We start from the raw sequence: 57,671 nt of genomic DNA on the forward strand, positions 1-57,671 counted from the left end.
CAAGTGTTCGGGGCAGCCAGGCCCCACTGCGCCTACCTGTTCGCCAACAAACGGGGCAACCGGATGAAGGTGCTGATCCACGATGGTCTGGGTATCTGGCTGTGTGCCCGCCGGCTGAACCGGGGCAAGTTCCATTGGGGCGAATCCTGGCGCGGTGACCAACTGCGCCTGACCGAGGAACAGTTGTCCGCTCTGGTTCAGGGCTTGCCCTGGCAACGCCTTGGGGCCGACGGCATCATCTCCATCCTGTAACCACAAGTGCCGTAATTTCGCCATAGCCAGAACTGCGAATCGCTTGCAGCACAAGGGCTTGGCATACTATGGGACATGACTCAGCGCCCCGATATCAACCATCTCTCTGCCGATCAGCTCCGTGCCCTGGCGACGGAACTGATGGACTCCCTGGACGCCCGGGATCAAGTCCTGAGCAAGAAGGATCGTGAGTTGGTGCGCAGCAACGCCATCATCGAGAAGCTGACCCACGAAGTAGCCATCCTCAAGCGTCACAAGTACGCCCGTCGCAGTGAGCAACTCGATGCTGTTCAGGGGAAACTGCTGGACGAACTGATCGACAGCGACCTGGCCGCCATTGAAGCTGAGCTGGACCAGGCGATGACCGAGGAGCAGAAAGCTGCGCGGCCAAAACAAAAACCCAAGCGCACCCCGCTGCCACCAGAACTGCCCCGCACCCTGATCCACCACGAACCGGACAATACCCAGTGCCAGTGCGGCTGCCAGCTCAAGCGTATTGGCGAAGACATCAGCGAGAAGCTGGACTACGTACCGGGCGAGTTCACCGTGGAGCGGCACATCCGGGGCAAGTGGGCCTGCGACAAATGCGAGACCTTGATCCAGGCACCGGTGCCACCGCAGGTGATCGACAAAGGCATCCCCACTGCTGGGCTGCTGGCTCAGGTGCTGGTGGCCAAGTACGCCGACCATCTGCCGCTGTACCGTCAGGAACGCATCTTCGGCCGTGCCGGATTAGAAATCCCTCGCTCCACCCTGGCTGAATGGGTGGGTGCCTGCGGTGTGCAGTTGCAACCTCTGGCGGATGCGCTGAGAAACACCTTGCTGGAACACAACGTTCTGCATGCCGATGAAACACCGGTCAGCATGCTGGCCCCGGGTAAGAAACAGACTCATAAGGCTTACGTCTGGGCTTACTGCACCACACCGTTCTCGGACCTGAAAGCCACCGTTTATGACTTCGCTCCCAGCCGTGCAGGCGAACACGCCCGCACCTTCCTGGGTGACTGGCAGGGCAAGCTGGTCTGTGATGATTACGCTGGCTACAAGGCCGGGTTCGGCAACGGCATCACCGAGATCGGTTGCATGGCTCACGCCCGGCGCAAGTTCTACGACCTGCACGAAGCCAACAAGAGTGAATTGGCGGCCAAGGCCTTGGAGTACATCGGCGGGCTTTACGAGATCGAGCGGGAAACCAAAGACCTACCACCGGATAAGCGCCGGGAAATCCGACAAACCAGAGCCAAACCACTTGCTGACGCACTTCATCAATGGATGCTGTCGCATCGACAGAAAGTGCCGGATGGCTCCGGCACGGCCAAAGCCCTGGATTACAGCCTCAAACGGTGGGAGGCGCTGACGCGCTACCTGGACGATGGCGCTGTGCCCATCGACAACAACTGGGTGGAAAACCAGATCCGACCCTGGGCATTAGGTCGCTCCAACTGGCTGTTCGCGGGATCACTGCGCAGTGGCCAGCGTGCTGCCGCTGTGATGACACTGATCCAGTCAGCCAAGCTGAACGGCCATGATCCCTATGCTTACCTGAAGGGTGTGCTGACTCGACTGCCGACGCAGAAGAACAACGCCATCGGCGAGCTATTGCCCCACAACTGGAAGCCGGCTATATCTGACAAGGTGTGATGGGCGGACGCTTACGATCAATTAGCTGGAAACGGATGGTAACGGGCAGCCCGGGGGGCGCCCGTAAGCCGCGGGGCGTTCAAAGCTTTTAAGGCCCCTTCTCCATGGAGCTTAGATATTTTCTGCCTCAAAGAGACTCCTGAAATCACCTTTTTCCATGTCCGCTCCATTACCAAAGTAGAAGTTGTCGCCACTTTCATCGATCTGATTGAAAAGTAGCTTCAGACCAAGCCAGTCAGCTTCCGCATCTACTACGCCAAGCATGTACTGCGCCGGGAAACGCATACTCTCGCCCTGGGGATTCTCGACGGTTACCAGCAACGATACCAGATAGCTGTTCTGAGGCCTGGCCATTGCCGGCAACCATTGGTATATCTCCAGCATCCGTTTCCCATCGACCTCTCCTTTCCCTAAAAGATCCGGCCCGTCCTTAGTGGCGTCCCTGACAATGCGCCGCCAGCTAAAGGGTGTCCGGCGTAAATAAATGCGCTCATGGCCTTTGTAGTGCCAATGGTCACTGGCCGATGCGCCTTCACCCATATAAGCGCCTATCCAGTTGTCCATGAAACGCTCCAGAATCGCTTGCTCCAGCCTGGCATGACGCTTTGTATCAAGAACGGCAGGGGACGCCTTTTCCCGGTTGTGGCCTTCACTGATAGCCAGGGAATCTATCGTGATATCTCCCTCAATGAAGAAGTGGTTGCTCAACCCTCCAGTAACTTTCTCCGGCGCGATACGCCCGCTGCCGGCCAATGACCCATTGGCCAACAGGCGCCAGTCGCCATCCAGGTTATTCCAGAACTCCAGCTCAATGGGGCCATTGCCATCAAAGACTTTCGCCGACTCGTGTTGCAGAAAACTTTCTCCCGGACGAGTAGCCGTCTTAATTGCCACCTCACCGGTATTGTAGAGAATGACACTGACTTTATTTTCCGGAGCCAGATTGGTACGGATCTCCAAAGGCAACTCAAACTCAGACCAGGCACGATCAGGATCAAAACTGAAGCTAAAACGGGTGCGGCGCCAGTCATCCCTGTACATTGACTCCGAATCAACCGGATAGAAATTCGGCAATATCCATCTCGAGTAGCCACCGTCCGGCTCATGATCAATGCCGGTCGCGTTGACGGAGCGATAAAGACGACCTGACGTTGTTTGGCCCTGGGCCTGGACAAACGCATTCTCCTGCAGCACATCCAGCCCGGAGAGACCAGAGGCAAGACCAGCATGGCCAGGCTTCGATCCCGCACCGCCCTCTTTCGGGCTCACCCACTCAAACACAGAAGTTTCCAACATGCCGCCGTAGTGCGAGATTGCGCGCGTTTCCCGCACTCCGGCATCATAAAGTGCCTGATAGCGATCTGCTGCCATCTCGCTACCCGTTTCCTGAGCCAACCGGTAATAACGTAAAGCCTGCGATTTGCTGGTTTCCCCTTCCCAGTCCCGCTCATATAAATTGGCCAGGGACATCATCGCGGCCGGATCCCCCGAATCTGCGGCCTGCTTCAACTCGGGAAACGCCGCTTCCGCTCCCTGTTCGACCACCAGGGCCTCATAATCGATAGGTTTTCGTTCAGTCGAAGCGCAGCCAGCAATACCGGTGCATACTAAAACCATCATCAGCGACAATGTACGCATGTCTTTTCCCTTGTTTTTCTTGTCTTTCAGATGCACGCCTGATCTCAATAACAACCCCAAAGAAAGCTACCTTCTTCTATGCCAACCCAATCAGTTGCCTCATTACGCTTCAGGGTTGCCTTGGTGAGAACCTCTTCGTGAGAGTTCTCGACACTGCATGTACTTGTCGCCTTATGTGCGATCATGTTTCTCACACGGTAATAATATTTGCCGTCTAGATATTTGCCTTCAAGCCGCTGGTGTGCATTTTCCTCAACTACCTCGGCCTCGCTGGACCAGTAAAGGCAGGAGAAAGATACTGTCTGGTTCACCATAGGGCCAACGTCTTTCCAGCCAGTATCTTCGCCCGGCTCCGCATACATCGCCCGGGTGTAATCACCGTCTTCATACTGGCCGATACACTTGACCGTAGCGTTTGCACCGTAGTTATCGATCTTTCCTTCCCAATAGTCACAATAGCCCCCGAAGGTAAAGGTATAACCATCACCCTGAATTAAACTCCTGCCACCCTCGGCGCTATAATTACATAAACCGCCACCCCCCACCGCATCCATGGCAGCAAAAAAGGTACTGCTGCATCCCTCCAGACCAGAAAACGCAACAAGCAAAACGACAGATCTTATTGTCAATATCATTATTAAGTCTCTCTAATCGATAACTTCAGACAATCCCGCTACACCTATTGGTAGGGACTTAATCCCAAGGACATAACCATTGGATGTAAGCGGGTAATATTCACTTCATACCAAACCCTCTGATTAGCTTACTAAGCTCATATCAGTATCTCGAAAATTCCGACAGGGTAGGTCATCGTGTTTTGACCGGGACAAAGGGCAACCAGATTTACATATAGAGGGCTTCGAGTTGTTTACCTGCAAAGAACCCCGACGCAGACCTGGTCCAGGGATCTAATCATTCGCAGCACGTACGCCCATATGCCCTTAACAACAGGGCGGATTCGATAGCGCTCAGTCTACGACGGGGCGATGGCAATGCCTGCGCTGCTTTGCGCTGCAAGCTCAGTAAATCCTTTTCTCGCTACTATCTGGACTTTCAAACGATTAAATCTGGTGCGCAAGCAGTCGCCCGAATCCATAAAGGTTTCCGGAAGTGCAGGCGACACACGAACAGCGAAGAGTGCCGGAGCATTTCGATCCAGCCTCATGTGGGGTTGGATTGTCATGGGAAGTCTGTTTACCAGTAGTTATTGTTTTTTTACACAGTGCTCAGGCCGCTGAAAAGCGTTGCTGTAACCTATGCGTTGTCTCAATCTTCTGACACCGATCGTTGTTGCCAACTCCCGTAGCATCGAGCGGAGAATATATGCTATTACCACCGACGCAGAAGCACTGCGAGAGGAAGTTTAGCCTAATTTACATCTTCAAGCGACGGGGGGTATTATTTGGCCCGAGCAGCCTGCTTTGCTGCACAGGAACTGACATTGGCAACGAACTCACTATTAACACGACAGCTTCTTACTCTGGTTCTGGTGGCCTTCCAACTCGGCTGCGTTCCTACCGTCACCAGAATATGGGATGTTCAGCCCGTTACCGGATTCGTCTTCGATTCCGAGACCGGCGAACCTGTTGAAGGAGCTCACATTTCCAACCTCCACAACCCGGACCTCTCTGCCATAACCAGCGACCGTGGGGAATTTGTCATTAAGCCCGTGTCGCATGTCACATTGCACATCGTACTGCCTGCCTCCTATCTTGACAGCCAGGTCTGGCAAATTAGGCATGAGGATTTCGGTATCGCCGTGGCCGTGACGCGTACCCTTGCACCTGCTCTGATCGAACAACGCCAATCTCCATCAGTCCCACTTTTCAGGGAGCTCAAAGCCGGCCCGGAAAGTTGTCCGTTTGGTCCCTACTTGCTCCGGCTCTATGCGTGGAAAGTAAACCAGCAGAGTCGGATAATGCCGGCGTATGAAAACACGCCGGATCCTTATTTTGTGCCATGCGCAGATTCGTTGTATCGAGACAGGCTCTCGCAAGCTTTCTCCGACGTGCTCTAGTGTCCCGCCTGTCAAAGAATTTCTTTATAGGACTGTCACCCTATCAGGTCTGACCAAGAGGCAACGGGCAGCATCATTATGGCCAGCCTATCCAGCAGCCCGCGGACAACACCGTACATGACACAGTCAACTACCAGCCAGGTCTATATACCAAAGGGCATTCTGACTACTCTCCTTGCTTTGTACCTTGCCCAGGGCCTGCCATCCGGCCTGTTTGCCCATGCCTTGCCCGTATTCTGGCGGGAAGCCGGCGTCTCCCTCACCTGGATTGGCGCGTTGAAACTGCTCGCATTACCCTGGGTTTTGAAGGCGTTCTGGGCACCGTTCGTTGACCGCAGTCTGATGCGTGGCCACACCCCGTTCTCCTGGATATTGCGGCTGCAGTTAACCGCTGCATTGCTCCTGAGCGCCCTGGCATGGCTTGGGCTGGTACCCGGCAGTGCCACGGCTCTGGTGGGTGCCGCGTTACTGGTGATGACCATCAATTTGCTGATGGCCACCCAGGATATCGTCACCGACGGCCTGGCGGTGCGCTGGATCGCACCGCACTGGCGCGGGCTGGCCAACACCATCCAGGTGGCCGGCTACAAGGTGGGCATGCTGGCTGGCGGCAGCCTGCTGTTGATTGTCACCGGCTATCTGGAACCTGAAACTGCGCTGTTATTTCCGGCCCTGTTGCTGGTGGCACTGCTGTTTGTGGTGGGCCGATCCCCGGGCATGCGCCAACCTCTCTCGCTGGATACCGCTCCGGACTCAAACGGTGGAAGTCTCAGAGCTGCGTTTATCGGGTTATGGCGCCAGCCCGGCATGGCGTTCTGGCTGCTGATGGTCATCGGCTACAAGGTGGCGGATGCCATGGGTTCAGGCATGATCCGGCCCATGCTGTCGGATGCCGGCTGGAGTTCGCAGGCCATCGGCACCTTCACTCTCATTACCACCCTGGCGGGGCTTATCGGAGCGGCCCTGGGGGGATGGTTGTATACCCTGATAGGAGGTCATCGCGCCCTGATTCTGGCGGGCATTGCCCAGGCACTGACGATCATGGCGTGGGCTCTGGCTGCGGGGCCAGCGGCGAACGTTTCAACAGTCTATGGCGTGGGCCTGGCCGAACAACTCGCCGATGGGGCATCCACGGTGGTGCTGTTCGCCATGATGATGAATGTCTGCCGAAGGCAATGGGCGGGTACCGACTTCACCGTTCAGGCGTCTATCCAGGTGGTCGCTGCAGGTTTATTCGGAGTGCTCGGAGGTGTGATTGCCGACGTGGGGGGCTACGCGGTACTGATGATCACGGCCGGGCTCGCTGGCCTTGGGGTCGTCGGGGTCTATGCTTATCGGGTAATAGGTAGAACTATCTGATTGCCGCCTGCCGGCCTATGCCTTTAAATTCGCGCCATTCAACCCCGGAGTTTGTCACCATGCTCATTGCCCTGCTCGCCATTGCTGTCGGCCTCATCCTGCTGGTCTGGAGTGCGGAGCGTTTTGTAGCAGGCTCGGCGGCCACGGCCGGCTATGTCGGCATGCCGCCGCTGTTGATCGGCATGGTCGTGGTCGGGTTTGGCACGTCCGCTCCGGAGATGGTGGTCTCCGCTCTCGCCGCTTCCCAGGGCAACCCCGGGCTGGCGCTGGGTAATGCCTATGGCTCCAACATCACCAACATTGCCCTGATCCTCGGCATCACTGCGCTGATTGCCCCGATTGCCGTTCATTCCCAGGTAATGCGGAAGGAACTGCCAATCCTGACCGTGGTTACCCTGTTTGCCATCTGGCAACTGTTTGACGGCACGCTGAGCAGGCTGGATGCCGTGGCCCTGGTCGGTGTGTTCTTCGCTGTGCTGGGCTGGAGCATCTGGTCCGGAATGCGCACGCCGGATGACCCGATGGCAACCGAAGTAAGCGCAGAACTGACAACTCATGCCATGCCAATTCGCAAGGCATTGTTCTGGCTGGTAGCAGGCCTGGTACTGCTGGTCATCAGTTCCCGCATTCTGGTCTGGGGCGCGGTGGACCTCGCTACCGCTTTTGGCGTCAGTGACCTGATCATCGGTCTGACCATCGTCGCCGTTGGCACCTCCCTGCCGGAACTGGCCTCCTCGATCATCGCTGCCCGCAAGGGTGAGCACGATCTGGCCCTGGGCAACATTCTCGGCTCAAACCTGTTCAATACCCTGGCGGTGGTGGGCATTGCCGGCCTGATTACGCCCATCGGGGTGGCTGACGAGGTGCTGGTGCGTGACCTGCCAGTGATGGCAGGCCTGACCCTTGCCCTGTTCGTGCTCGGGTACGGTTTCCGCGGCCCGGGTAGAATCAACCGCCTGGAGGGTGGGGCTCTGTTGGCGGTCTTCGTGGGCTACACCGCCTATCTTCTGGTAACCAATTTCTGAGCAACTTCCATTCACCAGGCCGGGCGAACCAGGCTGCATTCTAGTTGAGCGATGCGTCAATCCCCGGCTTGCTGCAAACCTGCCAGTCCACCACATTGCCATCCGAATCGAAGTGGACAAAGCCGGCGAAGCCGTCATCGTGGACCCAGGTCTTTACGTATCCGACAACTTCTCCATCATCCTTGCACAGATCGAACATGGATTTGCTGCCATCGGCCTGGGCTTCGGCTACCGTTTCGTGGGGCTGGATTGTGAGTTGGGAATCGTTGAGCGGGAAGAGTTCAAGGTGACACGCGTTCATATGGGGGCACTCCCTGATTACGAACGGTTACATTTAAATCGTGCTCCAACATAACCCAGGTACATGACAGAAAAACTGCTCCCGATCAGTTTTCTAAGACCAATCCGGGATAAACCTTATGGTTTCAAGATAGTTTCTTTCTGAAGGGCCCGGCACTTCTTCCCCGGATTGAAACAGGCATAAAAAAACCGGGAAGCAGAACTCCCCGGTTACACGAAATGACTCGATAAAAGAAAACTCAACGATGCAGATCGAGCTTTTCTGACTGGTACTTTGCCAGCGCAGCGTTTCAGAATTATGACAACGGGACACGGCCGTAGCAGATTGGGCGCCACGCCGCTGACACTAAAGGTTTAACATCCCTGTCACGGACTTCCCCTAACCTCTTGCTCTCATTTCAAAGGAGAGCAGTACTCATGTCCGGAGATTCCTCCCTGCTGGTTGAAAAACTCTGGCGCCTGAAACGGCGCATTGATAAAGGCGCCTGCCCCGGTGTCGAGTTCGTCCACCTTAATACCCTGCTGCGAGAGCCGGCCTACCGTGCTAATTTGCTCAGGCGCGTCGAGCAGTCCGGGAACGCAGAGCTCAAGGCCCTGGCCCGGGAAATCACGCTCAATGATGACGGCCAGCCACTGATGGTGAAGGACAGCACCAGCCGCCTGGCTTCCGGTCAGCAACAGGAGAAAGAGAACAAAGGATGGTTCATGCGCAATGCCCTGTTCACTCTGCCCGTACTTGCGGTAGCCGGAGTTGTGGCCGGCTTTACCGCCTTTGAGAACCGCGCCGAGCGGATCGATTCTGACATTGTCATCGACACCACCTGGAAAACCGGCAAACGCTACATCCTGGAGGAAACCATCTACGTCGAAAACGCTCACCTTACTATCGAGCCGGGTGTGGTGATCGAGGGTGAGAGTGGATCCGCGCTGGTGGTAACGACCAGCGCCAAGCTGTTCTCCCGGGGCAAGCCAGATAGCCCGGTAGTCTTCACCAGTGCCAGACCGGAAGGAGAGCGCGCCCGGGGCGACTGGGGCGGCGTCGTTCTGCTGGGCAATGCGCCGGTCAACGAACCGGAAGCGTCCATTGAGGGGCTGCCCGAGAACGAGACGCGCGGCTCTTTCGGTGGGAACAATGCCAGCCACTCCTGCGGTGTCATTGAGTACACCCGTATCGAATTCGCCGGGTATGAAGTCTACAAAAACAACGAACTGAACGGACTAACCCTGGGCGGCTGCGGCAGCAACACGATTGTCCGCAACGTACAGGTTCACCGGGCACTGGATGATGGCATAGAGATGTTCGGTGGCACGGTGGATCTCAAGAATATCGTCATTACCGGCGCCGGTGATGACAGCGTCGACTGGGACTGGGGCTGGCGTGGCAACGTGCAGTTTGCGGTCATCCAGCAGTATCCGGATGCCGGAGACAACGGTTTCGAGGGCGACAACAACGGCAGCAATCATGAGGCCAAACCCCGGTCGGAGCCGGTGTTTTACAACGTGACCATGGTGGGTGGCGGTAATACCCAGAAACAGCACCGGGCCTTGGTACTTCGGGAGGGTTCCGGCGGCCATTTCCATAATATGCTGATCGACAGCTACGGCATCGAGGCTCTGGATACCCGTGATGACGCCCTGTCCCTGACCAGCCGCGATCACCTGAATTTCAGTCACAATATCCTGGCAAACCTGGGGCACCTTGGACGGGTTGAACAGGAACAGGATGACGATGATTTCGGCTTTGACGAGCAAGCCTGGATGGCAGAACCGGCCAACAACAACGTGGCCCGGGTCGAAACCGCCCTGTTCCCCAATGCCAAGGCATTGGTCAAACCGGATTTCACGCCGAGGGTACCACTCAGGCAAATGAAAGCGACGCGCCCGCCACAAAGCGAGTTCTTTGATGAATCCGCTGATTTCGTGGGAGCCATCAGCCCGGTAGCGTCTGGCAACTGGCTCGATGGCTGGACCGTGTTCCCGGAATCCTGATCGGTTACAGTCACAACCGCCCGTTGCGCCAGGGATGGCGCTTTCGGAGCATGCTTCAGACTTTAGCCGGGTCTGCGCTTCCACAGATCCCGCCGGATTCCCGCCCATATCTGCCGATAAACTTCAGCAGCCGGGCTGTTCGGCGCCAAATGCTCCAGCGGCAACCCCTCCTCGCCCATGCGTTCAACAACGCTGGCATAGGGCACGGCCACGCCCATATTATTCGCCAGAACGTCGCTGCCCTGGTCCACAATTTCCTTGTGCAGGTTTTTCCGGCGATCGACCATGGAGAAGAAAGGGCGCAACTTCCTGGAGCCGAGTTTCTTGTCCTTTACGAATTGCTGCAACTGGTTCCAACTGTTCAACGATAGCCAGGTCGGCACCACGGGTACATAAACCCGGTCCGCCACTTCCAACACCTGTTCGGTCAGCCGCGACAGCGTGGGCGGACAATCCAGGATCACGAGGCTGGTTTCTTCCGAGAGAGGCGCAAGCATGTCCCGCAGGACGTTGCTGCCGGACTCTTTCTCGAGCTTGATGTCAAAGTTGCGAAAACTGGAATGAGCGGGGATAAAATCCAGCCCGGGATAGACGTCGTCATGGATGAACCTGTCGATGGGCGCCTTGCCCTCAAGCAGTTTGGATAACTTGCGCCCCTTCACCGTTTCCGCACCCGCCAGGTAAAAACTGGAGGCGCCCTGCGGATCCAGGTCCCATAACAGGGTACGACAATCGTCCTGGCTCGCCAGGTAGGCAATGTTGACGGCCGCCGCCGTCTTGCCAACACCACCCTTGGGGCTGTAAAAAGCAATGATCCTCATTGAGGCCTGACTCCCGACTTTCCTTGTGTAACCAGACCGTACAGGGTAGCAGCCACGGCCTAGCCCTTTGTGAAGCTTTTGTTACACTGGACGCTTCGCAAGCTACGCAAAACCAAAAACAATGAGGTAACCATGAATTCGCCGTCGCACGTGTTTGATCAAGCGGTGTCGCTCCGGCCCGCCAGCACTGGAGTTTTCTCGGGGCAGACGAGCCCTGCCTATCAGAACATGGTGGGCCCATTTGGCGGCGTGACCGGCGCCACCCTGCTCAATGCCGTGCTCAACCATGACGAGCTGCTGGGAGAGCCGGTATCCCTCACCGTGCACTTTGCGGCTCCCATTGCCGAAGGCGGATTCGAGGCCCGGGCCCGACCGATCCGGACCAACCGCAGCAGCCAGCACTGGTTCGCCGAGCTGGTTCAGGGAGAGGAAGTGGTTGCCTTTGCCACAGCGGTGACCACCAAAGGGCGGGACACCTGGAGCACCACCGACGCCAGCTTCCCGGAAGTGCCGCCCGCTGAAGATGTAGAGCAAACACCCATGCGCCAGGGCGCTCCAGTATGGACCCGGTGCTACGACATGCGATTTATCGAAGGGGCCCTCGGGGGCCAACCGAGTGAAAACCACCCCTCGGAAAGCCTGCTGTGGATGCGGGATGAACCACCTCGGTCCCTGGACTATCTCTCACTGGCGGCCCTGTGCGACGTGTTCTTCCCGAGGATCTACATTCGCCGCCCCAAACTGGTACCGGTCGGCACCGTGGCGCTGACCACCTACTTCCACGCGGATGCAGAGCAACTACGCCAGCTGGGCACCGCCCATGTGTTGGGGCATGCCCGGGGCCTGCATTTCGGTAAAGGCTTCTTCGACCAGAGCGCCGAAGTCTGGAGCGCCGATGGCCGGCTTCTGGCCACCAGCCATCAGGTGGTGTATTTCAAGGAATAACAGGTGGAAGGTTTTCGTAAAACCACGATCACGCGGCCTTGCGAAAACCCTCCACTCGTACGTTCTTGTCCCGGCTGCGCTTGTACTTGGTTTTGTCCTCGACAACACGCATCTGGTACTTTGGCGTTCTTAGTTCGCGCTGCACAGCGCTGTGGCGGGTTGCTCTGGCTCGTTTTCTGGCCATATCCGCTACTCCTTATCAGTGACTGAACTTACACAAGTCGCAGTATAACACTACCTCATAGTTCAAGAGCGTAAGGAATGACAATCACTCTCTGGCTGACCTTTCTGGTGGCGGCAATCCTGATCAGCGTCTCCCCCGGTGCGGGCGCGGTGAACACCATGAGCAACGGCCTGCGCTACGGCGTGAAACGGTCACTGCCGGCCATTCTGGGCCTTCAGTTGGGCTACGGCGCGCAGATTGTCCTGGTGGGCGCTGGCCTTGGCGCCATTGTCGCCTCTTCCGCTACCGCACTGACCGTTATCAAATGGGTAGGCGTGGCCTACCTGGTCTGGCTGGGTATCCAGAAGTGGCGGGAGCCGGTGGTGGAGGCGGTTCACGAAGATGAACCCGCCGTCAGTCACCGCCGGCAGTTCTGGAATGCCGCGCTGGTGAACCTGACCAATCCGAAGGCCACGGTATTCCTCGTGGCCCTCTTTCCGCAATTTCTGATCGCCGGTGCGCCCCATGGCCCCCAACTGATTACCATGGGCGCCACGCTGATCCTGGTGGATTGCCTGGTGATGCTGGGCTATGCCCTGCTGGCCAGTCAGCTGTTCCGGTTCATGACCACGCCGCAACGGCAGCGGCAGATGAACCGGGTGTTCGGCGGCCTGTTCGTGACCGCTGCCATGGCGCTGGCCAGCTTCAAGCGGGCGGCCTAACGCAGGATGCACTCCCGGCTGTAAGCCTTGCTCAGGCGCCGCCGTTTTTCCCGCAAGCTGTTGCCCCGGTCATTGTTGTAGCCTGCCCGTAATTGGGACTGGATGCGGTCCAGCTTTTTCCGATAGCCGTCGCATGTCTTCGCCTGTTTATCCTCGCTCTGGCGGGTGCTGCGAGACTGCCGTGGTGTATCCGAGGAAGACAGCATGGTCTGGACCTGGTCAAGGGTGGCCGAGATCTTGCGGGATTGCCGGAGGTTCTCGGCCATGGGAACCGTTACCGGACTCCGGAGTTGGAGCTCACTGTGTGCCAGGCGTTCGGGTGGTTTGTCGGAGAAATGGATGGCGCCATTGGCGTCCGCCCAGCGGTACACTTCGGCATGAGCCGGGGTAGTGGCTAACAGGCAAAGCAGAGCGGTGGCCTTGATCCTTGGCATGGGTTCACGTCCTGTGATGTTGGTTTTTTGAAGACGGGGTCAGACTATAGCCGACTTGGGGGCCGGGGTGAACTTGGGGTCAGATGAAGGTTTTCATCAGACCCCTGAGGTGCTTCTGCCCCCGTCTTCAAGGTCACTGGTCGAGCAACTCGATCCAGTGGTTCACTTGCACCGGGGACTTGGTTTCCAGATGCATCTGGCAGCCAATGTTGGCGGTCACGATGCGGTCCGGGTTGTCCACCGTCAGAGCCTTGAGCTTGTTATCGAGCAGCTTCTGGCTCAGTTCGGGCTGCAGCACCGAGTAGGTGCCCGCGGAGCCGCAGCACAGGTGCTTGTCCCTGGTTTGCGCCAGTTCGACGCCGGCCTTGGTCAGCACCTGCTCCACTACGCCACTCTGCTTCATGGCGTGCTGCAGGGTGCAGGGGCAGTGGAAGGCCACCTTGCCCGGGCTCTGGTTGAGCTTGAGCTTTTCCAGGTCCTGCGTGAGCAGGAAGGCGCCCAGATCAGTGCACAGTTCGCTTACTTTCCTGGCCTTGGCGGCATAGACCGGATCATCCTTCAGCAGGTGACCGTAGTCCTGCACCATGGCACCGCAACCGGAGGCAGTCATGATGATTGCCTCGGCGCCGGCTTCGACGGCAGGCCACCAGGCGTCAATGTTCTGGCGCATCCGCTCCAGGCCTTTCTCATGCTCGGAAAGATGGTAGTTCACCGCCCCGCAGCAGCCGGCCTCTGGTGCTTCGACCATGGTGATGCCCAGCTTGTCCAGAACACGGGCAGCGGCGGCGTTGGTATTCGGTGTGGCGGAAGGCTGAACACAACCGGCGAGTGCGAGCACCACCCGGTTGTGACTGGCCGCAGGCCAAGGGCTCGCGCTCTTGCGGGGCGGCACCTTGGTGCGCAGTTTTTCCGGGAGGACCGGGCGGAACACCTGGCCCATCCGCAGCAGCAGACCGAACAGCTGCCGGTTCGGAAGTACCCGCGCCAGGGTCCAGCGCATCCACTTGTCTTTCGGTTCGCGCGGCAATTCTTTCTCGATCAGTCCGCGGCTGATATCCACCAGCCGCCCATACTGTACACCGGACGGGCACGTAGTTTCGCAACTGCGACAGGTCAGACAGCGATCCAGGTGCTCCCGGGTCTTCTCGGTAATTTCCTCGCCTTCCAGGAACATCTTCATCAGATAGATCCGGCCCCGGGGACCGTCACGCTCATCGTTCAGTTCCTGATAGGTCGGACAGGTGGCAGTGCAAAAGCCACAGTGTACACACGCCCTCAGGATGGACTCCGCCTCCTGCCCTTCGGGGGTATTGGCAAATTGTTGAACCAGATTCGTTTGCATAATTACAACCAGCTATAGAGACGGCCGGGATTGAAGATGCCGTCGGGGTCGAACGAGTTCTTCACACGGCGCTGGATGGCTTTCAGCGCCTCGGGTTGGCTGTGCATGACTTCGCCGGAACGATCGCCACTACGGAACAGGCTGACCTGACCGCCGGCGGCCTTGGCCAGCGGCTCCAGGTCTGCGAGGGTCGCCTTACCACGGAACCAGCGCTGGGAGCCAGCCCAGTCGATGAACCAGTTGCCTTTAACCTCGGGGTTAGGCGCGGTGGAATCCACGGAGAATCGCCAAAGGGGTACATCGTTACCAGCGAAAAATTCGTGCTGCATATCGCGCACCTGCTGCCAGAAGTCATCTCCGCCTTCCATGACTTCACCGGACCATTTCTCAGCCGTTGCTTCAACGGCAGAACGAGCACCGGACAGGCGCAGGTAAACCTTGCCATCGACCCAGCAGGCACCGGTTATCGGCTTGGATTCGCCGGCACGACGATTCATGTAATCGACGACTTCTTCCAGCGCCATCTCTTCCACCAGCGTGGCGGCGGCCGCCGGCTTGGGCATTACCTTCATGCTGATCTCGGTAATGGCACCGAGAGTGCCCATCGCCCCGGCCTGCAGGCGGGAAACGTCGTAACCGGCCACGTTCTTCATGACCTGGCCACCAAAGCGCAGGTGTTCACCCTTGCCATTCAGCAGGCGAATGCCCAGCACCTGATCCCGGACCGAGCCGGACCACGGCCGCGCCGGACCGGATAGGTTGCAGGCCAGGTTGCCACCAATCGTGGACGCCTCTCCAAACCGGGGTGGTTCGAAGTGCAGGCACTGCCCTTCCTCGGCCAGCACGTTTTCAATGTCCTTGAGCGGTGTACCGGCACGCACGGTCAGCACCAGCTCCACAGGGTGGTATTCCACGATTCCGGTGTGTTCGACCAGGCTCAGGGTCCCGGCCTCGGGATCGGCGGTGCGGCCCATGAATGTTTTGGTGCCGCCACCGACGATGTTGAGTTTCTGCCCGTTATTCCGGGCCTGGAGAACTTGCTCCTGTAACTGTTGGGTCATATCAGCCATGGGCGGCGTCCGTCTGTTCGTGCTTGTTTTGCTTGTGCTCGATGGAGCGGTATTCCTGACAGAACTTGAGGGTGGGAACCCCCTTGCCCGGATTCAGGATGCCGGTCGGATCAAACGCGGCTTTGACGTCATGGAACTGCTGCAGCTCCTCGTCGTTGAACTGTACCGCCATCTGGCGGATCTTTTCGACGCCGACGCCGTGCTCACCGGTGATGCAGCCGCCCACTTCCACACACAATTCGAGGATCTTGCTGCCGAATGCCTCGGTGGTCTCAAATTCACCCGGCACGTTCGCATCAAACAGGATCAGCGGATGCAGGTTGCCGTCTCCGGCATGGAATACATTGGCCACGCGCAGGCCGTACTCGTCGGACATCTTTTCCATTTCCAGGAGGACCCGGGCGAGATGCCGGCGGGGAATGGTCCCGTCCATGCAGTAGTAGTCAGGAGAAATACGCCCAACCGCCGGGAAGGCGGACTTGCGCCCCTTCCACAACAGGGCCCGTTCCTCCTCGCTCTGGGAGGTCCGGATCGAGGTAGCCCCCAATTTGCGGAAGACTTCCTCGGCTTGGGCGATGTGTTCATGCACTTCTTCCTCGGTACCATCCACCTCGCACAGCAGCAGCGCCTTGGCATCCCGGGGATAACCAGCCTGGGCAAAGTCGTCCGCTGCGACGATTGCATGGCTGTCCATCATCTCCAGGCCACCGGGGATAATACCGTGGGAAATGATGCCGCCTACGGCATCACCACCCTTCTCCACACTGTCAAAGCCGGCCATAATCACCTGGGCGACTTCCGGAGTTGGCAGGAGTTTTACCTTCACTTCGGTGACCACACCCAGCAGCCCCTCGGAACCTGTAATCAGCGCCAGAAGATCCATGCCACAGCTATCCAGACCGTCGCTACCGATGGTGATCAGGTCACCCTCGGCGGTCACCATCTCGACACTCAGGATGTTGTGAACAGTCAGACCGTACTTGAGGCAGTGCACGCCCCCGGAATTCTCCGCTACGTTGCCGCCAATGGTACAGGCGATCTGGGACGAGGGATCTGGGCCGTAATACAGACCGTACTGGGCGGCCTCTTCACTGATGGCAAGGTTACGGACCCCCGGCTGCAGCCTGGCCGTTCGACCGAGCGGATCGATCTTGATAATCCGGTTGAACTTGGCCAGAGAGAGCACCACCCCTTCCTTGTGCGGCATGGCACCTGCGCACAGGCCGGTTCCGGCGCCGCGGGCAACCACCGGCACGTCGTTTTCATGGCAGATACGCATAACGCGCTGAACCTGCCCCACGGTCTCCGGCAGCACCACGAGCATGGGCATTTCACGATACATCGCGAGGCCGTCGCACTCGTAGGGTTTCAGGGTTTCGTCATCGGTGATGACGTATTCCGGGTCAATGAATGACCGGAACTGCTCCGCCAACTGCGCTTTGCTGGCTTTCGGCTTGGTATTCATAACATTCTCTGATTCTGGATATCGTCGAATCCGCGTTGAAGCGGATAAGGTGGGCGGGCCTGATTGCCCGCCCGTTCAGGTGAGACAGCGCTTACTTGCATTTGGTTTCGAAATAGTCAATACCCGCTTGGGCGCAGTCCATGTCCTGCTGTGGCGTGCCCGAGCTGAGACCGATACCACCGACTACCTCACCGTTGACGATCACCGGCAGGCCACCACCGACGGAGCTGATGCGTCCGCCAACTTCCGTGTGGATACCGAAGGCCAGACTACCCGGCGTGTTCACCTTGTTGTAGTCATGGGTTGCTTTCTTGGCCGCCGCTGCGGTGAACGCCTTGTCCTGGGCAATAGTCACACTGGTGATCTTGCCGCCGTCCATGCGCTCGAACGCAACCAGGTTACCAGACTCGTCAACCACCGCGATGCACATGGGAACACCGATCTCGCGGGCCTTTTCCGCCGCGCCTTCGATCAGGATCCGTGCGTCGGCAATATCCAGCCGATTGATCGTCAACATATCGCTTTACTCCTTGATTTGATTAACCGTAAACCAGCCCTGGCAGCCAGGTGACAATGCCCGGGATGAGAATACACATGAACAGTCCGAATGCCTGGATGGCCAGGAACACCAGGGACGACTTGAAGATCGTACCCATGGAAATTTCCGGCGGACACACACCGCGAATGTAGAACAGCGCATAGCCAAACGGCGGACTGAGGAAGGACATCTGCATGTTGACCAGGTAGAGCACCCCGAACCAGAGCACCACGTCTTCACCGGACACCGGCGGGAAGCCCAACAGACCCGAGAATTCCAGCGCTTCCACGATCGGGATGAAAATCGGCACTGCCAGCAGCAGGATACCTACCCAGTCCAGGAACATGCCGAGAATGACCAGCAGCACCATCAGCAGGAACAGGATGCCGTAGGCCGACAAACCGGTTCCGAGGATGGCGTCAGTCACAAACTGCTGGCCGCCCTGCAAGATATAGAAGCCAACAAAGACCGAGGCACCGAACATGATCCACAACACCATGGCGGAGGCCTTGGCGGTGGTCACGGAGGCTTCCCGCAGGCCGCCAATGGAGAACTTGCCATGCATCATGGCCACGATGATGGCACCGAAAGAGCCGATACCGGCCGCCTCAACGGGCGTTGCAATACCACCGAACAGCAGGCCCAGGACCAGGAACACCAGGATCAGCGGAGCGATCAGGCTTTTCAGGAGAAGGAGCTTTTCCTTGAAGGAAATGCGCTCTTCCACCGGCACGGGCGGGCCCAGCTTCGGGTTGATCCAGCTGCGAATCAGCACATAGGCGATGTAGAAGCCGGACAGCAGAAGGCCCGGAATGATGGAACCCAGGTAAAGCTCACCCACCGACTGCTGCGCCACAACGGCGTAGAGGATGGCCAGAATCGACGGCGGGATCAGGATCCCCAGGGTACCACCAGCCATGATCGAACCGATGGCGATCTTGTGGTCATAACCACGCTTGAGCATTGCCGGCAGAGCGATAATGCCCATGGTTACAACCGCCGCGCCGATAACACCGACCATGGCAGCAAGAATGGTGGAGGCCAGGATGGTTGCTGTCGCCAGACCACCACTGAGGCCACCCATCCACTTGTAGACCACGCTGAACATTTCCTCGATCAGGCCCGCGCGCTCCAGCATGGAGGCCATGAAGATGAATAGTGGTATCGCGGCCAGGTCGGAGTTGGTCATCATCGGGAAGATGCGGCTCGGCACGATGTTCAGCATCAGCGAGTCGCCCACCAGGTAGATGAACATGACCCCGAGGCCACCAGTTACGAATGCCAGCGGCAGGCCCATCATCAGGGCCACGGCCAGGGAACCGAACATCAGATAGGTCAGAGGCCCGATCTTGACGTCCGAAAGACTGCCCGAGAGCTTGAACAGGAATTTCTCATCGCTGAACGGGTCGTAGAACAGAATGTTGATCATCTCAACACAGATAACAAACGCCAGCCCCACAGTGGCGGCAATCATCAGCCAGGTGCTCAGCTTACCGATTAGGTTGCTGCCCGGCGCAGTTGTTGTAATTGTGCTCATGCGGTGTGCTCCCGGCCAAGACGGACGAACAGGACAATATCCTTGATCAGTTTGGATATGCCTGACAGTAAGAGAAGGAATGAACCCAGTACCATCATGCCTTTCACCGGCCAGTACTGAATGCCCCAGGTCTCAACCGTGGTTTCATTCATGGAGTAGGAGTTCTGGAAGAAGGTCCAGGAGGTAACCATCAGTACCAGGGCGAACATGAAGAAGAACATGGAGGTGAAGATGTCCATGCCAACTCGTCCGCGCACTGGCAGCATGTTGTACATCACGTCGACACGAACGTGGGCGCCGTGAAGCATGGCGAACGCACCGGCCAGCAGGTACTGCATCCCCAGCAACAGGAAGCTGGACTCATGCACCCAGATGGTCGGCATATTGAAGAGATAGCGCATGACCACTTCAAAGAAATAGAACACGACGGCGTTCACCGTCCAGAAAGACACGAACAGACCGGATTTGTCGCAAATCCAGTCAACCACCTTGGTAAACCAGTTGCCCTCGAACTGGAGATAGATCAGCGGGTCATCCTCTTCCGCCTGCAGCTCGCCCGGTGTTAATTCCGGTTCGGCAGTCTCGCCTCCATGGCCACTACTCCATTTGTCCCAGGCCATCATGATCAGCGGCATGACCGCAAGCCAGCCCCAGTAGAACCAGTGCGGCATTACGAATCCGAAACCTTCAAGATCAGACATGTTGTTGCATCCTCAGCCACAAAACGGGGAAGGCAGAACGTCTCCTGCGGAGTCGTCCCTGTCCTTCCCCCTGTTTCATTTTTTTATTAGTTCAGGAAAGTATTACCGGCCCGGTACACCTTCAAGATCAGACTCATCGATATACCCAACGGTATCGTTCATCATGTACTCGACCTGCAAGTCAAAGATGGCACGAGCGTCATTGTCCTTGTTGGCCCACTTGTACCAGATCGGGATGGCCTTGCGGCGCCATTCATCCAGATCCTCCTGACTCAGGCGAGTTACGGTGTCGCCCGCTTCCTTGAACTTCTCCATGGCCTCAACGTTGCGCTTCTGAATGGTCAGATAGTGCTTCTGGGAATAGATGCGCACTTCATCCTCAACCAATTGCTGCAGTTTCGGATCCAGAGCATTCCAGGCACGCAGGTTGACGGTCAGGTCCATCAGGTCGACTGGCTGGTAGATAGACATTACGCCAGGAGGTCCGAAGATGATGTAGTCGGTCACTTGGGAAAAGCCCAGTTCCCAATTCACCGCCGGGCCAACGTAATCGGCTGCGTCGATGGTGCCTTTTTCCAGGGCCGGGAAGATGTCGGAACCCGGCAGGCTCACGGTCGAAGCACCGAACGCCTGAAACACTTCAGAGACCATACCACCGGGAACCCGGAGCTTCAGGCCTTTAAGATCGTCGAGACTGTTTACCGGACTCTTGGAGTGAATGATATTTGCATCGTGCTGGATCGGGCCCACATAGAACAACCCGAACTTCTCGTAGATTTCCCGAGTCTTCTCCAGCATGCCCATTGAGTAGAACATGGTGTCCCACTGGTGAGGCTGATCGGGGCCGCCTGGATAGGAGGACAGGAAAACCGAAGCGGGAATCTTGCCGGACCAGTACAGAGTGAACGGGTTCATACCCTGAAGAACGCCATTACGAACAGAGTCGAACAGGGCGTTGTTGTCGGCGGCAACCGCCTTGGCAGGGAAACACTTAAAAACCAGTTCACCGCCAGACTTCTCTTCGATGCTGTTGCACCAGTCTTCAAACAGGTCATAGCCCACGGTACCGGCATCCCAGACGGACTGGATCTTCCATGTGGTGGCGGCGTGGGCCTGTCCGGCACCCACCATCATCGCACCGGCAAAGGCGGCACCGACAGCGGCTGTCTTGAGGAATTTGCGGCGAGGTGGGGTCTCACCGGTGTCACAGTTATTACGGATGTGCTTATTCGAGGTCATCGAGACGTCTCCGTTAGCATTGTTTTTTTAGTCAGCATCAGATCAAACGCCGGCGCACAGGCCGACATTAGTAAGGATATTCGTAGCCAAATTTCGTTTAGTCCAGTCACGACGCTACTGGTCAGACCAGTTTTTCCTGTAAGGTAAATGGACGAATTCCGCGCGATCAGCCATATTTTAGGGGCTTGGGAGCACATTGGTTGACGGACCAATCACGAACAATTACAAGAGTAACTGGTCAGACCACGATTCACACAGGCAATCCCATGGCTATTTCCCAGGAAATTTCGTATCGGCTGGAGCGTCTCATCCTTGATGGAGGACTGGCTCCAGGCCAAAAGATTCCATCCGAACGACAGCTCGCAGCACGCCTGCGTGTGTCCCGTGCAATCATCCGCGAAGCCCTGCACGAACTGCAGGGCCGGGGCGTGATCGAAACCCGGCACGGCAAGGGTTCCTTTGTCGCCAGCCTGATCCCGGAGACCGGCGAGTTCGAGGAACAAAGCCCGCTGATGCAGCTTTACGAGGGCCATCCACGCACACTCTATGACCTCCTTGAAGTCAGGGAGCAACTTGAGGGACAGGCGGCCTTCCTGGCGGCCCAACGTGCCACCAGTATGGACAAGCACCGCATTACCAAGGCCTTCCAGGCACTGGAGGAAACCGATCCGCTAAGCAACGCCAAACCGGACCACGGCTTCCATCAGGCCATTGTCGAGGCGTCGCACAACCCGGTCCTGGTCCACCTTCTGAGCGGCCTGAAGAGCATGATGCTACTGACGGTCCAGGCATCGGTTTCCAATCTCAATCCCCGGGAAGAAATGCGCAAGACCATCGTGCGCCAGCACCGACAGCTTTATGATGCCATCATAAACTGCAAACCCGCGGCGGCCCAGAGGGTGGCGAGCGCCCATGTGCGCTTTGTCAGAGATGCACTGAAGGATATGGAACAGCAAGGAAACAGGGTGATTCGCAGCCAAGTCATGTCGAACAGTCGCAATCCTCAGCAATCAGGTATTGATTTCGGTCGCCACAATCCGTAAAACATGCTCCTTTGAACTAAATCTCAGGAGTCACCCATGGCGGACCAAGCTCCCTTGATCTGCAGGGACATTCACAAGACCTTTGGCAAGCTTGAAGTACTCAAGGGAGTGTCACTGGAGACCCGCAAAGGCGATGTGGTGTCTCTGATTGGCAGTTCCGGGTCTGGCAAGAGCACCTTTCTGCGTTGCATCAATCTGCTGGAGACACCTACCTCCGGCGACATTATTGTGCACGGTGACCCAATCCGGTTCGCCACGAACCGCAAGGGTGAGCGGATTCCGGCCGATAACAAACAGGTTGAGCAGATACGCTCCAAGCTCTCCATGGTCTTCCAGAGCTTCAACCTCTGGTCTCACATGACGGTGCTGGAAAATATCATTGAAGCGCCGGTCAACGTGCTCAAGGTCCCCAAAAAGGAAGCCATTGAGCGCGCTGAGGCCTATCTCCACAAAGTCGGCATCTACGAACGCAAGGATTACTACCCGGCCCAGATGTCTGGCGGCCAGCAGCAACGCGCTGCCATCGCCCGGGCACTCGCCATGGAACCGGAAGTGATGCTGTTTGACGAACCCACATCGGCCCTTGACCCGGAACTGGTGGGCGAGGTGCTGAGGGTCATGCAAAGCCTGGCCGAGGAAGGCCGCACCATGATCGTGGTCACCCACGAAATGGCGTTTGCAAAGGATGTGTCAACTCAGGTCCTGTTTTTGCATCAGGGCGTGATCGAGGAACAGGGATCGCCTCAAAAAGTATTCGATACCCCTGACTCGGAGCGCATGAAACAGTTCCTGGCTCCCAAGTTCTGACGCTGAGTGCTATCTTGTCCTGTGTCGGAATAAAAATACCTAAAAAATATCCCACAAGGCATAAAATTGGAGAAGTGACACATGAAAAAACTGATCGTTGCAGCAAGTTGTGCCCTGGCCATGGCCGCCGGCACCGTCCAGGCCAAGGACTGGAAAGAAATTCGCCTCGCCTTCGACGTGCCCTACGAGCCGTTCGAGTACCGAGATGAAAACGGTGAACTGACCGGCTTCGAAGTCGAGCTGGCCGAAGCCATGTGCGAGGAACTCAAGGCCGAATGCGAATTCGTCATCCAGGCCTGGGACGGCATGATTCCCGGTCTGCTGGCACGTAAGTACGACGCCATCTTCTCATCCATGTCCATCACCGAAGAGCGTGCAGAGCGCGTTCTGTTCTCCGACCCGTACTACATCACTCCGGGTGGCTGGTTCGCCCGTGACGGGTTCTCTGCTGATGTGAGCAGCAAGGAAGAGATGGAAGGCAAGGTCATCGGTGTGCAACGTGGCACCACCATGGACACCTATGCCACCGAGGAATTCGGCAGCATTGCCACTATCAAGCGCTACACCACTGCTGAAGACATGGTTCTGGACCTGGAAGGTCAGCGCCTGGATGTGGTGTTTGTAGACTACCCGGTGGGCGAACAGACCATTCTCTCCCAGGAAGGTTTCAAGGAAGTGGGCGAGCCGGTCAAGCTGGGCGAGGGCGTAGCCGTTGCCATGCGCAAGCGTGACAAGGATCTGGCCAACAAGGTGAACGCAGCTCTGAAGAAACTCAAGAATGATGGCACCTACGACACCATCATGAAGAAATACTTCAAATACGACATCAAGATCTAAACTGTCAGGGGCAGTCCTGTGGCTGCCCCTCTCTACCGGATTTCCCAATGCTTGACCTTAAAGGCTATGGCCCGGAACTGCTCGACGGAGCAGTGGTCACCATAGAATTGGCGTTCCTCTCCCTGGTCCTGGCCCTGACTCTGGGGCTGGTTGGCGCATCCTCGAAACTGTCCGGGAATCGCCTCGCCAAAGCCATTGCAACCTTCTACACGACCGTGGTCCGGGGCATTCCCGATCTGGTGATGATGCTGCTGTTCTATTACGGCGGCCAGGTGACGGTGAACATGCTGTCGGACTGGATATGGGAAGCCTACGAAATCGACTTTTTCTTCCAGTTCGATCCGTTCATCTCCGGGGTGGTTACGATCGGGCTTATTTTTGGCGCCTACATGACAGAGACCTTCCGAGGAGCCTTTCTGGCAGTGGAGACGGGCCAGATCGAGGCGGCAAGGGCTTACGGGTTCACGCGCTGGCATACTTTCCGGCGAATCATGTTTCCGCAGATGCTGCGCCACGCCCTACCGGGCATCGGTAATAACTGGCAGGTACTGCTGAAAACCACGGCATTGGTGTCCATCATTGGTCTCACCGATATGGTCCGGGTTGCCGAGGAGGCAGCCAAGGCGGAACGCATGCCGTTCCATTTCTTCATTCCGGTGGCGGCGGTATACCTGATTCTGACAGCGGGTTCCGAGCTTTTTATCAAATGGCTCAACACGCGGGCCAATGTCGGTGTGGTTCAGGGGGGTTAAGGTATGCCTGATTTTATTGCCCAGTGGCTAAACCAGAACGAAATTTTCACCGCCATGACCATCATGGAATACTGGGATGGCCTGGTGAATACGGTGCAGCTGGTATTCCTGTCGCTGGTTATCGGTCTGGTGTTCGCGATTCCACTGGCGATTCTGCGCACTTCGAAAAACCCGCTGGTGTCCGGACCGGTGTGGCTGTATACCTATCTGTTCCGCGGTACACCGCTGCTGATCCAGCTGTATATCATCTACTACGGCATTGCCCAGATTCCCGGTATCCAGGAGACCTTCTGGTGGGAGATTTTCCGGGAGCCGTTCTATCCGGCCCTGCTGGCGTTCGCTTTGAACACGTGTGCCTATACCACGGAGATTATCCGGGGGGCGATTGTGTCGACTCCGCACGGGGAAATTGAGGCGGCCAAGGCCTATGGCATGAACTGGTGGCTGCGGATGCAGCGCATTGTGTTGCCGAGTGCGGCCCGGCGGGCGGTGCAGGCGTATGCGAATGAGGTGATTTTCATGCTGCATTCGAGTGCGATTGCGAGTGTGGTGACCATTGTGGATCTGACGGGGGCGGCGCGGAATATTTACTCTCGGTTTTATGCGCCGTTTGATGCGTTTATCTTTGTCGCGCTGGTTTATATGGCGCTGACGTTTATTCTGGTGTTTGCTTTTCGCAAGCTTGAGAATCATCTTTTGCGGCATCAGAGGGCTGTGGCTTCTTGAGCTAGCAGCTTAAAATTTCCAACTTATGGTGCAGGGCCAACCGGGATACTGCCTCCCGGGAGGCAGTATCCCGGTTGGCCCCAGACTCTTTTCGGGGATTAAGCTATGTCAGGTTTTAGTGCGCTTTTTGATGCCTATTCTGATTGGCTTGCGCATACCCTTGCCAACGCTTCTGCCGAACCGACCCCAGCCCTGTCCCGGCTGCCGGATGGAACCGACGTCGTTCGGCCCGCCATCGGCGTGTTGGAGCTGACTCCGGCTGCTACTCACTCAAATCCCAACCACGAAGCCCTGATTGTCTCTGCCGGAGTACACGGCAACGAGACGGCGCCGATTGAGGTGTTGAATCAGCTTGTAAACGAACTCCTGGCCGGCGAGTGGACGCTCACTTGTCCGCTGTTGCTGATCCTGGGGAATCCGGCTGCCATGGTTGCGGGTGAGCGGTTTGTTGACGTCAACATGAACCGGTTGTTTGCCGGAGCCCATCGCCGGGACGAATACCGGGGGCTACCTGAGGCCGCCCGTGCTTCGGAGCTTGAGCAGTTGTGTCGGGAGTTTGCCCGGAAGCATTCGGGGCTGGCGTTAAGTCATTACGATCTGCATACCGCAATCCGCCCTTCCCTTCGGGAGAAGTTCGCGCTCTATCCGTTTGTCGAGGGGCGGGAGGTTCCTGCCGGGCAATGTCGCTTCTTGCTGGAGGCGGAGGTGGAGACGCTGCTTCTACAGCACAAGGCCGGCACCACGTTTTCGTCGTTCACTTCCTCGGAGCTGGGCGCGGAGAGTTTTACCGTGGAGCTTGGGGAGGTGCAGCCGTTCGGGCAGAATGATCTCGGCCGCTTTGCCGGGATCCGTGATGCACTGCGGCGGCGGTTTCGTGGAGAGCCCACGCCTGGGCAATCGAATGGGTCTGAACGCCTCACCATTTTCGAGGTCGTCCATGAAATCCTGAACACCGGGGAAAGCTTCCGGTTCCATATTCCTGATGACGTAGCCAATTTCACCGAATACGAGCCAGGAACGGTGATCTGGGAAGATGGAGAGACCTGTTACCGGGTGGGTGAAGTGTCGGAGGCAATTGTGTTTCCCAACCGGGAGGTGCCGGTGGGGCAGCGGGTCGGGTTGATGATCCGGGCCAGGGCGAGCGGCCCGGGAAGGTGAAGATGGGGTCTGAAGAAAGCCTTCTTCTGACCCCATTTTCACCCCTCAAGCCGGCGCATTCTCCGGTTCCGGTACTTTATCCCGAATCACCTGCACACAAACCGAGGGCACCACCAACAGCGTCAGCACGGTAGAGGCCAGCAGGCCTGAGATAATCGCCCAGGCCATCGGCGGCCAGAGGGTGCTACTGGAGAACGCCAGCGGCAACAGGCCGGCGACGGTGGTGGCGGTGGTGAGCAGGATCGGCCGGGTGCGTTGTTCGACGGCGCTCCGGACGGCATCGCGGATGCCCCTGCCCTGCTCCAGCTCTCGGTCCATGACGTCCAGCAGCACGATCGCGTTGTTCACCACGATGCCCACCAGGGCAATGACCCCCAGCAGAGACTGGAAGCCGAACGGCGAGCCGGACAGGACCAGGCCCGGGAAAATACCGACGGCGGCCAGGGGTACGGTCAGCAGAATGACGCCCACCCGCCGAAATGAGTTGAACTGCAGCAGCAGAAAGAACAGCAGCAATAACACACCGATGGGCGCGGCCTTGAGCAGCGCGCCGTTGGCATCGCCCGAGCCTTCGGCATCGCCGCCCATTTCCATCCGGGTCCCCTCAGGCAGCGGGTTATTTTCTAGCCCGGAGTAGAGGCCATCCAATGCTTGGCTAAAGCTGTAGTCCTCGAGCAGGTTGGCGGTGACGGTATTAACCGGAACACCGTCCCGGAGATACCGGACAGCCGGCTCCCAGCTGGTCTCTACGCTCGCCACCGCCGCCAGGGGGACTGCGTCACCATTGCTGTTGTAGATATTGACGGACAACAAGCGTGACAGGGGCAACGCGGTCCCTTCCCGGGAGCGCAGAACCAGGGGAATGGGATCGTCTTCCTGTCGGTAGCGTTCAGCGACCACGCCAAAGCTCTGGCCATACAGACTCTGGGCCACATCGGCACGGGTCAGGCCATAACGGGCGGCGGAGGCGTCATCGACATTGATCGCAATGCTGGGGACGCCGATGTCCAGGTCGTGGCGGATATCCACTGTTCCCGGCACCCCCCGAAGTGTCGCAAACACCTGTTCAACCGCTTCTGTCCTTTTAGTATCGTCGGCGTGGTAGATGCGGATCTCCACCGGTGCAGCGCGGGGTGGTCCCTGACCCAGCACACCGACGGTCAGATCCAGTTCCGGCATCTGTTCACTGGCGTGGGCCCGCACCCAGCGCACCATGTCGGTCGTATCGGCCAGGGTCGGGGTACGAATGACCAGTCGGGCCCGATTAGGCGCCTGGGGTGCCCGCTGGAGGTTGTAATAGAAACTCGGGCCGGTAAAGCCGACGAAACGGTGAACCTCCAGGGCTTCGGGTTGGGTCCGGATGGCCTGTTCCAGGCGGGCGGCGGCCTCGGCGGTGCGAGCCTGGTCAGTGCCTTCGGGCATGTAAAGTTCCACAATCACTCTGGGGCGGTCGGCATTGGGGAAGAACTGCTGTGCCGTGAGGGGTGTCAGGGCGATGCTGATGGCCACCAGTATTGCTCCAGCAGCAATCAACCCTTTCGGATAGTTCGCCACCAGCCCGCCCAGGAACCGGGCCAGGCCGATCAGCCGGTCACGGTGCAGGTTTTTCCGGGGCTTCAGGAATTTTGCGGCCAGCAACGGCACGGCGGAGATGGCTAGCAGGTAACTGACCGACAACGTCAGCATGATCATCACCGGAACACCTCGGGTGAAGTCCGCGGCACCACCCTTGGAGAGCAACAGCGGCGCAAACGCAGCCAGGGTGGTACCGGTGGAGGCACCCAGAGGCCCCGCCAGCTCACTCACGGCCTGGCGCAGGGCATCGAGCCGTCGCATGCCCTGATCCAGGTGGCACTGGATGTTTTCCACGATGACGATCGCGTTGTCGATCAGGATTCCCAGCGATATCACCATGCCGATAACCGCCACCTGGTGCAGCACACCGCCGCCGAGGTCGTACAGGCCGATACTGATCATGGCCACCATGGGCAGAATGGAAGCGACCAGCAATCCCATGCGTAAACCCATGCCAGTGAAAACCACGCCGACGATAATCAGTACTGAAAGGACCAGGCTCCAGGCGAGGTTGTCCAGCCGTTCTTCCACCTTGCCCGGCTGGAAGAACATTTCGCGGATCTCAAAGGGAGTGAAATCCGGGCGCAGCTGTTCGAGCCGCTCGCGCACTTGCTCACCAAAGCGGATGGCATCGGTGGTGTCCTCCTCCATGATGAGGGAAACCAGCACCACCCGTTCACCGTCATACCAGGTCTCCGGTTGGCGCGGTTCGGCAGGCCCCCGCCAGACATCAGCAGCGGCCGCCAATGGCACCTGGGAGCCGTCAGGCAATTCGATGGGGGTGGCACGGATCGCGTCAATATCAGTAAATTCACTGTTGGGCAGGACTGACAACCGTCGGCCGTTCACCACCACGAACCCACCGGGGATGGTCTGGTTGCGCCTTGCCAGGGTATCAAGTATCCGGGAGGGTGAGATGCCCAGACGGAACAACGCGGCATCATCGAGGGCCAAGGTAATCTGCTCGTCGGCGTCGCCCTCGAGTTCTATGCGGGACATACCGGAGATATCGGCAAGATTGCGCTTCAAGCGCTCAGCGACTGTCGAGAGCTCCGTCACCGAAGGGGAGCCTCCAACGGCCAGAACGATGGCCGGTATATCGATCAGGCGATCATCCAGCGCCATCTGGCCCACGTCATCGGGAAAGTCCAGTCTGGCCCGTTCCATGGCTTGACGGACCCGGTCCCAGGCCGGGTCGGTATCATAGATATGATCTTCGAGACGCAGTTTGATCAGGGCCACCCCAGTGCGCGCCGTGCCCTGACTGAACTCCACTTCCTCCACCTGGCGCAGCTCATCGGCCAAGGGCTGCAGAACCAACCGCTCCACCGCCTCAGCACTGGCACCCGGATAGTTCACCGTGATCATGCCCGCCCGGTAGGGAAAAGAAGGATCTTCCTGCCGGGGCATGGTGCTGTAGGCGGCAATCCCGAGCAGACACAGCATGGTCACCACCATGCCCAGCAGACGCTGGGCGTTCAGCAGCCGGTGGGTCATCGCCGGATCTCCACGGTATCGCCGTCCGCCAGCCGCGTCAGGCCCGCATAGACCACCTGATCGCCCGGCTTTAGCACCTCGGAGCGCACTGCAACCTGCTCGCCGACAATGCGCTGAACCTTCACCGGAATACGATCAGCCCGATCATCGCGAACCCGGAATACGCTGGTACCCTCGGGGTCGCGGAGAACGGCCAGCAAAGGCACTATTATTGCCGGAACACTGGTTGGGGTAATCCCTATTTCCACCGGCTGCCCGGGCTCCAGGGACGCTTTCGGCAAGCTGACCAATACCGGGTGCAGTTCACCCCGGATCGCACTACCCTGGGCAATCTCGACAACGGAGCCGTTCACCGCCGGGAGCGCCCGGTCGTGTACAGCCCATACCGGCAACGTTTGCCCGAGGCGGACATGGTCCAACAGATAGGCCGGCACCCGAACTTCCACTTCCCGGCCACTGGGAGAGGACAACCTCACGACCGGCTGACCGGCAGCGACAAACTCGTCTTTCTCCACCAGCAGGGCTTCAATCCTGCCGGCAAAAGGCGCCTTCAGGGTGCCCTCCTCCAGCAACCGCCTTGCTTCCGCCAAAGAGGCCTCGGCCGTGGCGACACTGGCTTTCAGGCTGTCCCGCCGGGCGGCAATCTGTTCCAGCGCCTGTTCAGAGACCACGCCTCGCTCATGCAGGCGGCTGGAACGTTCCCACTCGCGCCCCGCCTGTTCATACTGGGCCACCAGTTCTTCGAGCCGGGCCCGGGCCGAATCCGTGGCCGGCTCCAACGCCGGGTTATACACGCGGGCCAGCATGTCTCCAGCTTTCACGCTCTCACCCAGCTCAACGGAACGCTCCCTGAGAGTACCACTGACCTGGAAGGTCAGGGTCGCCCGTTGCGCCGCCTGAACGATACCGGAAAACCTGAGTGGGAGCCCCTGCTCCTGGCCACCGGATATCTCCGCCACCCGGACGGAAACAGCCTGAGGCTTGGTCTCCGGTGACACATCACCCGCCTTGCAGCCCGCCAGCAACAATGAGAACAGCGCAACGGGAACGACCGCTGCGACAAGTCGATGCATTTTCATAACCGATCCTTTCATCCATGCCTTCGGATAGGGGCAACCGCATCCGTGGATTACCCCGCCGATTCTAAGACATCATGTCATTCTTTGACATATTGTCAATAATCGGTTCTTATCGGGTTTCAGGTATCATGACCTGGCTGTTTGAACCAATCGGAAATCCCCATGACTGAACCACTGAAATCCCGCCGCGAACGCGAAAAGCAGGCCCGCCATGATGCCATTCTGGACGCCGCCGAACGGGTGTTTTCCGAGAAGGGGTATGACAAAACCTCGATGGACGACATCGCCCGCAGCGCGAGTCTGAGCCGCGCCCTGCTGTACGTGTACTTCAAGGACAAGGCAGCGATTCAGCGAGGGATCATGTTGCGGGCAGGCCAGAGCCTGGTATGCCGGTTCGAGGAAGCGCGGAAAACGCAGGGTAAGGGGCTGGCCCAGATCCGCGCCATGGGCGAGGCTTACTACCGGTTCTACCAGGACGAACCGGATTACTTCTCGGCCCTGACCAAGGCCTCCACCGCCATGGCCGATGCCGACGAAATCCAGGCACACGAGATGCTGTGTTCCAAGAACGAGCTGATGAAACTGATGGTGGGCGCCATCGAGCAGGGGCTTGCCGATGGCACCATGAGCCGGGAACGGATTCGTGATCCCTTCGAAACCGCGCTCTACCTGCGTGGCGCCCTGCATGGCGTGATTTTGCTGTGCCAGGCGGAATTGGCCGAGGGCACCTGCGATTTCTTCGCCGATACCCTCATACGACACACCATGGATATGCTGACCTCATCGATCAGCGCATGATCCGGGCGTGAGTTCCACGCCTTAAAGCTGGAAGTCGTAGATCGAGCCGAGCCCCAGGATACCGGTGAGCTCGTCCAGTGCCTTACGCACCTCTTCCAGCAACATGGGATCGCCCAGCTCCTCCTGGGACAGCTCATGCCGGTAGTGCGCTTCCACCCAGGTGGTCAAGCGCTCATACAACTGATCCGTGAGGATCACCCCCCGGTTGATCGCCTTGAGCTCATCGTCGGTCAGCACCACCCGCAATCTCAGACAGGCCGGACCACCACCGTTCCTCATGGACTGTTTGACATCAAACACTTCCACCGAGGTGATCGGGCCGCCAGAGGCCACCAGGGAGTCCAGGTAACGACTGACCGTGGGAATTTCCCGGCACTCGCCCGGGACCGCCAGCAGCATGCCGTCGGGCGTATTCAGCAGCTGGCTGTTGAACAGATAGGAGGCGACCGCATCTTCCAGGGGCACGTCAGCGCCACTGACTCTGACCGCCTCCAGCTCCGCTCCGGAAAGCCGGGAACGAATATCCGCCAGCACCCGCTCCTCTTCCAGGAACGCCAGCTCGTGGTAGAACAGGGTGTTGCCATTACCGACAGCGATGACGTCATTATGGAACACGCCGGCATCAATCGCGGCCGGATTCTGCTGGGCAAATACCAGATTCCGCTCCCTCAGGCCATGCAGCCGGGCAATCGCCTGTGACGCTTCCAGAGTCTGCCGGGCCGGGTATTTCACAGGCGCCGGGGCCTCTTCGTTGAAGGCAATCTGGCCATACACAAACAGCTCCACGCCGGGATCACCGTAACCGCTGCACAGCCGGGTATGGTTAGCGGCTCCCTCATCCCCGAAATGGCTGACCGAGGGCAACGCCGGGTGGTGGGCGAAGTAGCTCTCGTCGGTGAAGATGGCCTTCAGGGCGCGGCCGGTCACCTCATGCTCGATGGAACGATGGAACTTGGCACTCAGGTTCGCAGGCGTGAAGTGCACCCGGTGATCGGCGGTATCGGCGCTCGGCGAGACCGTCGCGGCGTTTGCTGTCCACATAGGCGACGCGGAGGAAACTGCCGCCAGGATCGAAGGCGCCTCGGCCGTTGCTTTCTTCAGAACCTCCGCATCGGAGCCGGAGAACCCCAAGGCCCGGAGCGTCGGAATGTACGGCCGCTCGTGGGGCGGCAGGATGCCCTGCACATACCCCCGATCGGCCAGCCGTTTCATCTTGGCCAGACCCTGGAGTGCCGCTTCCTTCGGATTGGACACCGAACGGACATTGGATTTGGAGGCGACATTTCCCCAGGACAACCCGGCGTAATTGTGGGTGGGTCCGACCAGGCCGTCAAAGTTTGCTTCTATCGCGTGCTGGCTCATAGCTCTCGTTCCGTCAATCAAAGGTCAGGCCCGGCGCCAGGCTCTCGGGCAGTTCGCTCTTGCGGGCCTCGAGGGAGGCCATGGGCCAGGCACAGTAATCGGCGGCATAGTAGGCGCTGGGGCGGTGGTTTCCGCTGGCGCCGACGCCACCGAAGGGCGCGGCACTGCTGGCGCCGGTCAGGGGCCGGTTCCAGTTTACGATGCCGGCCCGGACTTCTTCCACCAGCCGGTCATAGAGCTTGCGGTCATCCGACAGCAGGCCCGCTGACAGCCCATAGCGGGTATCATTGGCCAGCTCCAGCGCCTCATCGAAGCTCTTGTAGCGATAGACCGTGAGCAATGGACCGAAGAACTCCTCATCGGTCAGGTCCAGGCCGGTGGCGTCGATAATACCCGGCGACAGCAATCCGGTCTCCGGTTTCAGTTGCTTCATCTCCAGCAGTGACTTGCCGCCCTGCTGCAGCATGCTCGCCTGGGCAGCCAGCAGCTTGTCCGCCGCTCCCACGGAGATTACCGAACCCATGAACGGCTGGGGATCGGCATCGAATTCACCAACTTTGATCCTGCCGGCCACCTCAACCAGGCGCTCCATGAACTGATCCCCTTTCTTGCCTTTGGGCACCAGCAATCGCCGGGCGCAGGTACAGCGCTGTCCCGCTGACAGGAACGCGGACTGAAGCGCATGGTGGACCGCACCGTCGACATCCGCCACATCCTGGACGATCAGGGGGTTGTTACCGCCCATCTCCAGCGCGAGGATTTTCTCGGGCTGGCCGCCGAACTGCTGGTGCAGCAGGTGACCCACGTTGGAGCTGCCGGTGAAGAACAGGCCATCGATCATGGGGTGGCTGGCCAGGGATCGGCCAGTATCAGCACCACCCTGCACCAGATTGATCACGCCATCGGGCAGCCCGGCTTTTTCCCAGTATTTGACCGTCATTTCCGCCACGCCTGGCGTCAGCTCACTGGGCTTGAAAACCACGGTGTTGCCCGCCAGCAACGCCGGAACAATGTGACCATTGGGCAGATGGCCCGGGAAGTTGTAGGGACCGAAGACGGCCACCACACCGTGGGGCCGGTGCCGCAATACGGCATGGCCGCCGGCCACATCAGACTCGGTGTGACCGGTACGCTCGTTGTAGGCCTTGATGGAAATTGCCACTTTGCCCATCATGGCGGCCACTTCGGTGCGGGATTCCCACAGCGGCTTGCCGGTCTCCAGTCCAATCTGGTGCGCCAGGTCTTCCTTGTGTGTTTCCAGCTGATCGCGGAAGGCTTCAATGACCGCCTGCCGTTCGGCAAAACTCTTGCGCTGCCATTTTACAAATGCATTGCGGGCTTCACGGACGGCGGCATCGACGTCTTCCAGGTTCGCGCCGGTACCATCCCATACGGTTTCACCAGTCACCGGCTGAACGGATTCAAAGGGGAGACCGTGACCGGTCAGCCACAATCCGTCGATAAAGATTTCACCTGTCAGATTCGCCATGTTTCCACACCTCCCGGTCCTGGAGTTCCTGTCATCCGCACCTCAGTCCCACGATGAATGGCTGCGGTACTTCCTGATCCTGCTCTGGGATATTTCATCAGTATTATCGCTTTCCCCATGGGAATGAATGGGCCAGAAACCGCCTTCTTTCAAGGGTGCCAGGCGCACCGAATCCCCCGACTGCACCTGCATCGCCTCGGCCACCTCCGGTGACATTCGTACGGTCTCGGGGCCAATGTACTTCGCCGGCAGCGTGGTCACCCGAAAGTCCCGGAAAGAGCGGTTTGAAACCATCACTCGCTCCGCTGGCGGCGCCTCCAAGCTCATGGGCTTGCTGGTGATCAGGACATAGCGGTTCACGCTCTCACGGATGGTACGTATGTTGTGCACAAACGCTTCCACCACGGGTCCACCATCAAAAATGTCCACCAGACCGTTGAAATTGAACCCCTCGGCCTGAAGCATCTTCAGCGCCGGCACGGTGTTCTCGTGTACCCGGCCAATGACCGCCCGTGCCGAGTCCGGCAGCATCGGCACATAGATTGGGTACTTGGGCATCAGCTCGGCGATGAACGACTTGTTGCCGAGCCCCGAGAGCTTGTCCGCCTCACTGAATTCCATGTCGAAAAACTTGGCCCCCAGGGCATCCCAGAGCGGACTCTGCCCGTTCCGGTCTGACACTCCGCGCATTTCAGCGAAGACTTTCTCGGAAAAATGTTTGCGGAACTCGTCCAGGTACATGAACCGACACCGGGACAGCAGCAGTCCGTTACCTCCGCCTTTGTAGTCGTCCGACAGCAACAGGGAACAGATCTCACTGGTGTCTGTCATGTCGTTGGACAATTGCAAGGTCGGAGTCCTCACATGCACGCCGAGCTCTTTCGATGCGTTAACGGTGAGGCTCAGCCGGTAGTTGTAGAACACCTCGTCCAGGCCAACCCGGGCCTCGATTCCACTGATGCCAACGGCCTTGCCGGTGTCACTGTCCTGAAGTGCGAACAGGTACAGCCCGGCTTCCGGCGCACACCGCTGGTTGAAGGTTTCCCGGGCATGATCGATCTTGCGTTGCAGCAACTCACGATCCGCCGGCAGGGTGGTCAGGCCCTTACCGGCATTAAGCGCCATGGTGTATAGGTCGTCGAGATCGTTTTCCTGCAGTGGCCGGATTACCAGCATGGCCGGGCCTCCTGTTTGCGATTCCGTGTCATAGCGGCGCGATCCTTACCGTGTCGCCAGCGCTCTTGTTGAGCAGCTGCCAGATGCGAACCGGGACTTTCACTTTCTCTTCGAGAGTCTCGGCAACCGGCGTCAGGGTGCAACGGAAACCATCGCCTTCTCCTGCCGAGATCAGGCAGGTTTCCCCGGCGTCTTCGTGACTGCCATGCAGTTCCTTGCGGTTGCTGGTCACCAGCGTCCGCAGGCTGTCGGTACGGGCCTCCAGCACCGGGCCGGCATCGAAGATATCGAGGTAGCATCCGGCATGAAAGCCTTCCCGCTGCAGCAGCTCCAGGTTGGGAACAGTCAGCTTGTGCGGCTGCCCCAGTGCTTCCTGGGCCCTTGTGCTGAGCAGGGTGACATAGATCGGATTAGGCGGCATCAGTTCGGCAATGAAGGTCTTGCTGAGGGTTCCCGAGTACTGATCCGCAGTCTGAAAATCCATGTTGAAGAAGTGCCGCCCGAGGCTGTCCCAGAAGGGCACCCGGCCATCCTCTTCCTGTATGCCCTGGATCTCGACGACCATGCGGTTGCTGAACCATGACCGGTGCTCGGCGATGAACAGCAGGCGGGCCCGGGAAAGCAGCTCGAAGGTGTCGGCGTTCCGCAATTCGGGTTTGATGGCGAAGGAGCACAGCAGACTCTGGTCGGTCAGGCCGTGGCTCGGGTAGAGCACTTCGACACGGCGGGAGACGCCCAGTTCATGGGAGGCGTGGATCAGTGCGTCCCGGCGGTAATTGTAGAATGGCTGGCCGTTGCCGGCGCGGGTGTCGATGCCCGCGGTGCCTAAGATTTCGCCGGTTTCGGTATTTTCGAGGACGAAGAGGAACCTTGGGGGCTCTTCGGCGTTAGTTTTCCCGACGAAGGAGTCCAGGGAGTGCTGGATTTTGCTGGCCAGGGCTTCCTTCTGTTTCGGGAGCGTCGAGGACAGTCTCGCGCCTTGGGCGCCTGCGATTTCCAGGATCGGTTCCAGATCAGTTGGGGTTGCGGGACGGACTAGCCACATAGTTGCTTCCTGTTGTTCTTGAGTTGGGCATTCCTTATTTTGGAACTGCCCGCCCGGCCAGTGCCCGGTTTCCCCTTCCGGGAACCGCTACGAGCACGTCCATGTGCGCTTGTTTCAGGCCATCCTTGGCCTTCAACATTCCCGGAAGGGGAAACCGGGCACCGGCCTACTTCGTCATTATGCCGTCAACTTCTCAACCGCTCTTTCGAAGCGTTCCAGCGCTTCTTCGATATCCTGATCGGGGATGATCAGGGACGGCGCGAGACGAACAACGTTTCCGCCGGCGACCAGCACCATTACGCCCTCATCCAGACCCGCATTCAGGAAGTCCTTGGCCTTGCCCTGCCATTTTTCGGTCAATACACAACCCAGCAGCATACCGGCGCCGCGGACTTCGCTGAAGATGCCGTGGCGTTCTCCGATGTCCATCATGCCCTTGCGCAGTTTGTCCGAGCGGGCTTTGACGCCCTTGAGAATCTCCGGCTGGCTGATGGTGTCGACGACTTTCTGGGCCACGGCGCAGGCGAGGGCGTTGCCGCCGTAGGTGCTGCCGTGGGTGCCGACGCCGAGGCTGGTGGCGATTTTGGCGGTGGTGAGCATGGCCGCCACCGGGAAGCCACCGCCGAGGCTTTTGGCGCTGGAGAGGATGTCCGGGGTGACGTCGTACATTTCGTAGGCGTACAGGTGGCCGGTGCGGCCGACGCCGGTCTGGACTTCGTCAAAGACCAGCAGCGCGTCGTTTTCATCGCACAGCTCACGCAGGCCTTTGAGGAATTCAGGATCAGCCGGCATGACGCCGCCCTCGCCCTGGATCGGTTCAACCACAATCGCGCAGGTCTTCTCTTTGGAGATCAGGGCCTTTACAGAATCGAGGTTGTTGTATTCGGCATGATGAATGCCGCCAGGCGCGGGTTCGAAACCTTCCAGGTATTTGGATTGACCGCCCACACTGACCGTGAACAGGGTGCGACCGTGGAAGGAATTCCTGAACGAGATGATTTCGTTCTTTTCCGGGCCGTAGTGTTCCCAGGCATAGCGGCGGGCCAGTTTGAAGGCGGCTTCGTTGGCTTCACCGCCGGAGTTGGCGAAGAATACCCGTTCGGCGAAGGTGAGGTCGCACAGGGTCTTGGCCAGGCGCAGCGCTGGTTCATTGGTCATGACGTTGGAGAGGTGCCAGATTTTTTCGGCCTGATCCTGAAGCGCGCCAATGAGTCCGGGGTGGGAATGGCCGAGGCAGGTCACAGCGATGCCACCCTGGAGATCCACGAACTCGCGACCTTCCTGGTCCCAGATACGGGAACCCTCGCCGCGCACCGGGATAATGCTTCCGGGGGCGTAGTTGGGCACCATGACTTCATCAAACAGTTCGCGGGAAACGGGCTCTTTATTCATATCTCTCTCTCAGCGGTATCCAAACCTTAAACATAGCAGGCAATGTTTCGAATTCGCACTAGGTAGGAGTGCGGACCAGACCATAATACGCCACTCAGGACATAAGCACATCCGGCGTTCCTGTGTACGGTAACTTGATCAGGCGTCCGGGCTTTCCGTCACACCCCATCAGTGCCTTGACCAACAGTTTGTAGGAATCGAGGTCAAAGGTCACGACCTGGCCGCTCAAGGAGAGGTCATGGAGTTCGTCTTCGTGGTGCACGGTGGATTGTGTCTGACAACATCCTGCTTCCCTTCACAGACACCCTTACACCGGCCGAGGGGCGGCTGGAGTTGTAATCCCCGGAAAAATGGGAGGTCACCCGCTCGGGGATATTGGTGCTCTTTCCGACATAGAGCAACACATCATTCTCACCGTAGAATCGGTACATGCCCGGCACCCGCAGTAACTCATCCATGATGCCCAGCAGCAAATTCGAGGGCACGTTTGGCTTTGGCAGAAATTCCCGGATACCGATTTCCGTTATGCGATCACGGGAAGAATTGCCCCCCGGTGGTTTCAATATCCAGAAACGCAAAGGGGTTGTCTTCAAGGTATGTACCTGGGGAGGTCATTGCGCACCATTACGACGAAAGGTCAACCGCAGATGTCTGTATATCAACGAAAATCGACTATAGACATTCGTCTAATTAATCGACGAATTTATTTGAATTGTCATGGATTCGTAACTACCGTGTTTGTGGGTCCAACAACAACAAATGTGTGGAGACAACAACGATGCAAAGCAACAATAAATTGAGAATGGCGATTCGTGCGACGGCAGCAGCAACCATCTTCGGTATGGCAGCCCAGGCACAGGCCTTCAGCTTCAGCGCTGGCGACGTAGATGCGAGTGTTTACGGTTATGCCCGTCTGAACATGAGCTACGACATGGATGAAAATGTCGCAAATTCAGGTCACCGAGGCGGTAGTTTCCCAACTGTCGATGATAGCCAAGACGTAGACGGTCATTTTGGTGCCGCTGCTGCTCAGAGCCGGATTGGTGTGAAAGCCACCCATTCTGAAGGCGTCATGGTTAATATCGAAGGCGACTTCATGGGTGCGGATTATAAAGGAGGGGCCCTTCGCCTTCGTCACGCCTACGGTTCCTACAACGGCATTCTGGCTGGCCAGACCTGGTCCAACTACAACAGCTTTGTCGGCACAACCTCAACTCTGGACTTTGACGGCGTGGCAGGCGTAGCCGGCTATGGATCACGTACTACCCAGATTCGTTACACAACCGGACCTTTGTCGTTCGCTATCGAGGACCCTAAAGGCGGTGGCTTCGACGACAGTAAAAATGGCATGCCGGCTCTGACCGCACGACTGGAAGATAGCGCTGGTGGTTTCTCCTACGCTGCCGCTGCGCTGGTCAAGCAAAATGAATATGACGATCCGGTCAACGACACTGATGACTCGGCTATGGGATATGCGGTGTTTGGCGCTGCGAGTATGGCCCTGTCCGACATGATCACGATCCGGGGCGCAATCAACTACACTGACGGTGCTAATGGTTACCTGTACCGTTCTGGTGGCGACGATGCCTACATTGACGCCAACGGCGACCTGGAAACTATTTCCGGTATGGGTGGTACATTTGGCGCCTCTATCAGCCTTGGTGGCGGCCGCACGATTAATGCCACTTATGGTATGACCAAACTGGACGTAGATGACCTGAACGACCCCACTGCTGGCGAAACCAACGAAAACGCTTTCGTTAACTACCAGTGGACCCCGGTCAAGAACGTCATGATGGGTGTTGAGTACGGGTACTATAACTCTGAGAACCAGGGTGGCGAAAGCGACGACGCAAACCGCCTGATGTTCGCAGCGCAATATAACTTCTAATCATTCCTTAGTAGAAGTTAACTCGGAAAGGCCCCGGCATTTGCCGGGGCTTTTTCGTTTCTGGGAGAGCACCAGGTTTTATCGCTGCGCTCCGATCCGCTTTGACCTGACACCGTTTGGCCAACCCAGGGTCTGATGAAAACCTTCATCTGACCCCGTTTTGGAGGTCAGCCCCAAAGTTCTGAGGATCAGTCCAAGAAGGGGGTCAGAAGAAAGCGTTCTTCAGACCCCGGAGTGTTCGGGTTTAGCGTCCGGGCATTGGGGATCAGTCCAAGAAAGGGGTCAGAAGAAGGCGTTCTTCTGACCCCGGAGCATTCTGCTCCCCCTGCGTTCGAATAAAGCTGGGATAACTCGGAGACAAAAAAGAGAGGCGGGTACTGCGATTCAGAACTGTTGAGGGCCAGGGACGGCCCGAAACAAGCGCACATGGGTGAGCCAAGCGTTTATGAAGCAAAGCTTCATGCGCAGGCGAACGCCAGCAATCTGTGATTGCTGGCCGGACCCGTAGGGTGCTCGTAGCGTGTTCTGAATCGCAGTACCCGCCTCTCGACACCCCCGAACCATCAGGGCTGGGGGCGGAGTCAGCGGAGAGTTAAAGCAACAGGGTCCGAATATCCCCCAACAGCTGCGTCAGCGTGTTAGTGAACCGCGCCGCATCGGCTCCGTTCACCGCACGGTGGTCGTAGGACAGCGACAGCGGCAGCATCAGCCGCGGCTGGAACTCGTTGCCATCCCAGACCGGCTTCATCGCCGCCTTGGAGACACCCAGTATCGACACCTCCGGCGTGTTCACAATCGGCGTGAACGCCGTACCACCGATACCACCCAGACTGGTGATGGTAAAGCAGGCGCCCTGCATCTCTGCTGGCTTCAGCTGCTTGTCCCGTGCCTTCTGGGCCAGCTCCGCACTCTCGGCCGCCAGCTCCCACAGCCCCTTCTGGTCCACGTCACGGATGACTGGCACCATCAGGCCATGCGGCGTATCCACCGCGATACCGATGTGGATGTACTTCTTGCGAACCACCTCCTTGCGCTCCATGTCCAGAGACACGTTGAACTGGGGCAGTTCCGCCAGCGCCGCCGCACAGGCCTTGAGCAGGAACGGAAGCGGCGTCATCTTCACGCCCTTCTTCTCGCCCGCTACCTTCTGCGCCTTGCGGAAGCTCTCCATCTCGGTGATGTCGGCTTCGTCGAACTGGGTCACGTGGGGCACGTTCAGCCAGCTGCGCTGCATGTTGGTGGCCGTGGCCGCCATCATCCGCGACATGGACTCGCGCTCCACCTCACCGAACTGGCTGAAGTCCGGCAGTTTCACGCCCGGTATGCCGGAGCCGGTGGCCACACCAGCACCCTGCTGGGCCTGCTGCAACTGGCTCTTCACATAGGCGTGGACATCATCCTTGATAATGCGGCCTTTAGGGCCGGAGCCTTTCACACGAGTCAGGTCCGCCCCCAACTCCCGGGCCAGCTTACGCACAGCCGGGCCGGCATGGACCTTGGCGCCTGGCGCCGGCGGTTCGTAAGTGGAACCCTGGGGCTGCGGCGCCGCTTCCTGCGTGGATTTCTCGGCAGGCTTGCTTTCCGCTTTCTCTTTCTTGTCTTCTTTTGCCGGCTCGGAAGGCGCTTCCTCCTCCTCGCCACCTTCCTCGACGACGGTCATTTCTAGCAGGTCGTCACCCTCGGAGAGCTTGTCGCCCTCCTTCACCAGGATCTTTTCCACCTTGCCGGCGTAGGGCGACGGCACTTCCATCGTCGCCTTGTCGGACTCCACCGTCACCAGCGGATCTTCCGCGTCAACGGTATCGCCTTCGGAAACATTGATCTCGATGACCGGTACGTTATCAAAGCCGTCCAGATTCGGGACCTTGACCGTCTCCTTGCGATTGCCGCCGGATTTCTTCTTCGACTCAGGCTTGCTCTCTTCCGATTTGGTCTCGGATTTCTCTTCAGCCTTTTCCTCTTCCGGCTCCTGGTCGGCCGATTCGTCAGAGCCACCAGAGTTACCGCTGACCTCCATCATGCCGACGACATCGCCTTCACTGACCTTGTCACCCACCTTGACGGTAATCCTGGTGATCTTGCCCTTGAAAGGCGCCGGCAGTTCGACTGACGCCTTGTCGGATTCCACAGTCAGAATCGGATCTTCTTCCTCAACCGAATCCCCCTCGCTGACGATGATTTCGATGATCTCGACTTCATCAGCGCCGCCGAGATCGGGAACCTTGATTTCCTGTTCACTCATGGCGATCTCCTTAGCTCAGCACCGGGTTCGTTTTGTTGCGGTCGATTCCGTACTTGCGCATGGCCTCGAGAACCTGCTCCTGCTTGATCTCGCCATCTTTGGCCAAAGCTGCCAGAGCGGTAACGGTCACGTAGTAGCGATCCACCTCGAAGAAGTTACGCAGCTTCTCGCGGGTGTCGCTCCGGCCGAAGCCGTCGGTACCCAGGGTCATGAAGGTTTTGGGGACAAACGCACGCAGTTGCTCGGAATGCAGCTTGATGTAGTCGGTGGAAGACACCACCGGCCCCTGGGCATTCTCCAACATCTGGGTTACGTAGGCTTTCCTCGGCTTGTCGTCGGGGTGCAGGTGATTCCAGCGCTCCACGTGCTGGCCGTCACGGGCCAGCTCATTGTAGCTGGTCACACTCCAGACGTCGGAAGCCACTCCCCAGTCGTCCTTCAGCATCCGGGCGGCTTCACGCACTTCGTTCATGATGGCACCGGAGCCGAGCAGCTGGACCCGCGGGCTCTTCTTGCGACCCTTGGTCTCCACCGATTCAAACTTGTACATACCCTTGATGATGCCGTCCTCACAATCTTTCGGCATTGCAGGCTGTTCGTAGTTCTCGTTTTCGATGGTCAGGTAGTAGAAGACGTTCCGGTTCTCCTCGAACATCTCCTTCATACCCTGGCGGATCACGACTGCCATCTCGTAACCGTAGGCCGGGTCGTAGGCCTTGCAGTTCGGAATGGTATTGGCGAGCACATGGCTATGACCGTCCTGGTGCTGGAGACCTTCGCCGTTGAGCGTGGTGCGGCCGGCAGTGCCACCGATGAGGAAGCCGCGGGCCTGCATGTCGCCGGAAGCCCAGGCCAAGTCACCCACACGCTGGAAACCGAACATGGAATAGAACACATAGAACGGGACCAGCGGGAAGCTGTTGGAACTGTACGAGGTAGCCGCCGCCATCCAGGTTGCCATGGCACCAGCCTCGTTGATGCCTTCCTGCAGGATCTGGCCCTTCTTGTCCTCCCGGTAGTACATGATCTGGTCACGGTCCTGGGGCACGTATTTCTGGCCCTCGGAGGTGTAGATGCCCAGCTGGCGGAACATACCCTCCATACCAAAGGTCCGTGCTTCGTCCGGCACGATCGGTACCACACGCTTGCCGATTCGCTTGTCCTTCACCAGGGCTGTCAGGATGCGCACGAACGCCATGGTGGTGGAGATCTCACGGCCATTGGAGCCTTCGAGCACCTGTTTGAAGATGTTCAGCTCGGGGATCTGAAGCGGCTGGCAATCCTTGTTGCGCTTGGGGTAGAAGCCACCCAGTTCCTGCCGGCGCTTTTTCATATAGACCAGCTCGGGGCTGTCCGGTGCCGGGCGATAGTAGGGAACATTCTCCAGCTCGTCGTCCTTCAGGGGCACACCGAAGCGGTCGCGGAATTCCTTCAGGGTGTCGATGTCCAGTTTTTTCAGGGAATGGGCGGTGTTCTGGGCTTCGCCCGCGGCCCCGAAACCGTAGCCCTTGATGGTGTGAGCCAGAATCACAGTCGGCTTACCGTTGGCCTGGTTGACCGCACGATGATAGGCCGCATACACCTTGTATGGATCGTGGCCACCGCGATTCAGCTTCTGGATATCCTCATCGGACAGGTTCTCTGCAAGCTTGGCCAGCTCCGGTGATCTGCCAAAGAACTCCTTGCGGGTGTAGGCCGGACCCTTGAACGTGAGATTCTGCAACTCACCGTCGCAGATTTCGTCCATGGCCCGCTGCATGATGCCGTCTTCATCTTTCTCGAACAGCGGGTCCCACATGCGACCCCAGACCACCTTGATCACATTCCAGCCGGCGCCCCGGAACACGCCTTCCAGCTCCTGGACAATCTTACCGTTACCACGCACCGGGCCATCCAGGCGCTGCAGGTTACAGTTGACCACCCAGATCAGGTTATCCAGATTCTCGCGCCCGGCCTTGGAGATGGAGCCCAGGGTTTCAGGCTCGTCGCACTCGCCGTCGCCAACGAACGCCCACACCTTGCGGCCGTCCATATCGATCAGCTCACGATTATGCAGGTACTTCATCACGTGAGCCTGGTAGATCGACTGGATGGGGCCTAGTCCCATGGACACCGTCGGGAACTGCCAGTAATCCGGCATCAGCCAGGGGTGCGGGTAGGAGGACAGGCCTTCGCCATCCACTTCTTCCCGGTACTTGTCCAGTTGGGGTTCCTCGAAGCGGCCCTCAAGGAAAGAGCGGGCGTAAATACCCGGCGCCGCGTGACCCTGGAAGTACACCAGATCGGACTCGCGCTTCTCGTCGCCACCGTGGAAGAAATAGTTGAAGCCCACGTCGTACAGCGTGGCGGCCGAGGAGAAGGTGGAAATATGGCCACCCAGATCGCCCGGGCGTTTATTGGCGCGGACCACCATGGCCATGGCATTCCATCGGATCAGGGAACGGATACGACGCTCCATGAACAGATCACCGGGCATCTGCGCCTGCTGGGTAACAGGAATGGAATTGCGGAACGGTGTAGTGATCGAATACGGCAGCTCGGTGCCATCGCGGCTGGCGCGCTCGGAGAGTCGCTCCAGAATGTATTTGACTCGCTCAACGCCTTCGTTCTCGATCAGCGATTCCAGTGCGTCAAGCCATTCACTGGTTTCAATGGGATCATCGTCCTGGTACATCAAACCCTCCCCTTGGCATCAAAAGGTGCAGCGCGGGCCACGGTCAGCGGCCGCTGCGCATACGGTGTCGATAAGCTGCGTGAAATGCAGAGTAATTGTTATGGGTGTATCAGCCTGATGGCGGTACTGCAGGACAGCACATGGAACCTCCATCAAGCATAGAACAGCTTTCAAAGTTTTCCTGCCGGGCAGGCCTTGTGGAATCAGGCTTTTGGCCCGCGGCCAGCCGGTAATTCGAAAGCGCGCTCATATCGATGCGCCCGAATTTGTAGTGTTTTTACTACATTTTGATTGAGCAAAGCAATCAAATGGGCCTTCATGACCCTTCGAACAACATTCCATTGCGGTTACTTACGCCAGAATGACCTTTTTCAGACCACCACACAACCAGGATCAGACCAAGGTCGTAGTTTTCCGAACACGCCCAAATTTCATAGCGTCACTAAACGATCCGGGATCGTTCTGCCTCTCTCTCAGAGTCATTTTTCCTTTGTATTCAGCTACCTTTAAGCTCTCTAGGGCCTTACATCGCCCATCTCTGGCGACATTTTTTAATTAGACCTGAAAATAAATTCCGATTTATGTATACTTGCCTGCCCCTTTTTTAACCACCGGAAAAGTGGTCTGACCACTTTTCCAGTCATTGCCAACAACAGAGGGCGATCTATGAACTCCATCGTCACCTTTCCGAACCGGATTCCCGCTACGGAGTTCGAGGAACGGCGCTTCAAGGTCTACACCGACCGCCAGCTCGACAAGATCGAAATCATTCAGAATCTCCCTGAAGAGACCCTGTTTGAAATGAAAGTGGTAGCCAGCGTGCTGCCATTTCGGGTCAACGAGTACGTGATCAACGAACTGATCAACTGGGACAATGTACCCAACGATCCGATCTACCAACTTGTCTTCCCTCAGAAAGGGATGCTCAAGGACGAACATTTCGAGCGTATGGCAGCGCTGCATAAGGAAGGTGCCGACAAGAAGGAAATCCTGGCGGCCGCCAAGGAGATCCGGGACGAACTGAACCCGCACCCGGCCGGCCAGATGGAAATGAACATGCCGGAACTGGACGGCGAAGTGCTGGACGGCGTGCAGCACAAGTACCGCGAGACCGTGCTGTTCTTCCCGGCCCAGGGCCAGACCTGTCACTCCTACTGCACCTTCTGTTTCCGCTGGGCGCAGTTTGTCGGTGACAAGGACCTGAAGATGGCCAGCACCGAAGCCGAGAAGCTTCACGGCTATCTGAAAGAACACACCGAAGTGACCGACCTGCTGGTTACCGGCGGCGATCCCATGGTGATGAAGACCAAGAACCTGGCCCAGTACCTTGAGCCGCTGCTGGAGCCGGAGTTCGACCACATCCAGACCATCCGCATCGGCACCAAGGCCCTGACCTTCTGGCCGTACCGCTTCGTGACCGACAAGGATGCGGATGAACTAATCGAGCTGTTCGCCAAACTGGTCGACGCCGGCAAGCATGTCGCCATCATGGCCCACTACAACCACTGGCAGGAAATCACCACCGACATTGCGGAAGAGGCCATCCGCCGCATCCGCGCCACCGGTGCCGAAATCCGCGCCCAGGGCCCGCTGATCAAGCATGTGAACGACGACGCCGACGCCTGGGCCAAACTCTGGAAGAAAGAAGTAAAGCTGGGCATCATCCCCTACTACATGTTCGTAGAGCGGGACACCGGCGCCAACAACTACTTCGAGGTACCCCTGGCCGAGGCTTACAACATTTACCGCGAGGCCATGAAGCAGGTCTCCGGCCTGGCCCGCACCGCCCGAGGCCCCTCCATGAGCGCCGGCCCCGGCAAAGTGGAAATCCAGGGCATCACCGAGATCAAAGGCGAGAAAGTCTTCGTCCTGCGATTCCTCCAGGGCCGCAACCCGGACTGGGTCCAGCGCCCGTTCTTCGCCAAGTACAGCGAGACGGCTACCTGGCTGCATGAGCTGGAGCCGGCCTTCGGAGAGGAAAAGTTCTTCTTCGAGAACGAGTATGAACAGATGAAGAAAGGCAACGGCTAAAGGCTCGTTGCCACGCCTGAGACGGGGTGTCAGATGAGAGCCTTCATCTGACACCGGAGTTTGGACTCACCCCTGAGTTTGGACTGCCCGCGGGTGCGACTCACAATCAGTGCATCAGGGTATACAGCTTCCTACGATAGGTGCGTACGTCCGGATTGTTGTTGCCGAGTTTGTCGAACAGCTCAATCAGGGTGCTCTTGGCAATGCCATCCATGTAGGTGCTGTCAGCCTGCATCAGGCGAATCAGCAGGTCCATGGCTTCGGCATTCTCGTCTTGGAGCACGTGCTGCAACGCTAGCTGGTGCAGGGCTTCGGCGTTTTTCGGGTCGGCCTCCAGCTTTTTCTGCAGTTCGTCAATCGGAGGCAACTCTCCGGCCTGCTTAATGAACTTGATGCGGGCGGCCAGCTGCTTGGCCTGGTGCTGCATCTTTTCTTCCGGCGGCAGGCTATCCAACACCTGCTCGGCGGTTTCCAGGTCGCCGGTTTCCGCCTTCAGTTGCGCCAGATCGATCAGGACCTTCATGTTTTCGGGGTCCTGACGGTTCAGCTCAGTGAGGATCTCGAGGGCGCCGTTCACGTCGCCGTTTTCCCACAGTCTATGGGCGGCGTCATAGGGATCTTCTTTCGGTGCCTCCACGTGCTTGTCCAGCACTTTACGGATTTCGCTCTCGGGCTGGGCGGCGTTGAAGCCGTCCACGGCCTGGCCATCCTTCACGAGGATCACGGTGGGCAGGCTGCGCACGCCAAGGCTTGCGGTCAGCTGTTGCTGTTCGTCGGCGTTGACCTTGGCGAGCTTGAAGCCGCCTTCGTATTCATTGGCCAGCTTCTCGAGAATCGGCATCAGCTGCTTGCACGGCGCGCACCACTCGGCCCAGACATCGATCAGTATGGGCGTATTGGCAGAGGCATCCATTACCTCCTGCTGAAAATTCTCCATGGTGGCGTCAAAAACATAGGGCGAGTTGCTCATCGGGGCACCTGAAACCGTTGAATGAATATAGGAATCTGCTTCGATCATGGGGCCAGTAGCGGGAAAATCAAGCTCCCGATGACTTCGGATTCTACGGTCTGCGACCAAGCCAAATCCTTGAAATAGCCGTAACTGCCGCTACATACGCAAGTAGACATGATCGCGGGCCACTGTTCACTATCGCCCGCGCGATGACAACCTTTGAGGGATGCAACGACGGCATGAATGACGAAAACCGCAATGACCGCCTTGAGGAATTCGAGGAAGACGTGACCGAATACATCGGCAAGGATGAACACAGCAAGAGCCTTGCCCTGACCCAGCAGATCATGCCCAAGCGCATGTACGTACTGCCGGTCTCCAATCGCCCGTTCTTCCCGGCCCAGGTTCAGCCGGTGATGGTCAACCAGGATCCCTGGCATGAAACCCTCAAGCGCGTGGGCGAGACCGATCATCGTGTCCTCGGTATCTGCTACGTGGAAGAACACGACACCGAACAGGGCATCCCCGCCAGCGAGCAACTGGAAACCATCGGCTGCGCCGTGCGCGTGCACCACGCCCAGAAGGAAAGCGGCAAGGTCCAGTTCATCGCCCAGGGGCTGCAGCGGTTCCGCATTGTCCAGTGGTTGCGCCGCAAGCCCCCCTATCTGGTGGAAGTGGAATATCCCAGCGAACCGGAGGAGGACGCCGACGAACTGAAGGCCTATACCCTTGCCATCATCAGCGCCATCAAGGAGCTGCTGCGTACCAACCCGCTCTATGGCGAGGAAGTGAAGCAGTACCTGTCCCGCTTCGGGCCTGACGACAGCTCGCCCCTGGCTGACTTTGGTGCTTCCATGACCAGCGCCCCCGGTCCGGAACTCCAGGAAGTGCTGGACACCGTGCCGCTGCTCCGGCGCATGGAAAAGGTCCTGCTGCTGATGCGCAAGGAGCAGGAAGTGGCGCGCCTGCAATCCGAGATCAGTGAGGAGGTCAACGAAAAGGTCCAGAAGCACCAGCGTGAATTTTTCCTGCGGGAGCAACTCAAGGTCATCCAGCGGGAGTTGGGCATGGCCAAGGACGACAAGACGGCCGACGCGGAGCGCTTCGAGGAGCGAATGGCCAAGTTGGATCCCCCTGAGCCGGTACAGGAACGGTTCCGGGACGAACTGCAAAAACTGCAGGTGCTGGAACAGGGCTCTCCGGAATACGGCGTGACCCGCAATTATCTGGACTGGCTTACCCAGGTTCCCTGGGGCCAGTATTCCGAGGACCATTTCGATCTGGCCGAGGCCCGGCGCATTCTCGACCGGGAACATGACGGCCTGGACGATGTGAAAGACCGCATCACCGAGTTCCTCGCCGAGGGCACCTTCAAGGGCGAGGTCAGCGGCTCAATCCTGCTGCTGGTCGGTCCGCCCGGCGTGGGCAAGACCTCCATCGGGCATTCAGTGGCCGATGCCCTGGGCCGCCAGTTCTACCGGTTCAGCGTTGGCGGCATGCGTGACGAGGCTGAGATCAAGGGCCACCGGCGCACCTACATCGGCGCCATGCCCGGTAAATTCGTGCAAGCCCTGAAGGATTCAAAAGTCGCCAACCCGGTGATCATGCTGGATGAGATCGACAAGATTGGTGCGTCCTTCCAGGGGGACCCGGCCTCTGCCTTGCTGGAAACTCTGGACCCGGAGCAGAATCGGGAGTTCCTCGACCACTATCTGGATGTCCGCATGGACCTGTCCAAGGTACTGTTCATCTGTACCGCCAACCAGCTGGATACCATTCCCCGGCCGTTGCTGGACCGGATGGATGTCATTCGCCTGTCCGGCTATATCACCGAGGAAAAGCTGGCGATTGCCAAGCACCATCTGATGCCACGATTGCTCAAGCGGGCCGGGTTGCTGAAAAAGCAGCTCAACGTCACCGACGCCGCCCTCAGGCAGGTGATCGAGGGGTACGCCCGGGAAGCGGGCGTGCGGAACCTGGAAAAACTGCTGCACAAGATCATCCGCAAGGGCATTGTGAAGCTGCTGGATGATCCGGACAAGCCGGTGAAGGTAGGCGTGGCGGACCTGGCCGACTACCTGGGGCAGCCGGCCTTCCGCAAGGAGAAGTCGCTCAAGGGCACCGGTGTGGTCACCGGCCTGGCCTGGACCGCCATGGGCGGCGCCACCCTGAGCATTGAGGCCTCCCGCATCCACAGCAGCCAGCGGGGCTTCAAGCTCACCGGTCAGTTGGGGGATGTGATGCGGGAGTCGGCGGAGATCGCCTACAGCTACGTGTCATCAAACCTGAAACGGTACAAGGGCGACCCGACCTTCTTCGACAAGTCCTTTGTGCACCTGCATGTGCCCGAAGGCGCCACGCCAAAGGACGGCCCGAGTGCCGGGGTTACCATGGCCACTGCGTTGCTATCCATCGCACGGAAGGAGGCTCCCCAGCAAAATATGGCCATGACCGGTGAGCTGACCCTGACGGGCCAGGTGCTTCCGGTCGGCGGCATCCGGGAAAAGGTGATCGCCGCGCGGCGGCAGAAGATCAGCAACTTGATTCTGCCGGAGGCAAACCGGGGGGATTACGAGGAGCTGCCAGAATATCTCAAGGAAGGACTGACGGTGAGTTTTGCCCGACATTACAACGACGTATTTCAGGTCTGCTTTGGCAACAAGCCGCGGAAGGGGTCGAGCGTCCATTGACGAAACTGGTCCGACCAGTGGGCACCTGACTTGACGCCCGTCACACCGTTGTCTTTACTCGATTTGACTTCGATCAAAAAGTAAACGATCGGTGGCTTTCGGGCCACCGGCGCCCTACTCGTTGAGAAAGAGAGCGGTAAAACAATGAACAAAAAAGCCTCAATCCTGTGCGTGGCCGCAGGCCTCACTTTCATTCCCTTCGCTCACAGCCAGTCTGACAACACACTCAAAAAACTGGGCAATTTTCAGACCACTGGAAAGGCCGAGTTCACTGTTATCGACCAGAACAGCGACAGCGCCGACGCCATCCGCAAAACGCTGGAGAAAATTCAACTGCCAGACGGCTTTGAAATCAGTCTGTATGCCCTGGCCCCGGACGCCCGCCACATCGCTGTTGGCCCCCAGGGCGTGGTCACTTTCGTGGGAACCCGGAAAACAGAAGTCTGGGCAATAACCGACCGTGACAAGGATCGCGTGGCCGATGAGGTCAAGAACTTCGCCCCCTCACTGCCCAAGGCTGTACCCAATGGCCCCTGCTTCTCGCCGGACGGCGTGCTCTACATCGCGGAGCAGAACCGGGTGCTTGCCTACCCTGCCGCCGAATTCTTCTATGAAGGTGGTGACGTGGTGGCCTCCGAGGTCATTCCCCAGGGCGAGCTGATCCCGGAGCAATTCGTGAGCTACAACCACACCGCACGGGTCTGCGACGTGGGTCCGGACGGCAAGCTCTATATCTCGCTGGGCCAGCCCTATAACGTGGCACCCCGCGAACATCTGGATACATTTAACGAAGAGGGTATCGGCGGCATCATCCGGGTAAATCAGGATGGTACCGAGCGCGAGGTTTACACCCGCGGCATCCGGAACTCGGTTGGTCATGATTTCCACCCGGCCACCGGCGAACTCTGGTTCACGGACAACCAGGTGGATGGCATGGGGGACGACATCCCTCCCGGTGAAATCAACCGGCAAACTGCCATGGGTCAGCACTTTGGTCATCCCTGGTACGGAGGCGGAGATGTCCGTACCAACGAGTACAAGGGTGAGGAAGTGCCGGTCGAGGTGGTTTTCCCGGTTTCCGAGACCGTGGCCCATGCAGCAGACCTGGGAATGATGTTCTACACCGGCAAGATGTTCCCGAAAAAGTACGAGGGCGGAATTTTCTCTGCTCAGCACGGCTCCTGGAACCGGACAGTACCGATCGGGGCCCGGGTGATGTTCACACCGGTGGACGCGGAGGGCAATATTGCCGGTGAGACCGTGCCTTTCGCGGAAGGCTGGCTGGATGAGAACGGTGAATACCTGGGTCGCCCGGTGGATGTGGCGCAACTGAAGGACGGTTCGCTGCTGGTCTCTGATGACCTTGCCGGAGCCGTTTACCGGATCGCCTATACCGGATCAGGCTCCTGAGCCTTACCCATCCGTAGAAGTGCCGGGGATGTGCCGACTCCCCGGCTTACTGGAGAGCCCGTATGCAGAGAAACATGAAGTCCGTGCTATCCGGCGCGGTACTCCTGTTGACCCTCTTGACGCTGTCTTCCGCGGCCCTTGCCGCCGACCCCGCCGAAGGACGGAAACTGGCGGCCCAATGCAAGACCTGTCATGGCCTGGATGGTATTGCCAAAATACCGATCGCACCAAACCTTGCCGGCGAAAGCCAGATTTACATTCAGAACCAGCTGAAGGCCTTCCGCAGCGGCAAGCGAGAACATGAAATGATGTCGGTGGTGGCCAAGAACCTGACCGATCAGGAGATAGCGGATCTGGCGGCGTGGTATCAATCCATTGAGATCAGCGCCAGGATGCCCGAATAGGCTACCCCGAGTTTTGCGAGCCCCGGACCCGCCGGGCGGTGAAAAAGGGGTCAGATGAAGGCGTTCATCTGACCCCGGGGGATGGCGCGATTTCGGAGGTGTGCGGAGTCTGAAGAACGCCTTCTTCTGACCCCTTTTTCAAGCTTCAGGCCTTCTCCTTCCAACCATCGTCCTTCAACACCGACCCCACGGTCAGCACCGGCGAAGCGTCGATTTCATCGGCGTCCATCATGTTCGCCACACGCTGCAACGAGGCCAGGATCATGGTCTGCTCCCACTCGTGCAGGCTCTGGAACTTTTGAATAAAGTCTTCCTGCAGGGGATTCGGGGCGCGGGAGAGGATGTCGGCGCCTTCTTCGGTCAGGTGCGCGTGGACCTTGCGCTTGTCTTTGGTGCTGCGGACACGGTAAACCAGCTTACGGTGCTCCAGCCGGTCCAGGATCGTGGTCACGGTGGCCTGACTCAGGCTGACCTTATCGGCGATGGTGCCGATGGTCACTTCGCCCAGATCCCGGATGGTACGCATGATCAACAGCTGCGGGCCGGTGAGCCCGGCGTGCTTGCTCAGCCGCTTGGAATGAAGATCCGTTGCACGGATGACGCGGCGAAGCGCTACCAGCACCTGTTCATAATTGTCCACAGAGTTGCTCCGACTACTCAACACTTGTTTATACCTCTAAGTATTAGAGGTCTTTGTACCGCCAAATGCAAGTGGGCACCTCCACTTAATCCCGCTCCAATCCCCTTTAAACTGTCGGTACGGCATTTTTTCCGTAAGCCACTGTGCTAAGGTCAGCTGTTTTCCAAAACCGCAAAACGGACGCAGCACCATGATCAACCGATTCACCCTCTCGCTACTGTCATTGCTCAAGGAATGGCGTGCCGGCGCGATGCTGTGCCTGCTCCTTTTGGTCGGGACTGCGGCCGCCCAAGGCACCGGAGAGGGGTCATCCATGGACGACGATGTCACCTCCGATGACGTGGCCGCTGCGCTGGCCGACCTGGAAGAGCCCATGTACACGCCGTTCATCGAACTCTACCTGCTGGAGGAAAGCAAAGCCTTGCGCAAGGAAATGATGGATACCCGCGCCGAATTGATCGAGAAGGTGGTCGACAAGGAGCTTTCCGTGGCAGACAAGACCATGTCCTACGCCACCGATACGGTCACCTACTTCTTCTACCTGATTGCCGGCGCCACCTCCATCCTGGTTGTGATTGGCTGGAACTCGATCCGGGACATGCGGAACCAGCTGGCCAGCGTCGCGGAAAAACGGGTAAACGAGCTCGTGGTGGAATACGAGAAGCGCCTGAAATCCATCGAGGAGCAACTCCAGCAGAAATCCGACATCATTCACCAGAACCAGGCCGAGATTGAACGCACCAACGAGGTGCACTCGCTCTGGCTCAAGGCAAGCCAGGAAACCTCCCAGCAGAACAAGATCGCTGCCTACGACCGCATCCTCGACCTCCGGCCGGACGATGTGGAAGCCCTCAGCTACAAGGCCGATGCCGTTCTTGAAATGCAGGAACCCCTATGGGCCATCAGCCTGTGCCGCCGGGCTCTCAAGCTGGACCAGGAGAACGGCCACGCCCATTACCAGCTCGCCTGCGCCTATGCGGAAATCGGCCGCTGGGAGGATGCTGTGACCACCCTGGAGAAAGCCATCGATATTTCGGAAGCCTATCGGGACGATGCTTCCGTGGATCCGAGCTTCGAGCAGTTGCGCGAACACGAAAGCTTCCGCACACTGGTGTTTCCGGATCAAGAGGAAAACAGCACGGACGCGTAAAACCATTGTCAGCCAAGCACACGCTTTGCAAGCAGCTTGCCAGATTGGAGCTTTCTGTCTTCAATACAGACATGTTTTGCAAAAGTTGTGTTCCTGAACAAACGCCGACCCCGATTGCTTGACAACCAGTGGTCCGTGGTGTTTGTTTAACCCCCTGAGAACACAAGAATAACCCTGAACCAAACAGGATTGACCCAATGAGAACCTCAGTAAAGAAACTCGCAACCGCTGTAAGCACTTCCGTCGCACTGATGGCCGCCGGCCAGGCAGCTGCAGAGATCCAGATCGGCATTGCCGGTCCGATGACCGGCCCCGTTGCCCAGTATGGTGACATGCAGTTCTCCGGTGCCCGCATGGCCATTGAGCAGATCAACGCCAACGGTGGCGTGATGGGCGAAGAACTCGTTGCCGTCGAGTACGATGATGTCTGTGACCCTAAGCAGGCCGTAACCGTAGCCAACAGCCTGGTCAACGACGGTGTTCGCTTTGTGGTAGGCCACCTGTGCTCCAGTTCCACCCAGCCGGCTTCTGACATCTATGAGGATGAAGGCATCCTGATGGTCACTCCGGCTTCCACCAGCCCGGAAATCACCGAGCGCGGTTACGAACTGGTGTTCCGTACCATCGGTCTGGACAGCATGCAGGGGCCGGTTGCCGGCAATTACATCGCCAGCCAGAACCCTGAGCGCGTTGCCATCGTTCACGATAAACAGCAGTACGGTGAAGGCATCGCCACCGCCGTGCGCGATACCCTCAAGGACCAGGGCATTGAAATCGCCATGTTCGAAGGTATCACCGCTGGCGACAAGGACTTCTCCTCCCTGGTCACCAAACTCAAGCAGGCGGATGTGGATTACGTCTACTACGGCGGTTATCACCCGGAGCTGGGCCTGATCCTGCGCCAGGCGCGCCAGGCTGACCTGGACGCCAAGTTCATGGGCCCTGAAGGTGTCGGCAACAAGGACATCAACACCATCGCTGGCGAGGCAGCAGAAGGCCTGCTGGTGACCCTGCCGCCGGCATTCGACCAGAAAGCCGAAAACCAGGCACTGGTTAAGGCGTTCGAAGAGAAAGGCGAAGATCCCTCCGGTCCGTTCGTGCTGACCTCCTACACCGCGGTTCAGCTGATTGCCGATGGCATCGAACAGGCTGAATCCACGGATCCCTTCGATGTTGCCGCCGCCCTGCGCGAAGGCAGCTTCCAGACTCCGATCGGCACCGTTGAATACGACCAGGCCGGCGACATGAAGTCATTCGAGTTTGTTGTGTACGAATGGCATTCAGATGGAAGCAAAACTCCGTTAAACTGAGCCAAAATCGTTAACAAACGGTAATAATGAGAGCACCTTCTCACCGCGATCCGGGAGAAGGTGTTTTTCTAGGCTCCTGTTGATTCTCCCTTGCCCCCGGTGCGGATAACCCGGACCAGGGGTACGGAAGCGGAGGGAGCGGGCCTTCGGAGTTCAAAAACAATGCAAGACCTCCTTTACTTCTCTCAGCAGCTCATCAACGGGCTGACGATCGGGAGCACCTATGCCCTGATCGCCATCGGTTACACGATGGTTTACGGCATCATCGGCATGATCAACTTTGCCCATGGTGAGATCTACATGATCGGCGCCTACACCGCGCTGATTGCCATCACCGGCCTGACCTCCCTTGGCGTTGCCTGGCTGCCGGTGATCCTGATTGTGGCGCTGATCTGCGCCATGCTGGTCTCCAGCTCCATGGGCTGGGCCGTGGAACGGGTCGCCTACCGGCCGGTTCGCGGGCGCCACCGGCTGATCCCGCTGATTTCCGCCATCGGCATGTCCATCTTCCTGCAGAACTACGTCCATCTGGCGCAGGGTTCCCGCAACATCGGCTTCCCGGCCCTGATCGAGGGTGGCTTCCAGTTCGGCTCATCCGAGGGTTTCCAGATGTCCCTCTCCTACATGCAGATCACGATCTTCATCACCACACTGATCTGTATGACGGCCCTGTCGCTGTTCATTGCCCGCTCCCGGACCGGTCGCGCCTGCCGCGCCGTTTCCCAGGATCTGGGCATGGCCAACCTGCTGGGCATTGACACCAACCGGATCATCTCGGCAACGTTCGTTATCGGTGCCGCCCTGGCAGCCGTGGCAGGCCTCCTGCTCGGCATGTACTACGGTTCGGTCGATCCTCTGTTCGGTTTCATTGCCGGCCTGAAAGCGTTCACAGCAGCCGTCCTCGGTGGTATCGGAAGCATCCCGGGCGCCATGCTCGGCGGTCTGATACTCGGCGTGGCAGAAAGCATGACCTCCGGCTACCTCAGCGGCGAGTACAAGGATGTCATCTCGTTCAGCCTGCTCATCCTGATTCTGCTGTTCAAACCCACCGGCCTGCTTGGCAAACCGGAGGTTGAGAAGATCTGATGGCTGCTCAAAATCTTAGACATGCACTGTTCTGTGCAATTATCACTGTAATCATCGCCTATCCGATCCTGGGGCTGAACCTGGTTGCCGAGGGCACGTCTGTTGGCCTGGAAGGCGCGACCACCGCGACCGTCGTCAACGTATTCCTGGCTGCCGTTGCGGTTTTCCTGTTCCAGCTGTTCCGCGATAACATCATGGGTGTGTTCGGCAAGGTTCCGAACCTCAACCCGCTGGCCAGGAGCGGCCCGGTACCCCTGGAAAAGCGCCTGCTGATGGAGCGGGTGTTCTTTGTAGCAATCATCATGTTCGCCCTGATCTGGCCGTTTATCGTGTCCCGCGGCGCGGTCGACCTGGCCACCCTGGTGCTGATCTACATCATGCTGGCCCTCGGACTGAACGTGGTGGTGGGCCTGGCCGGCCTGCTCGACCTCGGCTATGTGGCGTTCTATGCGGTGGGGGCTTACACCTTCGCGCTGCTGTCCCAGTACTTCGGGATCTCCTTCTGGCTGGCTTTGCCGATCGGCGCCCTGCTCGCCGCCCTGTTCGGGTTTGTGCTGGGCTTTCCGGTGCTCCGGTTACGTGGTGACTACCTCGCCATTGTCACCCTGGGCTTCGGGGAGATTATCCGTATCCTGCTGAACAACTGGACTTCGCTCACCGGCGGTCCCAACGGCATCGGTGGCATTCCGGATCCGACCCTGTTCGGCATGGAGTTTGGCCGCCGGGTCAAGGAGGAAGGTAACGTCTCCTTCCACGAAACCTTCGGCATCGCCTATTCCGGTGAGCACAAGGTGATCTTCCTGTACCTGATCGCCCTGGTGCTGGCCATCTTCACCCTGCTTGTCATCCGCCGCTTCATGCGCATGCCCGTGGGTCGTGCCTGGGAAGCCCTTCGGGAAGACGAGATCGCCGCCCGCTCCCTGGGCATGAGCCGCACCGCGGTAAAACTCTCGGCCTTCACCATCGGCGCTTTCTTTGCCGGCTTTGCCGGTACCGTGTTTGCCTCCAAGCAGGGCTTTATCAGCCCGGAATCCTTCGTATTCCTGGAGTCCGCCATCATCCTGGCCATCGTGGTTCTGGGCGGCATGGGCTCACAGGTCGGGGTGATCCTGGCTGCGATTGCCGTCACCATCCTGCCCGAGCTCGCCCGGGAGTTCTCTGAATACCGGATGCTCATCTTTGGTGCCGCCATGGTGCTGATGATGGTCTGGCGTCCGCAGGGCCTGCTGCCCATGCGCCGCATTCAAATCGAACTCA

At 58.4% G+C, this 57,671-nt stretch carries 50 protein-coding genes (1 of these 50 running past the window's edge); 24 read left to right on the top strand and 26 right to left on the bottom strand.

What is annotated here, in order from left to right:
* Positions 1–252: IS66 family insertion sequence element accessory protein TnpB (tnpB, locus tag R6W86_RS11195; RefSeq protein WP_410329441.1), on the top strand; the 252-nt coding region annotated here is incomplete at its 5' end.
* 75 nt (positions 253–327) lie between these two features.
* Positions 328–1,893 (top strand): IS66 family transposase, encoded by a 1,566-nt coding sequence (gene tnpC / locus R6W86_RS11200; protein ID WP_410329442.1) that lies wholly within the window; start codon positions 328–330, stop codon positions 1,891–1,893.
* Between the two features lie 111 nt (positions 1,894–2,004).
* Here tnpC and R6W86_RS11205 read toward each other — a convergent pair whose 3' ends face one another.
* Positions 2,005–3,567, bottom strand: a complete 1,563-nt coding sequence (locus R6W86_RS11205) for a tetratricopeptide repeat protein (RefSeq protein WP_410329443.1) — start codon at positions 3,565–3,567, stop codon at positions 2,005–2,007.
* Between the two features lie 8 nt (positions 3,568–3,575).
* On the bottom strand, positions 3,576–4,166 hold the full coding sequence (locus R6W86_RS11210; protein WP_410329444.1) for a hypothetical protein: 591 nt from the start codon (positions 4,164–4,166) through the stop codon (positions 3,576–3,578).
* A gap of 767 nt (positions 4,167–4,933) precedes the next feature.
* On the opposite strand from R6W86_RS11210, the gene R6W86_RS11215 reads away from it, so the two are divergent.
* The 3 genes from R6W86_RS11215 to R6W86_RS11225 all read left to right on the top strand — a co-directional run bounded on the left by R6W86_RS11215 (position 4,934) and on the right by R6W86_RS11225 (position 7,932).
* On the top strand, positions 4,934–5,548 hold the full coding sequence (locus R6W86_RS11215; RefSeq protein ID WP_410329445.1) for a hypothetical protein: 615 nt from the start codon (positions 4,934–4,936) through the stop codon (positions 5,546–5,548).
* Positions 5,549–5,665: 117 nt separating this feature from the next.
* Positions 5,666–6,907, top strand: a complete 1,242-nt coding sequence (locus R6W86_RS11220; protein WP_410329446.1) for an MFS transporter — start codon at positions 5,666–5,668, stop codon at positions 6,905–6,907.
* A 59-nt stretch (positions 6,908–6,966) separates the two neighbouring features.
* Positions 6,967–7,932: a calcium/sodium antiporter gene (locus tag R6W86_RS11225; RefSeq protein ID WP_410329447.1), complete on the top strand. Its 966-nt coding sequence runs from the start codon at positions 6,967–6,969 to the stop codon at positions 7,930–7,932.
* Positions 7,933–7,972: 40 nt separating this feature from the next.
* On the opposite strand, the gene R6W86_RS11230 is transcribed toward R6W86_RS11225, so the two are convergent.
* Positions 7,973–8,233: a hypothetical protein gene (locus R6W86_RS11230; RefSeq protein ID WP_410329448.1), complete on the bottom strand. Its 261-nt coding sequence runs from the start codon at positions 8,231–8,233 to the stop codon at positions 7,973–7,975.
* A gap of 416 nt (positions 8,234–8,649) precedes the next feature.
* Between R6W86_RS11230 and R6W86_RS11235 the strand changes: the two genes are divergently transcribed.
* The gene (locus R6W86_RS11235) at positions 8,650–10,221 is read left to right on the top strand and encodes a hypothetical protein (protein ID WP_410329449.1); all 1,572 of its coding nucleotides are present in this window, start codon (positions 8,650–8,652) and stop codon (positions 10,219–10,221) included.
* A gap of 62 nt (positions 10,222–10,283) precedes the next feature.
* On the opposite strand, the gene R6W86_RS11240 is transcribed toward R6W86_RS11235, so the two are convergent.
* On the bottom strand, positions 10,284–11,042 hold the full coding sequence (locus R6W86_RS11240) for a ParA family protein (RefSeq protein WP_410329450.1): 759 nt from the start codon (positions 11,040–11,042) through the stop codon (positions 10,284–10,286).
* Positions 11,043–11,174: 132 nt separating this feature from the next.
* Between R6W86_RS11240 and R6W86_RS11245 the strand changes: the two genes are divergently transcribed.
* The gene (locus tag R6W86_RS11245) at positions 11,175–11,987 is read left to right on the top strand and encodes an acyl-CoA thioesterase (RefSeq protein ID WP_410329451.1); all 813 of its coding nucleotides are present in this window, start codon (positions 11,175–11,177) and stop codon (positions 11,985–11,987) included.
* Positions 11,988–12,015: 28 nt separating this feature from the next.
* Here the strand turns inward: R6W86_RS11245 and R6W86_RS11250 are convergent, their stop codons facing one another.
* Positions 12,016–12,171: a hypothetical protein gene (locus tag R6W86_RS11250; protein ID WP_410329452.1), complete on the bottom strand. Its 156-nt coding sequence runs from the start codon at positions 12,169–12,171 to the stop codon at positions 12,016–12,018.
* 77 nt (positions 12,172–12,248) lie between these two features.
* Between R6W86_RS11250 and rhtB the strand changes: the two genes are divergently transcribed.
* The gene (rhtB, locus tag R6W86_RS11255) at positions 12,249–12,872 is read left to right on the top strand and encodes a homoserine/homoserine lactone efflux protein (protein ID WP_410329453.1); all 624 of its coding nucleotides are present in this window, start codon (positions 12,249–12,251) and stop codon (positions 12,870–12,872) included.
* Here the strand turns inward: rhtB and R6W86_RS11260 are convergent.
* The 8 genes from R6W86_RS11260 to dctP form a co-directional block, all read right to left on the bottom strand.
* Positions 12,869–13,306, bottom strand: a complete 438-nt coding sequence (locus R6W86_RS11260; protein ID WP_410329454.1) for a DUF4124 domain-containing protein — start codon at positions 13,304–13,306, stop codon at positions 12,869–12,871. The two genes, rhtB and R6W86_RS11260, sit on opposite strands and share 4 nt — an antisense overlap.
* Positions 13,307–13,439: 133 nt before the next feature.
* Positions 13,440–14,648: a glycolate oxidase subunit GlcF gene (glcF, locus tag R6W86_RS11265; RefSeq protein ID WP_410329455.1), complete on the bottom strand. Its 1,209-nt coding sequence runs from the start codon at positions 14,646–14,648 to the stop codon at positions 13,440–13,442.
* 2 nt (positions 14,649–14,650) lie between these two features.
* On the bottom strand, positions 14,651–15,718 hold the full coding sequence (gene glcE, locus R6W86_RS11270) for a glycolate oxidase subunit GlcE (protein WP_410329456.1): 1,068 nt from the start codon (positions 15,716–15,718) through the stop codon (positions 14,651–14,653).
* Positions 15,711–17,183 (bottom strand): FAD-linked oxidase C-terminal domain-containing protein, encoded by a 1,473-nt coding sequence (locus R6W86_RS11275; protein WP_410329457.1) that lies wholly within the window; start codon positions 17,181–17,183, stop codon positions 15,711–15,713. The genes glcE and R6W86_RS11275 overlap by 8 nt, the downstream gene beginning before the upstream one ends.
* Before the next feature lie 91 nt (positions 17,184–17,274).
* On the bottom strand, positions 17,275–17,700 hold the full coding sequence (locus tag R6W86_RS11280; protein ID WP_410329458.1) for a GlcG/HbpS family heme-binding protein: 426 nt from the start codon (positions 17,698–17,700) through the stop codon (positions 17,275–17,277).
* A 22-nt stretch (positions 17,701–17,722) separates the two neighbouring features.
* A complete protein-coding gene (locus R6W86_RS11285) occupies positions 17,723–19,258 on the bottom strand; it encodes a TRAP transporter large permease subunit (protein WP_410329459.1) in 1,536 nt (511 codons plus the stop codon).
* Positions 19,255–19,959: a TRAP transporter small permease subunit gene (locus R6W86_RS11290; protein WP_410329460.1), complete on the bottom strand. Its 705-nt coding sequence runs from the start codon at positions 19,957–19,959 to the stop codon at positions 19,255–19,257. The genes R6W86_RS11285 and R6W86_RS11290 overlap by 4 nt, the downstream gene beginning before the upstream one ends.
* Before the next feature lie 102 nt (positions 19,960–20,061).
* The gene (dctP, locus tag R6W86_RS11295) at positions 20,062–21,198 is read right to left on the bottom strand and encodes a TRAP transporter substrate-binding protein DctP (protein ID WP_410329461.1); all 1,137 of its coding nucleotides are present in this window, start codon (positions 21,196–21,198) and stop codon (positions 20,062–20,064) included.
* Between the two features lie 266 nt (positions 21,199–21,464).
* Between dctP and R6W86_RS11300 the strand changes: the two genes are divergently transcribed.
* From R6W86_RS11300 to astE, 6 genes are all read left to right on the top strand, one after another.
* Positions 21,465–22,241: an FCD domain-containing protein gene (locus tag R6W86_RS11300; protein WP_410329463.1), complete on the top strand. Its 777-nt coding sequence runs from the start codon at positions 21,465–21,467 to the stop codon at positions 22,239–22,241.
* A gap of 36 nt (positions 22,242–22,277) precedes the next feature.
* Entirely contained in the window at positions 22,278–23,048 is a 771-nt protein-coding gene (locus R6W86_RS11305; RefSeq protein WP_410329464.1) for an ABC transporter ATP-binding protein, read from the top strand.
* 81 nt (positions 23,049–23,129) lie between these two features.
* Positions 23,130–23,885 carry a transporter substrate-binding domain-containing protein gene (locus R6W86_RS11310; RefSeq protein ID WP_410329465.1) on the top strand — a complete coding sequence of 252 codons (756 nt, stop codon included), beginning with the start codon at positions 23,130–23,132 and terminating at the stop codon, positions 23,883–23,885.
* A gap of 47 nt (positions 23,886–23,932) precedes the next feature.
* Positions 23,933–24,637 (top strand): ABC transporter permease, encoded by a 705-nt coding sequence (locus R6W86_RS11315; protein ID WP_410329466.1) that lies wholly within the window; start codon positions 23,933–23,935, stop codon positions 24,635–24,637.
* Between the two features lie 3 nt (positions 24,638–24,640).
* Positions 24,641–25,363, top strand: a complete 723-nt coding sequence (locus tag R6W86_RS11320) for an ABC transporter permease (protein ID WP_410329467.1) — start codon at positions 24,641–24,643, stop codon at positions 25,361–25,363.
* A gap of 105 nt (positions 25,364–25,468) precedes the next feature.
* A complete protein-coding gene (gene astE, locus R6W86_RS11325; RefSeq protein ID WP_410329468.1) occupies positions 25,469–26,521 on the top strand; it encodes a succinylglutamate desuccinylase in 1,053 nt (350 codons plus the stop codon).
* 45 nt (positions 26,522–26,566) lie between these two features.
* Here the strand turns inward: astE and R6W86_RS11330 are convergent, their stop codons facing one another.
* Together R6W86_RS11330 and R6W86_RS11335 are read right to left on the bottom strand one after the other, a co-directional pair.
* Positions 26,567–29,593 carry an efflux RND transporter permease subunit gene (locus tag R6W86_RS11330; protein WP_410329469.1) on the bottom strand — a complete coding sequence of 1,009 codons (3,027 nt, stop codon included), beginning with the start codon at positions 29,591–29,593 and terminating at the stop codon, positions 26,567–26,569.
* On the bottom strand, positions 29,590–30,672 hold the full coding sequence (locus tag R6W86_RS11335) for an efflux RND transporter periplasmic adaptor subunit (protein ID WP_410329470.1): 1,083 nt from the start codon (positions 30,670–30,672) through the stop codon (positions 29,590–29,592). The genes R6W86_RS11330 and R6W86_RS11335 overlap by 4 nt, the downstream gene beginning before the upstream one ends.
* A 162-nt stretch (positions 30,673–30,834) precedes the next feature.
* Between R6W86_RS11335 and R6W86_RS11340 the strand changes: the two genes are divergently transcribed.
* Positions 30,835–31,470 carry a TetR/AcrR family transcriptional regulator gene (locus R6W86_RS11340; protein WP_410329471.1) on the top strand — a complete coding sequence of 212 codons (636 nt, stop codon included), beginning with the start codon at positions 30,835–30,837 and terminating at the stop codon, positions 31,468–31,470.
* 21 nt (positions 31,471–31,491) lie between these two features.
* On the opposite strand, the gene astB is transcribed toward R6W86_RS11340, so the two are convergent.
* The 7 genes from astB to R6W86_RS11375 form a co-directional block, all read right to left on the bottom strand.
* A complete protein-coding gene (astB, locus tag R6W86_RS11345) occupies positions 31,492–32,832 on the bottom strand; it encodes an N-succinylarginine dihydrolase (RefSeq protein WP_410329472.1) in 1,341 nt (446 codons plus the stop codon).
* 13 nt (positions 32,833–32,845) lie between these two features.
* Entirely contained in the window at positions 32,846–34,321 is a 1,476-nt protein-coding gene (gene astD, locus R6W86_RS11350; RefSeq protein WP_410329473.1) for a succinylglutamate-semialdehyde dehydrogenase, read from the bottom strand.
* 42 nt (positions 34,322–34,363) lie between these two features.
* A complete protein-coding gene (gene astA, locus R6W86_RS11355; protein WP_410329474.1) occupies positions 34,364–35,497 on the bottom strand; it encodes an arginine N-succinyltransferase in 1,134 nt (377 codons plus the stop codon).
* 28 nt (positions 35,498–35,525) lie between these two features.
* Positions 35,526–36,542, bottom strand: coding sequence for an arginine N-succinyltransferase (locus tag R6W86_RS11360; protein ID WP_410329475.1), 1,017 nt, complete (start codon positions 36,540–36,542; stop codon positions 35,526–35,528).
* A 177-nt stretch (positions 36,543–36,719) separates the two neighbouring features.
* The gene (locus tag R6W86_RS11365) at positions 36,720–37,934 is read right to left on the bottom strand and encodes an aspartate aminotransferase family protein (protein ID WP_410329476.1); all 1,215 of its coding nucleotides are present in this window, start codon (positions 37,932–37,934) and stop codon (positions 36,720–36,722) included.
* Positions 37,935–38,028: 94 nt separating this feature from the next.
* Entirely contained in the window at positions 38,029–38,196 is a 168-nt protein-coding gene (locus R6W86_RS11370; protein ID WP_410329511.1) for a hypothetical protein, read from the bottom strand.
* Positions 38,171–38,392: a GIY-YIG nuclease family protein gene (locus tag R6W86_RS11375; RefSeq protein WP_410329508.1), complete on the bottom strand. Its 222-nt coding sequence runs from the start codon at positions 38,390–38,392 to the stop codon at positions 38,171–38,173. Before R6W86_RS11375 ends, R6W86_RS11370 begins: the two co-directional genes overlap by 26 nt.
* 320 nt (positions 38,393–38,712) lie before the next feature.
* Between R6W86_RS11375 and R6W86_RS11380 the strand changes: the two genes are divergently transcribed.
* Positions 38,713–39,825 carry a DcaP family trimeric outer membrane transporter gene (locus tag R6W86_RS11380; RefSeq protein ID WP_410329477.1) on the top strand — a complete coding sequence of 371 codons (1,113 nt, stop codon included), beginning with the start codon at positions 38,713–38,715 and terminating at the stop codon, positions 39,823–39,825.
* A gap of 592 nt (positions 39,826–40,417) precedes the next feature.
* Here R6W86_RS11380 and aceF read toward each other — a convergent pair.
* Both aceF and aceE read right to left on the bottom strand, forming a co-directional pair.
* Positions 40,418–42,067 carry a dihydrolipoyllysine-residue acetyltransferase gene (gene aceF / locus R6W86_RS11385; protein WP_410329478.1) on the bottom strand — a complete coding sequence of 550 codons (1,650 nt, stop codon included), beginning with the start codon at positions 42,065–42,067 and terminating at the stop codon, positions 40,418–40,420.
* A 10-nt stretch (positions 42,068–42,077) separates the two neighbouring features.
* Entirely contained in the window at positions 42,078–44,741 is a 2,664-nt protein-coding gene (gene aceE / locus R6W86_RS11390) for a pyruvate dehydrogenase (acetyl-transferring), homodimeric type (RefSeq protein WP_410329479.1), read from the bottom strand.
* Between the two features lie 666 nt (positions 44,742–45,407).
* On the opposite strand from aceE, the gene R6W86_RS11395 reads away from it, so the two are divergent.
* Positions 45,408–46,772, top strand: coding sequence for a KamA family radical SAM protein (locus R6W86_RS11395; protein WP_410329480.1), 1,365 nt, complete (start codon positions 45,408–45,410; stop codon positions 46,770–46,772).
* Between the two features lie 106 nt (positions 46,773–46,878).
* Here R6W86_RS11395 and trxA read toward each other — a convergent pair whose 3' ends face one another.
* Positions 46,879–47,742, bottom strand: coding sequence for a thioredoxin (trxA, locus tag R6W86_RS11400; protein WP_410329481.1), 864 nt, complete (start codon positions 47,740–47,742; stop codon positions 46,879–46,881).
* 221 nt (positions 47,743–47,963) lie between these two features.
* Between trxA and lon the strand changes: the two genes are divergently transcribed.
* From lon to R6W86_RS11415, 3 genes are all read left to right on the top strand, one after another.
* On the top strand, positions 47,964–50,414 hold the full coding sequence (lon, locus tag R6W86_RS11405; protein ID WP_410329482.1) for an endopeptidase La: 2,451 nt from the start codon (positions 47,964–47,966) through the stop codon (positions 50,412–50,414).
* Between the two features lie 144 nt (positions 50,415–50,558).
* Complete coding sequence (locus tag R6W86_RS11410; protein ID WP_410329483.1) at positions 50,559–51,824, top strand: PQQ-dependent sugar dehydrogenase; 1,266 nt, start codon at positions 50,559–50,561, stop codon at positions 51,822–51,824.
* A gap of 62 nt (positions 51,825–51,886) precedes the next feature.
* The gene (locus tag R6W86_RS11415) at positions 51,887–52,228 is read left to right on the top strand and encodes a c-type cytochrome (RefSeq protein WP_410329484.1); all 342 of its coding nucleotides are present in this window, start codon (positions 51,887–51,889) and stop codon (positions 52,226–52,228) included.
* 145 nt (positions 52,229–52,373) lie between these two features.
* On the opposite strand, the gene R6W86_RS11420 is transcribed toward R6W86_RS11415, so the two are convergent.
* Positions 52,374–52,868 (bottom strand): MarR family winged helix-turn-helix transcriptional regulator, encoded by a 495-nt coding sequence (locus R6W86_RS11420; RefSeq protein WP_092006365.1) that lies wholly within the window; start codon positions 52,866–52,868, stop codon positions 52,374–52,376.
* Positions 52,869–53,061: 193 nt separating this feature from the next.
* Here R6W86_RS11420 and R6W86_RS11425 point away from each other — a divergent pair, with 193 nt between their 5' ends.
* From R6W86_RS11425 to R6W86_RS11440, 4 genes are all read left to right on the top strand, one after another.
* A complete protein-coding gene (locus R6W86_RS11425; protein WP_410329509.1) occupies positions 53,062–54,018 on the top strand; it encodes a tetratricopeptide repeat protein in 957 nt (318 codons plus the stop codon).
* Positions 54,019–54,215: 197 nt separating this feature from the next.
* Positions 54,216–55,328 (top strand): branched-chain amino acid ABC transporter substrate-binding protein, encoded by a 1,113-nt coding sequence (locus R6W86_RS11430; RefSeq protein ID WP_410329485.1) that lies wholly within the window; start codon positions 54,216–54,218, stop codon positions 55,326–55,328.
* A 162-nt stretch (positions 55,329–55,490) separates the two neighbouring features.
* Positions 55,491–56,414, top strand: a complete 924-nt coding sequence (livH, locus tag R6W86_RS11435) for a high-affinity branched-chain amino acid ABC transporter permease LivH (protein ID WP_410329486.1) — start codon at positions 55,491–55,493, stop codon at positions 56,412–56,414.
* On the top strand, positions 56,414–57,671 hold the 5' portion of the coding sequence (locus R6W86_RS11440; protein ID WP_410329487.1) for a high-affinity branched-chain amino acid ABC transporter permease LivM. It continues 14 nt past the right edge of the window; 1,258 of the gene's 1,272 nt are visible here — the first part of the coding sequence; it begins with the start codon at positions 56,414–56,416; its stop codon lies off the right edge, out of view. The genes livH and R6W86_RS11440 overlap by 1 nt, the downstream gene beginning before the upstream one ends.

Source organism: Marinobacter sp. (assembly GCF_046484525.1).
Lineage (GTDB): Bacteria > Pseudomonadota > Gammaproteobacteria > Pseudomonadales > Oleiphilaceae > Marinobacter.

Bases quoted from the DNA above. Each gene is read 5' to 3' on its own strand.
- tnpC (WP_410329442.1), top strand. From the start codon at position 328: ATGACTCAGCGCCCCGATATCAACCATCTCTCTGCCGATCAGCTCCGT.
- R6W86_RS11210 (WP_410329444.1), bottom strand. From the start codon at position 4,166: ATGATATTGACAATAAGATCTGTCGTTTTGCTTGTTGCGTTTTCTGGT.
- R6W86_RS11220 (WP_410329446.1), top strand. From the start codon at position 5,666: ATGACACAGTCAACTACCAGCCAGGTCTATATACCAAAGGGCATTCTG.
- R6W86_RS11225 (WP_410329447.1), top strand. From the start codon at position 6,967: ATGCTCATTGCCCTGCTCGCCATTGCTGTCGGCCTCATCCTGCTGGTC.
- R6W86_RS11230 (WP_410329448.1), bottom strand. From the start codon at position 8,233: ATGAACGCGTGTCACCTTGAACTCTTCCCGCTCAACGATTCCCAACTC.
- R6W86_RS11235 (WP_410329449.1), top strand. From the start codon at position 8,650: ATGTCCGGAGATTCCTCCCTGCTGGTTGAAAAACTCTGGCGCCTGAAA.
- R6W86_RS11240 (WP_410329450.1), bottom strand. From the start codon at position 11,042: ATGAGGATCATTGCTTTTTACAGCCCCAAGGGTGGTGTTGGCAAGACG.
- R6W86_RS11245 (WP_410329451.1), top strand. From the start codon at position 11,175: ATGAATTCGCCGTCGCACGTGTTTGATCAAGCGGTGTCGCTCCGGCCC.
- R6W86_RS11250 (WP_410329452.1), bottom strand. From the start codon at position 12,171: ATGGCCAGAAAACGAGCCAGAGCAACCCGCCACAGCGCTGTGCAGCGC.
- rhtB (WP_410329453.1), top strand. From the start codon at position 12,249: ATGACAATCACTCTCTGGCTGACCTTTCTGGTGGCGGCAATCCTGATC.
- R6W86_RS11260 (WP_410329454.1), bottom strand. From the start codon at position 13,306: ATGCCAAGGATCAAGGCCACCGCTCTGCTTTGCCTGTTAGCCACTACC.
- glcF (WP_410329455.1), bottom strand. From the start codon at position 14,648: ATGCAAACGAATCTGGTTCAACAATTTGCCAATACCCCCGAAGGGCAG.
- glcE (WP_410329456.1), bottom strand. From the start codon at position 15,718: ATGGCTGATATGACCCAACAGTTACAGGAGCAAGTTCTCCAGGCCCGG.
- R6W86_RS11275 (WP_410329457.1), bottom strand. From the start codon at position 17,183: ATGAATACCAAGCCGAAAGCCAGCAAAGCGCAGTTGGCGGAGCAGTTC.
- R6W86_RS11280 (WP_410329458.1), bottom strand. From the start codon at position 17,700: ATGTTGACGATCAATCGGCTGGATATTGCCGACGCACGGATCCTGATC.
- R6W86_RS11285 (WP_410329459.1), bottom strand. From the start codon at position 19,258: ATGAGCACAATTACAACAACTGCGCCGGGCAGCAACCTAATCGGTAAG.
- R6W86_RS11290 (WP_410329460.1), bottom strand. From the start codon at position 19,959: ATGTCTGATCTTGAAGGTTTCGGATTCGTAATGCCGCACTGGTTCTAC.
- dctP (WP_410329461.1), bottom strand. From the start codon at position 21,198: ATGACCTCGAATAAGCACATCCGTAATAACTGTGACACCGGTGAGACC.
- R6W86_RS11300 (WP_410329463.1), top strand. From the start codon at position 21,465: ATGGCTATTTCCCAGGAAATTTCGTATCGGCTGGAGCGTCTCATCCTT.
- R6W86_RS11305 (WP_410329464.1), top strand. From the start codon at position 22,278: ATGGCGGACCAAGCTCCCTTGATCTGCAGGGACATTCACAAGACCTTT.
- R6W86_RS11310 (WP_410329465.1), top strand. From the start codon at position 23,130: ATGAAAAAACTGATCGTTGCAGCAAGTTGTGCCCTGGCCATGGCCGCC.
- R6W86_RS11315 (WP_410329466.1), top strand. From the start codon at position 23,933: ATGCTTGACCTTAAAGGCTATGGCCCGGAACTGCTCGACGGAGCAGTG.
- R6W86_RS11320 (WP_410329467.1), top strand. From the start codon at position 24,641: ATGCCTGATTTTATTGCCCAGTGGCTAAACCAGAACGAAATTTTCACC.
- astE (WP_410329468.1), top strand. From the start codon at position 25,469: ATGTCAGGTTTTAGTGCGCTTTTTGATGCCTATTCTGATTGGCTTGCG.
- R6W86_RS11330 (WP_410329469.1), bottom strand. From the start codon at position 29,593: ATGACCCACCGGCTGCTGAACGCCCAGCGTCTGCTGGGCATGGTGGTG.
- R6W86_RS11335 (WP_410329470.1), bottom strand. From the start codon at position 30,672: ATGAAAATGCATCGACTTGTCGCAGCGGTCGTTCCCGTTGCGCTGTTC.
- R6W86_RS11340 (WP_410329471.1), top strand. From the start codon at position 30,835: ATGACTGAACCACTGAAATCCCGCCGCGAACGCGAAAAGCAGGCCCGC.
- astB (WP_410329472.1), bottom strand. From the start codon at position 32,832: ATGAGCCAGCACGCGATAGAAGCAAACTTTGACGGCCTGGTCGGACCC.
- astD (WP_410329473.1), bottom strand. From the start codon at position 34,321: ATGGCGAATCTGACAGGTGAAATCTTTATCGACGGATTGTGGCTGACC.
- astA (WP_410329474.1), bottom strand. From the start codon at position 35,497: ATGCTGGTAATCCGGCCACTGCAGGAAAACGATCTCGACGACCTATAC.
- R6W86_RS11360 (WP_410329475.1), bottom strand. From the start codon at position 36,542: ATGTGGCTAGTCCGTCCCGCAACCCCAACTGATCTGGAACCGATCCTG.
- R6W86_RS11365 (WP_410329476.1), bottom strand. From the start codon at position 37,934: ATGAATAAAGAGCCCGTTTCCCGCGAACTGTTTGATGAAGTCATGGTG.
- R6W86_RS11375 (WP_410329508.1), bottom strand. From the start codon at position 38,392: ATGGATGAGTTACTGCGGGTGCCGGGCATGTACCGATTCTACGGTGAG.
- R6W86_RS11380 (WP_410329477.1), top strand. From the start codon at position 38,713: ATGCAAAGCAACAATAAATTGAGAATGGCGATTCGTGCGACGGCAGCA.
- aceF (WP_410329478.1), bottom strand. From the start codon at position 42,067: ATGAGTGAACAGGAAATCAAGGTTCCCGATCTCGGCGGCGCTGATGAA.
- aceE (WP_410329479.1), bottom strand. From the start codon at position 44,741: ATGTACCAGGACGATGATCCCATTGAAACCAGTGAATGGCTTGACGCA.
- R6W86_RS11395 (WP_410329480.1), top strand. From the start codon at position 45,408: ATGAACTCCATCGTCACCTTTCCGAACCGGATTCCCGCTACGGAGTTC.
- trxA (WP_410329481.1), bottom strand. From the start codon at position 47,742: ATGAGCAACTCGCCCTATGTTTTTGACGCCACCATGGAGAATTTTCAG.
- lon (WP_410329482.1), top strand. From the start codon at position 47,964: ATGAATGACGAAAACCGCAATGACCGCCTTGAGGAATTCGAGGAAGAC.
- R6W86_RS11410 (WP_410329483.1), top strand. From the start codon at position 50,559: ATGAACAAAAAAGCCTCAATCCTGTGCGTGGCCGCAGGCCTCACTTTC.
- R6W86_RS11415 (WP_410329484.1), top strand. From the start codon at position 51,887: ATGCAGAGAAACATGAAGTCCGTGCTATCCGGCGCGGTACTCCTGTTG.
- R6W86_RS11430 (WP_410329485.1), top strand. From the start codon at position 54,216: ATGAGAACCTCAGTAAAGAAACTCGCAACCGCTGTAAGCACTTCCGTC.
- livH (WP_410329486.1), top strand. From the start codon at position 55,491: ATGCAAGACCTCCTTTACTTCTCTCAGCAGCTCATCAACGGGCTGACG.